This is a genomic window from Salipiger pentaromativorans, assembly GCF_024721115.1.
In the GTDB taxonomy this organism is placed as follows: domain Bacteria; phylum Pseudomonadota; class Alphaproteobacteria; order Rhodobacterales; family Rhodobacteraceae; genus Salipiger; species Salipiger pentaromativorans.
The window spans coordinates 114213-171883 of record NZ_JAMDHK010000005.1 but is presented as its reverse complement, the minus strand read 5'-3'; the positions used below and the strand labels follow the sequence as shown (position 1 = coordinate 171883).

Annotated in this window: 38 protein-coding genes and 1 tRNA gene (2 of these 39 cut by a window edge); 18 read left to right on the top strand and 21 right to left on the bottom strand. The window is 63.8% G+C overall.

Translation table 11 applies throughout. The features are described from left to right. On the bottom strand, positions 1-1029 hold the beginning of the coding sequence (locus M4578_RS10625; protein WP_258093395.1) for a hybrid sensor histidine kinase/response regulator. The gene continues 1518 nt to the left of window position 1, outside the view; only the first 1029 of its 2547 coding nucleotides appear in the window; its start codon is at positions 1027-1029; the stop codon falls past the left edge of the window. A gap of 136 nt (positions 1030-1165) precedes the next feature. Between M4578_RS10625 and M4578_RS10620 the strand changes: the two genes are divergently transcribed. The 3 genes from M4578_RS10620 to pbpC are packed head-to-tail and all read left to right on the top strand — an operon-like array spanning position 1166 to position 9151. After that, entirely contained in the window at positions 1166-6589 is a 5424-nt protein-coding gene (locus M4578_RS10620; RefSeq protein ID WP_258093394.1) for an alpha-2-macroglobulin family protein, read from the top strand. Next, on the top strand, positions 6586-7137 hold the full coding sequence (locus tag M4578_RS10615) for a putative glycolipid-binding domain-containing protein (protein WP_258093393.1): 552 nt from the start codon (positions 6586-6588) through the stop codon (positions 7135-7137). The genes M4578_RS10620 and M4578_RS10615 overlap by 4 nt, the downstream gene beginning before the upstream one ends. Continuing rightward, a complete protein-coding gene (pbpC, locus tag M4578_RS10610; RefSeq protein ID WP_258093392.1) occupies positions 7130-9151 on the top strand; it encodes a penicillin-binding protein 1C in 2022 nt (673 codons plus the stop codon). The genes M4578_RS10615 and pbpC overlap by 8 nt, the downstream gene beginning before the upstream one ends. A gap of 36 nt (positions 9152-9187) precedes the next feature. Here the strand turns inward: pbpC and M4578_RS10605 are convergent, their stop codons facing one another. Together M4578_RS10605 and M4578_RS10600 are read right to left on the bottom strand one after the other, a co-directional pair. Then, positions 9188-10366, bottom strand: a complete 1179-nt coding sequence (locus tag M4578_RS10605; protein ID WP_258093391.1) for an acetyl-CoA C-acyltransferase family protein — start codon at positions 10364-10366, stop codon at positions 9188-9190. Positions 10367-10505: 139 nt separating this feature from the next. Next, positions 10506-11849 carry a mechanosensitive ion channel family protein gene (locus M4578_RS10600; protein WP_258093390.1) on the bottom strand — a complete coding sequence of 448 codons (1344 nt, stop codon included), beginning with the start codon at positions 11847-11849 and terminating at the stop codon, positions 10506-10508. Between the two features lie 352 nt (positions 11850-12201). Between M4578_RS10600 and leuC the strand changes: the two genes are divergently transcribed. After that, positions 12202-13626 (top strand): 3-isopropylmalate dehydratase large subunit, encoded by a 1425-nt coding sequence (leuC, locus tag M4578_RS10595; RefSeq protein ID WP_258093389.1) that lies wholly within the window; start codon positions 12202-12204, stop codon positions 13624-13626. A gap of 11 nt (positions 13627-13637) precedes the next feature. Continuing rightward, the gene (gene leuD, locus M4578_RS10590) at positions 13638-14243 is read left to right on the top strand and encodes a 3-isopropylmalate dehydratase small subunit (RefSeq protein WP_258093388.1); all 606 of its coding nucleotides are present in this window, start codon (positions 13638-13640) and stop codon (positions 14241-14243) included. A 206-nt stretch (positions 14244-14449) separates the two neighbouring features. On the opposite strand, the gene M4578_RS10585 is transcribed toward leuD, so the two are convergent. After that, the gene (locus M4578_RS10585; protein WP_258093387.1) at positions 14450-15139 is read right to left on the bottom strand and encodes a 3-oxoacid CoA-transferase subunit B; all 690 of its coding nucleotides are present in this window, start codon (positions 15137-15139) and stop codon (positions 14450-14452) included. After that, positions 15139-15792 carry a CoA transferase subunit A gene (locus tag M4578_RS10580; protein WP_258093386.1) on the bottom strand — a complete coding sequence of 218 codons (654 nt, stop codon included), beginning with the start codon at positions 15790-15792 and terminating at the stop codon, positions 15139-15141. The genes M4578_RS10585 and M4578_RS10580 overlap by 1 nt, the downstream gene beginning before the upstream one ends. Positions 15793-16172: 380 nt before the next feature. Between M4578_RS10580 and M4578_RS10575 the strand changes: the two genes are divergently transcribed. Both M4578_RS10575 and M4578_RS10570 read left to right on the top strand, forming a co-directional pair. Beyond that, positions 16173-16991 carry a hypothetical protein gene (locus tag M4578_RS10575; protein WP_420854807.1) on the top strand — a complete coding sequence of 273 codons (819 nt, stop codon included), beginning with the start codon at positions 16173-16175 and terminating at the stop codon, positions 16989-16991. 20 nt (positions 16992-17011) lie between these two features. After that, positions 17012-17926, top strand: a complete 915-nt coding sequence (locus M4578_RS10570) for an endonuclease/exonuclease/phosphatase family protein (protein ID WP_258093384.1) — start codon at positions 17012-17014, stop codon at positions 17924-17926. Here M4578_RS10570 and M4578_RS10565 read toward each other — a convergent pair. After that, positions 17865-18776 carry a Rossmann-fold NAD(P)-binding domain-containing protein gene (locus M4578_RS10565; RefSeq protein ID WP_258093383.1) on the bottom strand — a complete coding sequence of 304 codons (912 nt, stop codon included), beginning with the start codon at positions 18774-18776 and terminating at the stop codon, positions 17865-17867. The two genes, M4578_RS10570 and M4578_RS10565, sit on opposite strands and share 62 nt — an antisense overlap. A gap of 96 nt (positions 18777-18872) precedes the next feature. Between M4578_RS10565 and M4578_RS10560 the strand changes: the two genes are divergently transcribed. The 9 genes from M4578_RS10560 (at position 18873) to argC (ending at position 27230) form a co-directional block, all read left to right on the top strand. Then, entirely contained in the window at positions 18873-19769 is an 897-nt protein-coding gene (locus tag M4578_RS10560; protein ID WP_258093382.1) for a LysR family transcriptional regulator, read from the top strand. 56 nt (positions 19770-19825) lie between these two features. Then, entirely contained in the window at positions 19826-20929 is a 1104-nt protein-coding gene (leuB, locus tag M4578_RS10555; protein WP_258093381.1) for a 3-isopropylmalate dehydrogenase, read from the top strand. A 191-nt stretch (positions 20930-21120) separates the two neighbouring features. Further along, positions 21121-22086 carry a DMT family transporter gene (locus M4578_RS10550; RefSeq protein WP_258093380.1) on the top strand — a complete coding sequence of 322 codons (966 nt, stop codon included), beginning with the start codon at positions 21121-21123 and terminating at the stop codon, positions 22084-22086. A gap of 45 nt (positions 22087-22131) precedes the next feature. After that, positions 22132-22208, top strand: a tRNA-Pro gene (locus tag M4578_RS10545). 514 nt (positions 22209-22722) lie between these two features. Beyond that, entirely contained in the window at positions 22723-23727 is a 1005-nt protein-coding gene (locus M4578_RS10540) for an AraC family transcriptional regulator (RefSeq protein ID WP_258093379.1), read from the top strand. 108 nt (positions 23728-23835) lie between these two features. Further along, complete coding sequence (locus M4578_RS10535; protein ID WP_258093378.1) at positions 23836-24663, top strand: NAD(P)H-binding protein; 828 nt, start codon at positions 23836-23838, stop codon at positions 24661-24663. 25 nt (positions 24664-24688) lie between these two features. Further along, positions 24689-25117 carry a DUF4345 domain-containing protein gene (locus M4578_RS10530; RefSeq protein ID WP_258093377.1) on the top strand — a complete coding sequence of 143 codons (429 nt, stop codon included), beginning with the start codon at positions 24689-24691 and terminating at the stop codon, positions 25115-25117. A gap of 158 nt (positions 25118-25275) precedes the next feature. Further along, positions 25276-25734, top strand: coding sequence for a GNAT family N-acetyltransferase (locus M4578_RS10525; RefSeq protein WP_258093376.1), 459 nt, complete (start codon positions 25276-25278; stop codon positions 25732-25734). Between the two features lie 518 nt (positions 25735-26252). Continuing rightward, on the top strand, positions 26253-27230 hold the full coding sequence (argC, locus tag M4578_RS10520; protein ID WP_258093375.1) for an N-acetyl-gamma-glutamyl-phosphate reductase: 978 nt from the start codon (positions 26253-26255) through the stop codon (positions 27228-27230). A gap of 113 nt (positions 27231-27343) precedes the next feature. On the opposite strand, the gene M4578_RS10515 is transcribed toward argC, so the two are convergent. After that, positions 27344-27982 carry an HD domain-containing protein gene (locus M4578_RS10515; RefSeq protein WP_258093374.1) on the bottom strand — a complete coding sequence of 213 codons (639 nt, stop codon included), beginning with the start codon at positions 27980-27982 and terminating at the stop codon, positions 27344-27346. A 183-nt stretch (positions 27983-28165) separates the two neighbouring features. Then, entirely contained in the window at positions 28166-29170 is a 1005-nt protein-coding gene (locus M4578_RS10510; RefSeq protein WP_258093373.1) for a GNAT family N-acetyltransferase, read from the bottom strand. Between the two features lie 136 nt (positions 29171-29306). On the opposite strand from M4578_RS10510, the gene M4578_RS10505 reads away from it, so the two are divergent. Further along, positions 29307-30176 carry a LysR substrate-binding domain-containing protein gene (locus M4578_RS10505; protein ID WP_258093372.1) on the top strand — a complete coding sequence of 290 codons (870 nt, stop codon included), beginning with the start codon at positions 29307-29309 and terminating at the stop codon, positions 30174-30176. A gap of 366 nt (positions 30177-30542) precedes the next feature. On the opposite strand, the gene M4578_RS10500 is transcribed toward M4578_RS10505, so the two are convergent. The 13 genes from M4578_RS10500 to M4578_RS10440 all read right to left on the bottom strand — a co-directional run bounded on the left by M4578_RS10500 (position 30543) and on the right by M4578_RS10440 (position 56961). Next, the gene (locus M4578_RS10500; RefSeq protein ID WP_069709536.1) at positions 30543-33083 is read right to left on the bottom strand and encodes a DEAD/DEAH box helicase family protein; all 2541 of its coding nucleotides are present in this window, start codon (positions 33081-33083) and stop codon (positions 30543-30545) included. Continuing rightward, the gene (locus tag M4578_RS10495; RefSeq protein WP_258093371.1) at positions 33083-34885 is read right to left on the bottom strand and encodes a phospholipase D-like domain-containing protein; all 1803 of its coding nucleotides are present in this window, start codon (positions 34883-34885) and stop codon (positions 33083-33085) included. Before M4578_RS10495 ends, M4578_RS10500 begins: the two co-directional genes overlap by 1 nt. Next, positions 34885-36099 (bottom strand): hypothetical protein, encoded by a 1215-nt coding sequence (locus M4578_RS10490; RefSeq protein ID WP_069709534.1) that lies wholly within the window; start codon positions 36097-36099, stop codon positions 34885-34887. The genes M4578_RS10495 and M4578_RS10490 overlap by 1 nt, the downstream gene beginning before the upstream one ends. Continuing rightward, positions 36099-39299, bottom strand: a complete 3201-nt coding sequence (locus M4578_RS10485) for a UvrD-helicase domain-containing protein (protein WP_258093370.1) — start codon at positions 39297-39299, stop codon at positions 36099-36101. The genes M4578_RS10490 and M4578_RS10485 overlap by 1 nt, the downstream gene beginning before the upstream one ends. 2 nt (positions 39300-39301) lie before the next feature. Then, on the bottom strand, positions 39302-41563 hold the full coding sequence (locus M4578_RS10480) for a PD-(D/E)XK nuclease family protein (RefSeq protein ID WP_258093369.1): 2262 nt from the start codon (positions 41561-41563) through the stop codon (positions 39302-39304). 409 nt (positions 41564-41972) lie between these two features. Further along, positions 41973-44054 carry a BREX system Lon protease-like protein BrxL gene (gene brxL, locus M4578_RS10475; protein WP_069709531.1) on the bottom strand — a complete coding sequence of 694 codons (2082 nt, stop codon included), beginning with the start codon at positions 44052-44054 and terminating at the stop codon, positions 41973-41975. 7 nt (positions 44055-44061) lie between these two features. Beyond that, on the bottom strand, positions 44062-46569 hold the full coding sequence (pglZ, locus tag M4578_RS10470; protein WP_258093368.1) for a BREX-1 system phosphatase PglZ type A: 2508 nt from the start codon (positions 46567-46569) through the stop codon (positions 44062-44064). Further along, entirely contained in the window at positions 46562-50074 is a 3513-nt protein-coding gene (gene pglX, locus M4578_RS10465; RefSeq protein ID WP_258093367.1) for a BREX-1 system adenine-specific DNA-methyltransferase PglX, read from the bottom strand. Before pglX ends, pglZ begins: the two co-directional genes overlap by 8 nt. Further along, positions 50074-53613 (bottom strand): BREX system P-loop protein BrxC, encoded by a 3540-nt coding sequence (gene brxC / locus M4578_RS10460; protein ID WP_069709528.1) that lies wholly within the window; start codon positions 53611-53613, stop codon positions 50074-50076. The genes pglX and brxC overlap by 1 nt, the downstream gene beginning before the upstream one ends. Positions 53614-53616: 3 nt before the next feature. Next, positions 53617-54222 carry a DUF1788 domain-containing protein gene (locus M4578_RS10455; RefSeq protein ID WP_069709527.1) on the bottom strand — a complete coding sequence of 202 codons (606 nt, stop codon included), beginning with the start codon at positions 54220-54222 and terminating at the stop codon, positions 53617-53619. Further along, positions 54222-54824, bottom strand: coding sequence for a DUF1819 family protein (locus M4578_RS10450; protein ID WP_069709526.1), 603 nt, complete (start codon positions 54822-54824; stop codon positions 54222-54224). Before M4578_RS10450 ends, M4578_RS10455 begins: the two co-directional genes overlap by 1 nt. Next, positions 54821-55723 (bottom strand): BrxR family helix-turn-helix transcriptional regulator, encoded by a 903-nt coding sequence (locus M4578_RS10445; RefSeq protein ID WP_069709525.1) that lies wholly within the window; start codon positions 55721-55723, stop codon positions 54821-54823. Before M4578_RS10445 ends, M4578_RS10450 begins: the two co-directional genes overlap by 4 nt. A gap of 266 nt (positions 55724-55989) precedes the next feature. Continuing rightward, positions 55990-56961, bottom strand: coding sequence for a LysR family transcriptional regulator (locus tag M4578_RS10440; protein ID WP_069709524.1), 972 nt, complete (start codon positions 56959-56961; stop codon positions 55990-55992). Between the two features lie 207 nt (positions 56962-57168). Between M4578_RS10440 and M4578_RS10435 the strand changes: the two genes are divergently transcribed. Then, a protein-coding gene (locus tag M4578_RS10435; protein WP_024899168.1) for a TetR/AcrR family transcriptional regulator crosses the window boundary here: on the top strand, positions 57169-57671 show its 5' portion. Its footprint extends 127 nt past the window's final position; 503 of the gene's 630 nt are visible here — the first part of the coding sequence; the start codon lies at positions 57169-57171; its stop codon lies off the right edge, out of view.

The following is a 57671-nucleotide window of genomic DNA, read 5'->3' as shown; positions in this document are numbered from 1 at the left end:
CTCGTGGCTCATATTGGCGAGAAAGGCCGATTTGGCGCGGTTCGCCGCCTCCGCGCGCTGCTTGGCCTCTTCCAGCTCGAGCTGGGTTTGCTTGATGTCCGAAATGTCGATGCGCAGCCCGACCCGGCCGCCATCGGAGAGCGGCCGCTCGTAGATCCGCAGCCAGCGCCCGTCGTCGAGCTGCTGTTCCAGCTCTTGTACCGCATCGCGATGGGCCGCGAGTCGTATCTCGAGCCAGTCCTCCTCGCGGCCCACCGCCTCGGGATACTGGCCCTGCTCCAGACCATAGCGCAGGATGTCCTCGAAACTGGCGCCGGGCACCATCGCGGGGGCGCTGGTCTCGTAGATCCGGCGGTAAGGCTCGTTGCACATCAGCAGCCGGTCCTCGGCATCGTAGATGACAAAGCCGTCGGGCAGCTCTTCGATGGCCGACCACATGCGCATCAGCTCGGTGATGTTGAAGCAAAGCGAGACGATACCGCCATCGGGCATGTGCCGGTCCTGGATCTTGATGAACTGGCCGCTCCAGAGGCGGATCGTCTCGGAGGGGATCGGGTCGCGGTCCCAGCGGGCGATCATCCGCTCGTGCCAGGCGCGGCGGCCCTCGCCCTGAAGATCGACGATCCCTTCCTCGACCATCATCTCCAGAACGTGGCGGTAGCTGGCGCCCGGCCCGACCGAGTCGAGATCCTCGAAAGGAGCGAGATAGGCGGGGTTGGCCAGCTCCATCAGCCGGTCGGCGCTGAACATGGCAAAGCCGTCGCGCATGGTCTGCAACGCCTTCCAGAGCTGCCCCTCGACCAGCTCGATCTTCTGATGCGCCTGACCGAGCTGGGATTTCACCAGGCGGTTCTCGGTCCGGACCTCGGTGATCTCGGCACGGGTTTCGTGGATCTCGTGGCTGAGCGCGCGGGCGTGTTTGTCGAGCTTGCGATTGGCCGCAAACAGCTCGGCCTGCTTGAGTTCAAGCAGACGCTCCGCCGCCAGCCGCGCGCGGCGTTCCTCGGCCAGTCGTGCCGTGAGACTCATGCCCTCGTCGCCTCCTTGAGCGGCGGCAGGATGGGGCGGGTTTGGTGAAGATCCGCTTAAGGACGCTCCGGGGAATCGTTGCCATCGGCGGCCCCGGGGGGCACCATGCGCGCATTGGAATACAGGAGTTTGCAAGATGCGCCGTTTTCTATTGGCCCTTGCCGCCGGCCTTTGTGCCGCCACCGTCAGCACCGCCCAGGAGGCGATGCCCGAGCGGCGGCTTGTCGTGAGCCGCGACATGGATTTCTACGGCGGCGATCTTCAGGCCCTGTTCGACACCACGCTGGATGCCTGCCAGGCCCTGTGCCTCAACGATCCGGCCTGCGGCGCCTTCACCTTCAACAGCCGTTCCAACGCCTGTTTCCCGAAAACCGGCGTCTCCGAGCGGAGCGCCTACGAGGGCGCGATTTCGGCGCAGGTGGTTGCCGCCGATCCGGCGGTGAGGGCCGAGGCCGAGGCACGGCGCCCGGATCTGGCGTTTCTCGGCGCCGGCGAGCTGGTGGCGGCCCGCGCCGAGGCCGAGGCGCTGGGGCTGCGCCATGCGGGCGGCAAATGGTCGGTGCAGTCGCTGCTGGACGCGGCGGGCAATGCGGCCGCGCAGAACAATCTGCGCGATGCGCTGCACTGGACCGGCGCGGCGCTGGCGCAAAGCGATGCGGCGGATCTCTGGCTCGAATACGGGCGGCTGTCGCTGCGATATGCCGGGCAGCGCAACGGCAGCGAAAAACGCGATCTGATCCGCCGCGCGGCGCTGGCCTCGGTCAACGGCTATCTGCGCGCGGGTCCGGCGCCGCAGCGCGCCAATGCGATGCTTCAGCTTTCCGAGGCGCTGGAGGAGTCGGGACGCGGGCGGCTGATGATCCCGGCGCTGCGGCTGGCCGAGCGCCTTGGCGCGCGCGACGACATCGCACAGGCGCTTGACCGCGCCATCCAGAAATACGGCTTCCGCATCACCGAACATGCGGTCGAGGCCGACAGCGCCGCGCCGCGCATCTGCGCCGAGTTCTCCGAACCGCTGATCCGGGCAGGCGAGGATTACACGCCCTATGTGCGCCTGCCCGATCCCCGGCTCGCCGTCACGTCCGACGACCGCCGTGTCTGTGTCACGGGGGTGGCGCATGGCGAGCGTTACACGCTGACCTTCCGCGCGGGTCTGCCCTCGGCCGAGGGCGAGGAACTGGTTCGCGACGTGCCGATCACCGCCTATGTGCGCGACCGCGCGCCCAAGGTCAGCTTTCCGGGCCGCGCCTATGTGCTGCCGAAAGCCGCCGATGCGGGCCTGCCGGTGGAGACGGTCAACCTGTCCGAAGTGGCGCTGAAACTGCGCCGCCTGTCCGACCGAAACCTGATCCGCGCGATGCAGGACAGCTATTTCGGCCGGCCGCTTTCCGGCTGGCAGGACCAGCGTTTTTCCGAGGAACTGGCCGAGGAGATCTGGACCGGCACCGGCGAGGTGGAGAACCGCCTGAACGCCGATGTGACGACCCGCCTGCCTTTGGGCGAGGTGGTGGCGGATCTGCCGGCGGGCATCTATGCGCTGACCGCCTCGGTGCCGGGGGCCGATCCTTATGACGATCCGGGGGCCACGCAATGGTTCGTGCTGTCCGACATCGGCCTGACCACGCTGGCGGGCACCGACGGGCTGACGGTCTTTGCCCGGGCGCTGTCCGATGCCGCGCCGCTGGAGGGGCTCGAGGTCACGTTGCTGTCGCGGGCCAACCGTCCGCTGGGCAGTGTCCTGACCGATGCGATGGGCGTCGCGCGCTTTGCGCCGGGTCTGACACGCGGCACCGGCGGGGCCGAACCGGTGCTTGTCACCGCAGCGCGGGGCGAGGAGGATCTCGCCTTCCTGTCGCTTTCGGACCCGGCCTTCGATCTGTCAGACCGGGGTGTCGAGGGGCGCGACCCCGGCGGCCCGCTCGACGCGTTCCTCGCCACCGACCGGGGTGCCTATCGCGCGGGCGAGGTGATCCATGCCACCGCGCTGCTGCGCGACCAGAAGGTCGCGGCGGTGGCGGGGGTGCCGGTGACGGCGGTTCTGACCCGGCCCGACGGGGTCGAGCATGCGCGCATCGTGTCCGCCGAGGATGTCGATGGCGGTCATGTCTTTGCCCTTCCGCTGGCGCCTTCGGTGCCGCGCGGCACCTGGCGGCTGGCGCTGTTCGCCGATCCCGAGGCGCCCGCGCTCGCGACGCAGACCGTTCTGGTCGAGGATTTTGTCCCCGAGCGCATCGACGTGACCCTGTCGCTGCCCGACGCGCCGATCCGGCGCAGCGCGCCGCCGCTGCTGGATGTGGAGGCGCGCTATCTTTTCGGCGCGCCGGGGACGGATCTGCCGATCGAGGGTGAGCTGACGCTGCTGCCCCGGACCACGCTCGAGGCGCTGCCCGGCTATCGCTTCGGCCGCCATGACGGCAGCGCCAGCCCGCAGACCCGGGCCTTCCCCGCCGATCTGCGCACCGACGCGGCGGGTGTCGCGCAGCTTGCGCTGCCGTTGCCCGGACCGATGGAGGGGCAGCCGCAGGACGCCCGCATCACGCTGCGCGTCGCCGAAGGCTCGGGCCGTCCGGTGGAGCGGTCGCTGACCCGTGCCGTGGCCCCGGCGGGCCCGATGATCGGGATCCGCCCGGAGTTCGACGGGACATTGCCGGAAGGCAGCGAGGCGGCGTTTCTGCTACAGGCGGTGGGGCCCGCGCTGACGCCGGTTCCGATGGCGGTGGAATGGCGGGTGAACCGTGTAACCACCCGCTATCAGTGGTATCAGCTTTACGGCAACTGGAACTGGGAGCCGGTCACCACCCGCAGCACCGTTGCCAGCGGCAGCGCCGCGCTGGGCGCCGAGCCGCTGCGCGTGACGGCGGATGTGGACTGGGGCAGCTACGAACTGGTGGTGGAGCGGTCGGACGGCGCCTATGTCGCCTCCTCGGTCGGGTTCAGCGCGGGGTGGTACGCCCCGGCCGACGCCATGGCCACGCCCGACACGCTGGACCTGTCGCTGGACAAGCCCGCCTACGCGCCGGGCGAGACCGCCCATCTCCGGCTTGTGCCGCGCTATGCCGGCAAGGCGCTGATCACCGTTCTGGCCGACCGGGTGATCGCCATGCAAGCGGTCGAGCTGCCCGAGGGCGAAAGCGTCATCGACCTGCCGGTCACCGAGGACTGGGGCGCCGGGGCCTATGTCACCGCGCAGGTCATCCGGCCGATGGACACCGCCGCCGGGCAGAACCCGGCCCGCAGCCTGGGGCTTGCCCATGCGGGCATCGACCCGGGCGACCGTCAGCTTGCCGTCCGTTTCGAAGCGCCCGCCGAAAGCGCCCCGCGCGGGCCGCTGACCGCCGCGCTCCTTGTCGACGGTGTGGCCGAGGGCGAGACCGCGCATGTCACCGTGGCCGCCGTCGATCTGGGGATCCTGAATCTCACCGGGTTCGACAGCCCCGATCCCTCGGGGCATTATTTCGGTCAGCGCCGGCTCGGGGTCGAGATCCGCGATCTCTACGGGCGGCTCATCGATGGGATGAACGGTGCCATGGGCACGATCCGTTCGGGGGGCGATGCCGACGCCTCCGCCCGGCTGCAATCGCCGCCGCCGACCGAGGAACTGGTGGCGCTGTTTTCCGGTCCGGTGACCGTCGGGCCGGATGGGCGCGCCGAGGTCAGCTTCGACATGCCCGATTTCAACGGCACCGTGCGGCTGATGGCCGTGGCCTGGACGGGCAGCGCCGTGGGGCAGGCGGAACAGGATGTGCTGGTGCGCGATTCGGTGGTGCTGAGCGCCTCGCTGCCGCGCTTCCTCGCGCCGGGCGATTCCACGCGGATGCTGCTCGAGATCACCCATGCCACGGGCCCGACCGGCGAGATGCCGCTGCGGATCAGCGCCGAGGGGCTGACCCTCGACGCGCTGTCGGTGCCGGGCGCGGTCACGCTGGGGGCGGGCGAGACGCAGCGCCTGAGCCTGCCGCTTACGGCGGGCAACCCCGGCGATCACAAGATTGCGCTGGCGTTGACCACGCCCGATGGCAAACGTCTGACCAAGACGCTGACCGTGGGCATCCGCGCCAACGATCCGCCGGTGGGCCGCACCCGCCGCTTCACTCTCGATCCCGGTCAGAGCTTTACACTCGACGGCGCGGCGCTGTCGGGGTTCCGCCGCGAGGGCTCTGAACTGGTCGTCTCCGCCGGCCCGCTGGCGCGGTTCGACGCGCCGGGGCTGCTGGCCTCGCTCGACCGCTATCCCTATGGCTGCACCGAGCAGGTGACCTCGCAGGCGCTGCCGCTGCTTTACATGAGCGCGCTCACCGAGCCGCTGGGGCTGGGCGGCAAGGCGCAGATCGACCGGCGCGTAGGGCAATCCATCACCAAGCTGCTGACCCGGCAGGCCGCGAACGGCGCCTTCGGGCTCTGGAGCGCGGGGTCGGGGGATTTCTGGCTCGACGCCTATGTCAGCGATTTCCTGACCCGCGCCCGCGCGGCGGGCCAGGACGTGCCCGAGCTGGCGCTGCGCGCGGCGCTCGACAATCTCAAGAACCGCATCGCCTATGCGCCCGATTTCGACAGCGGCGGCGAGGACATCGCCTATGCGCTGATGGTGCTGGCGCGCGAGGGGCAGGCCGCCATCGGCGATCTGCGCTATTACGCCGACCAGCGCGCCGATGCCTTTGCCTCGCCGCTGGCGCAGGCCCAGCTCGGCACCGCGCTGGCGAGCTATGGCGACCAGACCCGCGCCGACCGGATGTTCGCCAAGGCTGCCGCCCGGATTGCCGGGCAAAGCAGCCCCGCGCGGGTCTGGCGGGCCGATTACGGCTCGGTCCTGCGCGATGCGGCGGGGCTGCTGTCGCTGGCGGTCGAGGCGCGTTCGGATGCGGTGGATCGCGAGGCGCTGGTGACGCGCATCGCGGCGGTTTCCCGGTCGATGTCGACGCAGGAGCAAGCCTGGTCTCTGCTGGCTGCGCACGCGCTGGTGCAGGATCCGTCCTCTTCGGGGATCGCGCTGGACGGAACGCCCGTTTCGGGGCCGTTCCTGCGGCGCATCGCGGGCGAGGCGCTGGATCCCGTGCAGATCGCCAATACCGGCACCGGCCCCACGCCGATCACCCTGACGGCGCTGGGGGTGCCCGACGGGCAGACCGAGGCCGGAGGGTACGGCTATTCCCTGACCCGGGAGTATTTCGCCATGGACGGGACGCCGCTTTCGGGCCCCGTGCGGCAGGGCGACCGGCTGGTGGCGGTGCTGACGGTTCGCCCGGCCGAACCCGGGGGGGCGCGGCTCATGGTCAACGATGCGCTGCCCGCCGGCTTCGAGATCGACAACCCCAACCTGATCCGCGCCGGCGATATTCGCGGGCTCGACTGGCTGAAACCGGCGCAGACGGAGTATTCCGAATTTCGCAGCGACCGGTTCCTCGCGGCGGTCAACCAGTCCGGAAGCGACCCGATCCGGTTGGCTTATATCGTTCGCGCGGTCTCTCCCGGGGTGTTCCACCACCCCGCCGCATTGGTCGAGGACATGTACCGTCCGGACTATCGCGCGACCACTGCCTCGGGCACGATGGTGATCGAATGACCGGGACCATTGCCACAACCCGCTGGCGCGCGCTCGACCGCGATGGCGAGGACAAATGCCGGCTGGCGCATCTGGATGGCGGTTACATGCTGGTCGGGCATGCCCGGTTCCGGGACGGCACCGGCTGGGCGGCACTGGATTATGTGGTGCGGATCGGCGCCGACTGGCGCACGCTCAGCGCCGATTTGACCGGCAGCTATGGCGGTGCGGATATGGCGGTGAAGCTGGTCCGCAGCGGGCAGGACTGGGCGCTGAACGGCGCACCGCAGCCGCAGCTCGCGGGCTGCGAGGACGTGGATTTCGCGTTCACGCCGGCCACCAATCTCATGCCGCTGCGCCGCCTGCCCGATGTGGGGCGGCTCACCACCCGCGCGGCTTGGCTGCGCCTGCCGGGGCCGGCGATCTCGGCGGTGGAGCAGAGCTATACCCGAGAGCGCGGCCAGCTTGTCGGCTACCGGTCCGAGCAGAACGACGACAGCACGCAGCTTGCCGTGGACGCCAACGGCTTCGTCACGAGCTATCCGGGGCTCTGGGAGGCCGATGCGTAGGCTTGTCCTCCTCGTGACGCTGCTGTGGTCTGTGGCGGTTGCGCGGGATGCGGCCGAGCGCTGGGTCGAGGCCACCGAAATCCCGGTGCTGGTGCACGCCACCGCGCCCGAGGTCCGCGACCGCAACGGCAGGCTGCTGCGGGCCTATACGGTCGAGGACGGGCTCTGGCGCATGGCGCTGTCGCTCGACCGGGTCGATCCGCTGTTCTTCGACATGCTCGTCGCCTATGAGGACAAACGGTTCTATGCCCATCCGGGGGTGGACGTTGTCGCGACATCGCGGGCGGTCTGGCAGGGGCTGCGGGCGGGGCGGATTGTGTCCGGGGCCTCGACGCTGACCATGCAGGTGGCACGGCTGCTGGAGGACGGCACGACCGGCGCCTGGCGCGGCAAGCTGCGGCAGATGCGGCTGGCCCTGGCGCTGGAGCGCCGGTTGAGCAAGGCGGAGATCCTCCAGCTTTATCTTGAGCTTGCGCCTTATGGCGGCAATGTCGAGGGGCTGCGCGCGGCGACACTGGCCTGGTTCGGCAAGGAACCGGCGCGGCTGACGCCTGCCGAGGCGGCCTTGCTCGTGGCCTTACCGCAGGCGCCGGAATCGCGCCGCCCCGACCGGCACCCGCAGGCCGCCCGGGCGGCGCGCGACCGGGTTCTGGCGCGGATGGCCCGCGCCGGGGTGATCGACGCCGAAACGGCGCGCGTATCGCTGCGCGACCCGGCGCCGGAGCACCGGCGCGACTTTCCCCTGATCGCGCCGCATCTGGCCGACCGCGCCCTGGCGCTTGGCGCCGGGCGGCACGATCTGACCATCGACCGGGCGCTTCAGGAAAGCCTGGAGCGGCTCGCCGCCACCTATATGGCGCGTCGGGATCCGCGGCTTTCCATGGCGCTGATCCTGGCGGACCATCAAAGCGGAGAGGTGCTGGCCAGTATCGGCTCGCCCGCCTATTCCGAGACCAGGGGGCAGGGCTTTGTCGATATGACACAGGCGTTGCGCTCGCCGGGCTCGACGTTGAAACCGCTGGTCTACGGGCTGGCCTTCGACCGCGGGCTGGCGCATCCCGAAACGCTGATTTCCGACACGCCGGTGCAGTTCGGCACCTATGCGCCGCAGAATTTCGACGGCCAGTTTCGCGGCGAGCTGCGGATCGCGCGCGCGTTGCAGCTCTCGCTCAATATCCCGGTGGTGCGGCTGACCGAGGCGATGGGTCCGGCGCATCTTATGGCGGCGCTGGACAAGGCCGGGCTGCACCCCGAGCTGCCGCAAGGCGGGGCGCCCGGGCTGGCGGTGAGCCTGGGCGGCGTCGGGCTGACGCTTTGGGACATGACGACGCTTTACGCCGCGCTGGCCCATGGCGGCGAGGCGCGGCCCCTGCGCTGGATGGCGGACAGCGCGGCGACGGCGCCCGCACGGCTGATGACTGCGCGGTCCGCCTGGCAGGTCGGGCATATTCTGGCCGGGCTGGCGCCGCCGCCGCAGGCGGGGCCGCCGGGGCGGGTGGCCTACAAGACCGGAACCTCTTACGGGCATCGCGACGCCTGGGCGCTGGGGTTCGACGGGCGCTATGTGGCGGGGGTCTGGATCGGGCGGCCCGATGGCACGCCGGTGCCCGGGGCCTTCGGCGGGCAGCTTGCCGCGCCGCTGCTCTTCGAGGCGCTGGGTCGGGCCCGTGCAACGCCCGAACCGCTGCCGGTGCCGCCGCCGGATACCCTGCTGGTCGGCAACGCCGCGCTGCCGCCGCATCTTCAGCGCTTCGGCGACGGGCCCGACGCGGCGCCGGCGCTGCGCGTCACCTTCCCGCCCGAGGGCGCGCGTCTCGCCGCCGATCCGCGCGGCGTGCCGGTGAAGCTGCGGGGCGGAACGCCCCCCTATACGCTGCTGGCCGATGGTGACGTGATCGCGACCCGCCAGCACGCCTCTGAACTGCTGGCCCCGGTTGCGGGGCCGGGGTTCACAACCCTGTCGGTGATCGACGCGACCGGGCAGGCCGGGCGCGTCTCGATCGAACTGCGCTAGGCGGCCTTGCCGAAGACCGCCCGCAAACGCGGTGCGTTAGATCCGCTCGATGGCGAGCGCGATGCCCTGACCGCCGCCGATGCACATGGTGATCAGCGCTTTCGAGCCGCCGGTGCGCTCGAGTTCGTACAGCGCCTTGACCGTGAGGATCGCGCCGGTGGCGCCCACCGGATGCCCCAGCGCGATGGCACCGCCGTTGGGGTTTACCTTGGCCGGATCCAGACCCAGCTCGGCATTTACCGCCAGGGCCTGCGCCGCAAAGGCCTCGTTCGACTCGATCACGTCGAAATCCGACGCCGCGAGCCCGGTGCGCTTCAGCAGCGCCTGTACCGCGGGGATCGGGCCGATGCCCATCACCTCGGGGCGCACACCGGCATGGGCATAGCCCAGGATCCGCGCCCGTGGTGTCAGCCCCGCCGCCGCTGCCGCATCGGCGCGCGCCAGCACCAGCGCCGCAGCGCCGTCATTGATGCCGCTTGCGTTGCCGGCGGTGACGCTCCCGTCCTTCTGGAACGCGGGTCGCAGCCCGGCGAGCCCCTCGGCCGTGGTGGGCTTGGGGTGCTCGTCGGTGTCGAAGACCACCGTGCCGCGGCGCGAGGCGATCTCGACCGGAACGATCTGCTCCTTGAAATGCCCGGCTTCGATGGCCCGCGCGGCGCGCGCCTGGCTTTCGGCGGCAAAGGCATCCTGCGCGGCGCGGGTGATGCCGTGCTCTGTCGCGACATTTTCGGCGGTCACGCCCATATGGCCGGTGCCGAAGGGGCAGCTCAGCGTGCCGACCATCATGTCGATGGTCTTGATGTCGCCCATCTTCTTGCCCCAGCGCTGATCGGGAATGATGAAGGGCGCGCGCGACATGCATTCCGCGCCGCCCGCCAGCGCGAAGTCGGCGTCGCCCAGCATCAGCGACTGTGTCGCCGAGACGATGGCCTGCACACCCGATCCGCAGAGCCGGTTCACATTCATCGCCGGAACGCTGTCGGGCGCACCGGCCTGCATGCCGACGACCCGGCTGAGATACATGTCGCGGGGTTCGGTGTTGATGATATGGCCAAAGACCACATGGCCAAGTTGCCCGCCCTCGACACCGGCACGTTCCAGCGCCGCCTTGGCCGCCACGGTGCCCAGCTCGATGGGCGGCAGCCCCGCCAGCGCACCGCCAAAGGTGCCGATGGCGGTGCGCGCGCCGCTCAGAATGACGATTTCGTCGGACATTGCGAGTTCTCTCCTTACCCCGGTTCGCGGCGCAGTATGAGCGGAGGCGGCGGCGCTTGTCAGCCGCAACGTCCCGTCACTACGGCGAGGAAAGGGGCGGTTCCGCCTCCGCCCGGGCGGCGTGGCCAGCGCGTTCCGCTCAGTCGAGCGCGCGCGGCGGCGTGTCGTTCAGCACCCGGACCTCGCGCTGGGGGAAGGGGATGCTGATGCCGTTCTCGCGGAACGCATCCCAGAGCGCGAGATAGACATTGCCGCGGATGTTGGTGAGCCCGCCGGTCGGGTCCGAGATCCAGAACCGCAGGATGTAATCGACCGAGCTGTCGCCGAACCCCACGATATGGCAGACCGGCGGTTTGTCGGTCAGCACCCGCGTCACGCCCTTGGCGGCCTCGACGGCGATGCGCCGCACGGCGTGGGGGTCGTCGCCGTAAGAGGTGCCGAAATAGATGTCGAGCCGCACGAAATCGTTGGAATGCGACCAGTTCACCACCTGCCCGGTGATCAGGTCCTCGTTCGGGATTAGGTATTCCTTGCCGTCCCGGGTGGTGATCGAGACATAGCGCGCGCCCAATGCGTTGATCCAGCCAAAGGTCTCGCCCAGCGAGATCACGTCGCCGGGCTTGATCGACTTGTCGAGCAGGATGATCACCCCCGACACCAGGTTCGACACGACTTTCTGGAGGCCGAAGCCCAGCCCGACGCCGATCGCGCCCGAGAGCACCGCAAGCCCCGTCAGATCCACCCCCACCAGTTTCAGCGCCAGGAAGAAGGCGGCGCCATAGAGCATCACCTGAAGGAACTTGACTGCCAGCACCTGCATCGAGGGGCTGATATTCTCGTTGCGCCTTATGCTCGCGGCGCTGGCGCCGGCGAGAAACCGCGCCAGGGTGATCAGCGCCAGCAACAGCACCGCCGCCTGCACCGCCAGCCAGAGCGACAGCCGCGCCCCGCCCAGGTCGATGGCGATGCTGTCCAGCAGCGCCTCGGTCTCGTCGGTGAGCCCGAGGATCGAGATCGTCACCCAGGTCCAGGCGCCGTAGCGCACCAGCAGCCGCAGCGCCGGGTTGGCGATCAGCCGCGTGGCCAGCGCGATCAGCAGCCAGGCGCTCCCCAGCTCGGCGATGATCTCGAGAAGATAGGACCGCGACGGCCAGGTGACCTGCCGCATGACGCCGACCACGTGCCAGATCAGGATCACGAAGAAGATCATCCGCAGACGCCGTTGCAGGACGATCAGGACGCGCATCCGCCAGGTCGGCCAGCCCTCGCGCGCGCGCATCCAGTCGCGCAGCACCGGGGTCAGGTAATGCGCCAGCACATGGGCGACGACAAAGACCCCGAGCGCGATGCCGATCTGATAGAAATTCCAGGGCCGCAGGAAGCTGGTCAGAAAGCTCTCTGCCTGTGCCATCAAGGCCAGCGCTGTCGCTTGCAGTGCTTCGAACGGCGTCTGTCCGGAGCCCGTGGCGTCGGTCGGGGTCATGTGATTGCGGCCCTCCTCTTGCGGCAAGAGTTACACCGGCGCGGACAGGGGGCAAGAGACGAGCGCGCAGTGGGGCGGCTCTGAAAGGTGGAAATCCGGTCATTCCGCGCGGGGTGGATGCCGGGGGCCTGCGGGGCGTTGCGCGTCGCGCCCCTTGATCGAAAGAGGGACTCCCTGTATCTCGCCTGCATGACTCGGGTTCTCGACCTCGGAGACCGCGTGCGTCTGCGCGAACGGTTCTACGGCGCCACCTTCTCGGTGCTTGCGCGGCTATAAGCCTGTCTTCGCCCGCCCCGGCGCGGGATCGACCGCGCCCAGCCCAAGCTATTTTCCCTATTCCGGAGAGACACCCATGTCCGGCAAGACGCTTTACGACAAGATCTGGGACGCCCATGTCGTCCAGCAGGACGAAGACGGCACCTGCCTTCTGTATATCGACCGCCACCTCGTGCACGAGGTGACCTCGCCGCAGGCCTTCGAGGGCCTGCGCATGGCGGGCCGCCAGGTGCGTGCGCCGCAGCGCACCATCGCCGTGCCCGACCACAACGTGCCCACCACGGCAGGCCGCGACGACCCCGCGCAGATGCCCGAGGAAAGCCGCATCCAAGTGGCCGCGCTCGACAAGAACGCCAAGGATTTCGGCATCCATTATTACCCGGTCACCGATGTGCGCCAGGGCATCGTGCATATCGTCGGCCCGGAACAGGGCTGGACCCTGCCGGGCATGACCGTGGTCTGCGGTGACAGCCATACGGCCACGCATGGCGCCTTTGGCGCACTGGCCCATGGCATCGGCACCTCCGAGGTCGAGCATGTGCTCGCCACCCAGACGCTGATCCAGAAGAAATCCAAGAACATGAAGGTCGAGATCACCGGCAAGCTGCGCCCCGGTGTGACCGCCAAGGACATCACCCTGTCGGTCATCGGTCTCACCGGCACCGGCGGCGGCACCGGCTATGTCATCGAATATTGCGGCGAAGCGATCCGCGACCTGTCGATGGAAGGCCGGATGACCGTCTGCAACATGGCCATCGAGGGCGGCGCCCGCGCCGGCCTGATCGCGCCGGACGAGACCACCTTCGAATATGTCAAGGGCCGCCCGCACGCGCCGAAGGGCGCCCAGTACGAGGCTGCGGTGACCTGGTGGAAGACGCTCTATTCCGATGACGACGCGCATTGGGACAAGGTCGTGACCATCAAGGGCGAAGAGATCGAGCCCGTGGTCACCTGGGGCACCTCGCCAGAGGACGTGCTGCCGATCTCGGCGGTCGTGCCCTCGCCCGAGGATTTCACCGGCGGCAAGGTCGAGGCGGCCAAGCGCGCGCTGGCCTATATGGACCTTACCCCCGGCACGCCGCTGACCGACATCAAGATCGACACGGTCTTTATCGGCTCCTGCACCAACGGCCGGATCGAGGATCTGCGCGCCGCCGCAGAGATTCTCAAGGGCAAGAAGATCAAGGACGGCATGCGCGCCATGGTCGTGCCGGGCTCGGGCCTCGTCCGTGCCCAGGCCGAGGAAGAGGGGCTTGCGCAGATCTTTATCGACGCGGGCTTTGAATGGCGGCTTGCGGGCTGCTCCATGTGCCTGGCCATGAACCCCGACCAACTCGCCCCGGGCGAGCGTTGCGCGGCCACCTCGAACCGCAATTTCGAGGGGCGCCAGGGCAAGGGCGGACGCACGCATCTGGTGTCGCCGGCAATGGCGGCGGCGGCGGCGGTCACCGGTCACCTGACCGATGTGCGCGAATTGATGGATGAGCCGGTTTCGGCCTGAGGAGAGACCCGATGGACAAGTTTGAAAAGCTGACCGGGATCGCGGCGCCGATGCCGCTGGTGAACATCGACACCGATATGATCATCCCCAAGCAGTTCCTGAAGACGATCAAGCGCTCGGGCCTTGGTGTGCATGCCTTCGACGAGATGCGCTATCTCGATGACGGCTCGGAAAACCCCGATTTCGTGCTGAACAAACCGCAATATCGCGAGGCGCAGGTGATCGTCGCCGGCGACAATTTCGGCTGCGGCTCGTCGCGCGAACACGCCCCCTGGGCGCTGGCGGATTTCGGTGTGAAGGCGATCGTCTCGACCTCCTTCGCCGACATCTTCTACAACAACTGCTTCAAGAACGGCATGCTGCCCATCGTCATGCCGCAAGAGGTGGTCGATGTGCTGATGAAGGACGCCGAGAAGGGCGCCAACGCGCGGATGACGGTGGATCTGGAAAACCAGGTCATCACCACCTCGGACGGCGAGGAATTCCCCTTCGAGATCGACCCGTTCAAAAAGCACTGCCTGCTGGAAGGGCTCGACGACATCGGGCTGACCATGGAGAAGGTCGGTGCCATCGACACGTTCGAGGCACAGGCCGGGCAGAGCCGCCCCTGGGTCTGAACCGGGCTTGAGAGTTGGGAAAGGCGGAGGCGGATGTCCTCCGCCTTTTGCGTTTCCGGGATCGCTTGGCGCCCTCCGCCTGCGTCTGGCGGGGCCGTCCTGTCCCGATGGGGGCCGCTGGCGCCAAGGTGTCCGGGGGAGTCTGCCGCAGGGAGACGGGGGCAGAGCCCCCGCCCCGGTCGGATCGCGCCGGCGATCCGATCGTCTCAGACCGAGCGCGACAGATCCATCTCGGGAATGTCGCCGTCGATCACCAGGGTTGCGTCGGTGGCTGCGACCACCTCGTCGACGCTGATGCCGGGGCCCGTCTCCAGCAGGTAGAGCCCGTCGTCGCGCGGTTCCATCACCGCCATCTCTGTGACGATCAGGTTCACGCGGCGCTGCGAGGTCAGAGGCAGATCGCAGGTCTGCACGATCTTCGACTTGCCCTTGGCGCTGTGGATCATCGCCACGATGACCTTTTTCGCGCCGGTGACCAGATCCATCGCGCCGCCCATCCCGGGCACGAACTGGCCGGGGATCATCCAGTTGGCGAGATGCCCCTGCGCATCCACCTGCAACCCGCCCAGAACCGTCAGATCGAGATGGCCGCCGCGGATCAGGCCGAACGAAAACGCCGAGTCGATGGTCGAGGCGCCCGGCACCGCCGAGACGAAGCTGCCGCCCGCATCGGTCAGGTGCCGGTCGGTCATGCCTTCGGGCGGGCGGTGGCCCATCCCCACGGCGCCGTTCTCCGCCTGGAAGAACACGCCCATGCCCTCGTCGAGATGATCCGAGACCAGCGTCGGAATGCCGATGCCGAGATTGACCAGCGATTTCGGCTGGATCTCCATCGCGACGCGGCGCGCGATGATCTCTTTCGGGTCCATGGTGGTGAAATCTATCAGATCCTTCATCACGCCGCCCTCTTGATCACATGGTCCACAAGCACGCCCGGGGTCTTGACCGAATCCGGCGGGATCACCCCCACGGGCACGATTTCCTCAGGTTCGGCGATCACCACATCCGCGGCAAGCGCCATGATCGGATTGAAATTCGTCGCGGTCAGCATGTAGGTCAGATTGCCCACATAGTCGCAGCTTCGCGCCGCGATCAGCGCGAAATCGGCGCGCAGCGGGGTTTCCAGCAGATAGGTCTTGCCCTCGACCTCGACCGTGGGCTTGCCCTCGGCGATCAGCGTGCCGAGCCCCGTGGGCGTGAGCACACCGCCGAGCCCCATGCCGCCGGCGCGGATGCGCTCGACCAGGGTGCCCTGCGGCACCAGCTCGACCTCGAGCACGCCGGCGCGCATCTGTTCCTGCACATCCGGGTTCACGCCGATGTGGCTGCCGATGAATTTCTTCACGCAGCCCGCCTTGACCAGCGGCCCGACGCCGCAATGCGGGCGGGCCGCGTCGTTCACGATCATCGTCAGATCCTTCTTGCCGGACGCGGCCAGCGCCCGGACGATCCCGTCCGGCGTGCCGACCCCCATGAAGCCCGAAAGCATCACGCGCGCGCCGTCGGGGATCATCTCCACGACCTCGTCCAGCGATATCGCCAAATGCATCTGTCAGTCCCTCCTGTTCACACCTGTGCGTCCGCGACAGGTTCCATGCCGGTTTGCCCGTCCCGGCCATGCGGCAGGTCAAACCTGACCATAAAACATGGAAAGCGGGTAAAGAGATCTCAGTTTTCAAGATCTTGTGGTCGAGACCGTTGGATGCGCAAGCGCGCAGCAACAATGATGCAAAAACGCACCGATTTCTTCATGAAAGGGCCAGATTCCCGCGCTCTTTCTTAACTGATCCTTGCCGTGTCGAGAGAAAGTGGGCAGAAATTGGGCAAGAATGAGGCAGACCGCCACAAAGGCGGGGTCAGGTTGAAACAAGGGCACGGCAACGAACCGGGTCCGGCCGGACCGAAAGGGCAGGATCAGTGATCAAGCGGATGGTGAAAGCCGGCGTGCGGGCCGTTCTCATGGCATTGCTCATTGCAATGCCGGCGCTTTTTCTGTCCGGAAGCTCGGCGGATACCACGCAGATGATTGCGCTGCTGTCGCTGGTGGCCGCGCTGCTGACCTTTGTCGAATATATCGGCGAATACCCCTCGATCATCGAGTTCCGCGACGCGCCGCCCTTCAACCGGATGCGCTTTGTCGCGCTGTTCGCGACCGTGCTGGTGCTGACGCTGATCTGCCGGGGCGACACCCATCCGACCGCGCTGAGCCAGGCGCTGGAGTCGCTTGGGACCGCCGTGGGCGATCTGCTCGACTTTCCCTATTCGCCGGTCCGGCTGATGGTGCTTGTGGCCACCGACGACATGAGCGCCCGTCAGGTCGATCTGATCCGTACCCATGCGGGCCTGTCCTATCTCATCTCGCTGGTCACCATGGCGGCCTTTGTCGTGATGGTGCGGCTGCTCAACTGGCCGATCCGCAACGGCGCCTTCAATTTCTGGGTCAACCTGCCGCTCTTCGACCCCACCGTGGGGGCGGATATCCTGTATCGTCTCAAACGGGACGGTCATGTTAACATTGCGTTAGGGTTTCTTCTGCCATTCCTGATCCCGGCGGTGATGAAGCTGGCGTCGGCGATGATCGACCCGATTTCGCTCACCGATCCGCAGACATTGATCTGGACGATGAGCGCATGGGCCTTCCTTCCCGCAAGTCTGATCATGCGCGGCGTGGCGCTGATGCGCATCGCCGATCTGATCGAGGAAAAGCGCCGCCGCGCCTATGCGCAGGCGGATTTGCAAGCGGTCTGATCCTGCTTTGTCTTCTGGCGGTGCCGGTCGCCGCCGGGACGCTGCGGCTGGCCACATGGCACGCGGATCTGTCGCGCGCCGGGCCGGGGCTGTTGCTGCGGGATCTGCTGAAGGGCGAGGCGCAGGCGGTGGTGGCGGAGATTGCCGCCGCCGATCCCGATGTGCTGCTGCTGACGGATATCGACTACGATCACGGTGCGGTGGCGCTGGAGGCGCTGGCCGCGCGGCTGGAGGCTGCGGGTGCCGCCTATCCGCATCGCTTTGCCTTGCGGTCCAATACAGGCATGACGACCGGGCGCGATCTCGATGGCGACGGGCGGCTGGGCGGGCCGCGGGACGCCCAAGGGTACGGGCAGTTCGCCGGGCAGGGGGGCATGGCGCTGCTGTCGCGCATACCCTTGCAGCTTCGGCGGGATTTCTCGGATCTGCTCTGGCAGGCGCTGCCCGGCCATCTGCGACTGCCCGGCGATCCCGCGCCAGAGATCCAGCGGCTGTCGTCCTCGGGGCATTGGGCGGTTGCGCTGGGGGCGGGGGGCGGGGGGCTGACCCTGCTGGCCTGGCACGCGACGCCGCCGGTCTTCGACGGGCCCGGCGACCGCAACGGGCGGCGCAACCGCGATGAGCTGGCGCTTTGGCAGCGGTATCTGGACGGGGCGTTCGGCGCGGCGCCCGACCGCCCGGTACTGATCGGAAATGCCAATCTCGACCCCGCGCGGGGCGAGGGGCGGCACGAGGCGATGCGGGCCGTTCTGAACGATCCGCGCCTTCAGGATCCGCTGCCGGACGTGCCGACGGTGGACTGGGAGCAGACCGGCCCGATGCGGGTCAGCTATCTGCTGCCTGCGGCGGGTCTGACGGTGAGGGCGGCCGAGGTCAGGCCGCCCGTGCCGGGGCAGCGGCACCGGATGGTGCTCGTGACGCTGGAGGATCCATGAGATGGGCGGTGGCGGCGCGCAGCGCCTCCTCCGCCGGGGTCGTGCGGAATTCCGGCAGCAACGCCCGGAACGGCGCCGGGTCGAGCCGGTGCGGCATGTTCCACAGATAGCGCATCTCCAGAAGGTCACCCGCCATCGGCCAGACCGGACGGGCAAGATGCAGCGGCCACCAGGAAAACCCGCGCAACGCCACATCGTGGCCGGTGATGGTTTCCAGATGCGCCGCGATGTCCCGTCCCGACAGGGGGCTTCCGGGAAACAGAACCTCGGTGAAGGATGGCAGGTCGCCGCGCCGTTCGGCAAGCGCCAGGGCGGCGCGCCCGACATCGGGCAGGAACGCCCAGGCATGAGGGATCTCGGGCGCGCCGGGATAGGTCAGCACCCCTTTCGCCAGTTTCGGCGCGAGGATCCGGTCGAACCAGTTGCCCGAGGGCTCCGTGTCCAGGAAATCGCCCGCCCGCAGCAGGATCACCTTCACCCCGGCGGCGCGAAGCTGCGCCTCCGTCCGGATCCGCAGCCGCCCCAGCGGGTTGCGCGCGCGATGCGGGGTATCGACGGACAGGCATTCCGGCGATCCGGCGCCATAGACATAGAGGTTTCCAGCCTGTAGGACGGTCGCCCCCGATACCCGGGCCGCGGCGATCACCCGATCGGTGAGGCCCGGCAGTTCGGCGGCCCAGAGGTGATAGGGCGGGTTCCAGCCGTTCACGATCACATCGGCACCGCGCGCCGCCGCCATCAGATCGGTGCCGCGCTGGTACAAAGAGACCTCCCAGCCGGCGTTCCAGAATGCTTCTGCGACATGGCTTCCGAACCGGCCATGTCCACCCAGAACAAGCGCTTTTCCCATAACGTCACCCTCCGGTCATATGTTTGGACGGCAGGGTCTTCCATTCGCAGGTAAAAGAATATTGCCAAAATTTCTGCATCTCCTATTCATAAATGAATGGATGCCGTTTTTCACTCCCTCGACTGGTCGCTGGTGCGGACCTATCTCGGCGTTGCCGAAACCGGCTCTTTATCCGAGGCGGCACGTCGGCTGGGCCTGAGCCAACCGACGGTCGGGCGGCAGATCCGGCAGATGGAGGCGGTGCTGGACGTGACGCTGTTCCAGCGCCAGCCGCGGGGCCTGACACTGACCGAAACCGGGGCCGCGCTGCTGCCGCATGCGCGGGCGATCCGCGACAGCATGCAGGCGCTCAACCTCGCCGCCGCCGGACGGTCGGAGCGGCTGGCCGGCACGGTGCGCATCACCGCCAGCGTGATGTCGGCGCATTTCCACCTGCCGCCGATCCTTGCCCGCATCCGCGCGCGCGAGCCCGAGATCGCCATCGACCTCGTGCCCACGGACCAGACCGAGAATCTGCTCTACCGCGAAGCGGACATTGCCGTGCGGATGTACCTGCCCGATCAGCTCGACATCGTCATGAAGCATTTGGGCGATCTCGATATGGGGATCTATGCGGCGCGCAGCTATCTCGACCGGGTCGGGCGACCCGAGACGCTGGAGGCGCTCTGGCGTCGCGATATGGTCGGGCTCGACCGCAGCGATGTGATGATCCGGGCCATGCGCGAGATGGGCGTGCCGGCGACCCGCGATTGGTTCGCGACGCGCTGCGACGATTTCGTCACGAGCTATCAGCTCGTGCGCGCGGGCTGCGGCGCGGGGGTGCTGCAATGCAATCTCGCGGACCGGGACGCGGGGCTTGAACGGCTCTTTCCCGAACTGCCGCTTCCGGCGCTTCCGGTCTATCTGGCGGCACATGAGGCGATGCGGCACACACCCCGCATCCGCCGGGTCTGGGATCTGCTGGAACAGGGGCTTGCGCCGTTGTTTTCTTGACCATCCCCGACCCCTCGGATACCCGGTGCGGGACGTTTCGAGGAGAGGATATTCCCATGAGCAACCCTTCGCTTCTCATCCTGCCGGGTGACGGCATCGGCCCCGAGGTGATGGCCGAGGTGCGCCGGATCATCGGCTGGTACGGCGACAAGCGCGGCATCACCTTCGATGTGAGCGAGGATCTCGTGGGCGGTGCCGCCTATGACGCCCATGGCACGCCGCTGACCGACGAGACCATGGCCAAGGCGCAGGAGGTCGATGCCGTCCTGCTGGGCGCCGTGGGTGGGCCGAAATACGACGTGCTGGATTTCTCGGTGAAGCCCGAGCGCGGACTGCTGCGTCTGCGCAAGGAGATGGACCTTTACGCCAACCTGCGCCCGGCGCAGTGTTTCGACGCGCTGGCCGATTTCTCGTCGCTGAAACGCGATGTGGTCGCCGGGCTCGACATCATGATCGTGCGCGAGCTGACGAGCGGGATCTATTTCGGCGAGCCGCGCGGCATCATCGAAGAGGGCAACGAGCGCGTGGGCATCAACACCCAGCGCTACACCGAGTCGGAAATCGACCGCGTGGCCCGCTCGGCCTTCGAGCTCGCCATGAAGCGCAGCAAGAAGCTCTGCTCGATGGAAAAGGCCAATGTGATGGAATCGGGCATCCTCTGGCGCGAGGTGGTGACCGAGGTCGGTAAGGAGTATCCCGAGGTCGAGCTGAGCCACATGTACGCCGATGCCGGCGCCATGCAGCTTTGCCGCTGGCCCAAGCAGTTCGACGTGATCGTGACCGACAACCTCTTCGGCGATCTGCTGTCGGATGCCGCCGCGATGCTCACCGGCTCGCTGGGCATGCTGCCCTCGGCCTCGCTGGGCGCGCCGATGCCGAACGGCCGTCCCAAGGCGATGTACGAGCCGGTGCACGGCTCGGCGCCGGATATTGCCGGTCAGGGCAAGGCCAACCCGATCGCCTGTATCCTCAGCTTTGCCATGGCGCTGCGCTACAGCTTCGACATGGGTGCCGAGGCCGACCGCCTGGAAGGCGCCGTGTCCAAGGTGCTGGCGGATGGTGTGCGCACCGCCGACCTGCTGGGCGAAGAGGGCGTCACCCCGGTCTCGACCTCGGAAATGGGCAGCGCGATCCTCGCCGCGCTCGACGCCAGCCTCTGAGACAGGCGCCGCCCCTGCCCATCGTGGGGGCGGCGCGCACGGTTTCCGGTCGGAAACGCGGGTGCGGCGGATATTGGCCGCCGCACGATTGACCCGGTGCCTGTATTCTCGCAGAGCAAACGCAAGATTGCGTTGATTCGCGTGGCCGCCGCCCCGGCGGGCCGCGCAGCGAGACAAGCCGGGACGTTCCCATGGGCCACAATGCCAAAGGCGCGATTTTCGCGCTGCTCTCCTTCGCGGTGTTTTCCAGCCACGACGTGATCGTGAAGCTGCTGGGCGCAAGCTACAGCCCGTTCCAGATTGTCTTTTTCTCGGTCCTGTTCAGCTTTCCGCTGGTCAGCCTGATGCTGATCCGGGACACCACCCCGGGCCATCTGCGGCCGATCCATCCCTGGTGGACGGCGCTGCGCACCGTGGCGGCGGTGATCACCGGGCTTTGCGCCTTTTACGCCTTCTCGGTTCTGCCGCTGGCGCAGACCTATGCGATTCTCTTTGCACAGCCTTTGCTGATTACGGTTCTGGCGATTCCGATCCTGGGCGAACAGGTCCGCCTGCGCCGCTGGATCGCGGTGCTTGTGGGGCTTGCGGGCGTGCTTGTGGTGTTGCGCCCCGGCGGCACCGAGCTGACGCTGGGCCATGCGGCGGCGCTGGTCGCGGCGGTCGGCGGCGCGCTGGCCTCGATCGTGGTGCGCAAGATCGGGCATGAGGAGCGTTCGGTGGTGCTGCTGCTCTATCCGATGATGACGAATTTCCTGCTCATGGCCTGCGCGCAGCCCTTCGTCTACCAGCCGATGCCGCTGGCGCATCTGGCGGGGGTGGGGCTGATGGCGGCGCTGGCGCTGACCGGCTCTTTCGTGCTGATTTCGGCCTACAAGGCCGGGGAGGCGGTGATCGTGGCGCCGATGCAATATTCGCAGCTCCTCTGGGCCACGCTTTACGGGGCGCTGTTCTTTGACGAATGGCCCGACGGGATGACTCTGGCGGGCGCGGTTCTGATCATCGGCTCGGGGGTGTACATCGTGCTGCGTGAGGGCCGCGGCACGGTTTCGGAGAACCGTCCGGTGCTGCGGACCCGCACCCGGTTCGAGACCGGCACGACCCTGCGCGTCGGCCCGCTTTTGCGGGCGATGCGGCGGCGCGAAAAGTCGGTGGAATGAGCTCTTGCCAAACCCTCGGACGTGGGGTATCCCGCCCGCCACGGTCGGAGTGTAGCTCAGCCTGGTAGAGCACTGTCTTCGGGAGGCAGGGGCCGGAGGTTCGAATCCTCTCACTCCGACCAATGAAACAAGGCGCCTTCGGGCGCCTTTTTCGTTTCTGAGACAGTTCCCCCTAGTCCGTTGAACCTGACGCCCGATCGAACGCCAGGACCTTCGCTGCCTTGCGAAGATGTTCGGGCCTGTATCGAGCATAGCTCGGGGCGGTGAGCCCCGTATTGGAACGTCTTAGAGACTGAGCGATCATGTCCATCGGAATGCCTGCCTCCGCCATCTGCACGGCAGCGGTGTGCCGCAGGACGTGGGCGCAATTGCCCGAGAAACAGACAGGATCCTGATCCGCGGATCCGACCAGGACCAGCGACGATGACCGCGCGAACAGGCCGGACACAAGATCGCTTCTGAAAAAGTGCCTGCGATCTCATTTAAGCCTCGCGACGCGGGAGCCATCCATACAAAGCCGTTGCTGCACGTGCAGGCTGAATGACAGGGCTGGCGGAAAGAGGGGCCCCAATCCGCCGCGCGCCCGGATCCATTGCGCGCTTGGCTGCTAACCGCCTGCATCGTAGAATGCGGAGCATGGGGTATGTGACGTCGCTCTTCGCGAGAAAGGTGGTCGCCGCGGCGGATGGCGGCGTTGATGCGGCGGCGATGCTGGCCAGTGTCGGGCTCGCCGCCGACGAGCCCTTCGATGCCGGGCGGATGGTTTCCGCCGAGCGCTACTACGACATGCTTGAAAGGCTCGCCGACCAGATCGACGTGACCGATCTTCCGATCCGCACCGGTGCCTCCATGCGGCTTGACGAATACGGCGCACTCGGGCTGGCCTTCAAGGCGGCAACAACGCTCCGGGCGTCCTATGCGCGGGTGGAACGCTATGCGCGTCTCTGGACCAGCGTTGTCGAATACGAGCTGCGGCCAGCGCCCGGGGGCACGCTCTTCATCCTGCATCGGGCGGGCAAGAGGCGCCTCGGGATGCGGCTGTCGAACGAGGCGACCCTCGCCAGCGCGGTCTCGATCGCGAGGCAGGTTTGCCCGGTGCCGCTGACGCCCCTGGAAGTGCTGGTCCGGCATCCCGCCCCGCGCTCGATCGCGGCGCATGAGGACTGGTTCGGCTGCCCGGTGCGCTTCGGGGCCGAACTCGACGCGATCCTCTATGCCGACGAAACCCTGGCCCGGCCCAACATCCTCGGCGACGAGGGGATCTCGCACTACCTCACCACGCATCTCGACGCGGAAATCTCCGAGATCACCCGGGAGCCCGCGCTTGTCATGCAGGCCAAAGCCGCAATCGCCCAGGCCCTCAGCGAAGGGGCGCCGAAAATGCCCGAGATCGCCTGGAGCCTCGGGCTCAGTGCGCGGTCCTTTCACAGGCGCCTTTCCGAGCATGGCATGAGCTTTCAGAGCGTCACCGAGGAAACCCGCCGCGACCTTGCCGAGGGCCTCTTGCGGGACGAGAGCCATTCACTGGCTGAAATCGCGTTTCTCACCGGGTTCTCCGAACAGAGCGCCTTTACCCGCGCGTTCAAGCGCTGGGTCGGCAAGACGCCCGCGACCTACCGCAAGGAGATGGTCCACCGCTGACGGGCGCATTGGCGACAGCGGTCAAAAGACTGGCATCGCCGGTCAATACCGCGCGGCATTCCCGCGCTAATCCCTCGGCTGACGAAAGCGAAGCCAGGGAGACCCCCCATGAAAGACCAGGAAATTCTCGTCATCGGCGCAACCGGCAAGACCGGCCGCCGCGTCGCCAGCCGCCTTGAGGCGCGGGGCGTTCCCGTGCGCCGTGGTTCGCGCAGCTCTACAACGCCCTTTGACTGGGACGCGCCGGAGACCTGGGCGGCGGCGTTGCGCGGGTCCCGTGCGGCCTATGTCACCTACTTCCCCGATCTTGCATTTCCCGGCGCCGTGGAAAAGCTCGAGTCCCTCTGCGAGACGGCCCGCGACGTAGATGTCGAGCATCTCGTGCTGCTCTCCGGCCGCGGCGAACACCACGCGCGGCTGGGCGAAGAGGTGGTGCAACAGTCCGGCGTCGATTTCACAATCGTCCGGGCCGCCTGGTTCGCTCAGAACTTCTCCGAAGGCTATCTGCGCGATCCGATCCTGGCTGGCGTTCTTCCGATGCCCGGCGGCGATGTCGCGGAGCCTATCGTTGATATCGACGATATTGCCGAGGTCGCCGTCGCGGCGCTGACCGAAGAGGGTCACAAAGGCGAACTCTATGAGGTGACCGGCCCGCGACTGATGACCTTCGCGGATATGGCGGCTGGTCTCTCGCAGGCAACCGGGCGCAATATCCGGCATATTCCGATCAGCTTCGAGGAGTTCCACGCGACCATCGCGCAGGCTGGCGGCGCCTTCGTTGCCGATGTCTTCACCGCCATCGCGCGCGAAACGCTGGACGGGCGCAACGCCCAGACCACGGACGGTGTGATGCGTGCGCTTGGCCGTTCCCCGCGCGACTTTGCGGACTTCGCCCTGGCCGCCGCTCGAACCGGCGCCTGGACAAGCGCCGCCTGACATCGCCCGACGAAGGGAATATGACATGAAACCCACCCTCTTCGAGAAGATCGCACTCGGTCTCTCCGGCCTCACAGCGCTCACCATCGGTGCTTTCATCCTGTTCATCCCGCACGCCTTCTACGCCGGCTACGGCATCACGCTCGGGGAAGACGCCAACCTGCTGAGCGAATTGCGCGCACCCGGCGCCGGTCTTGCGGGGTTCGGCCTTTTGATGCTGCGCGGCATCTGGCGGCACGCGGCCCTGCCCCTTGGTATGGCGGTGGCCCTGACGGTCTTCATCGCCTTTCCCGCCGGACGGCTGGTCGGGCTTGCGATGGACGGAATGCCGTCCGACAGCGCCATCGGCGCCCTCGTCGTGGAACTGATCATCGCCGCGCTCTGCCTCGCGGCCTTCCGCCGCCGTCTTTGGAAGTCGGCAGCCGGCCTTTCCACGGCGCAGCCCACATACTGAGCCCGCCGCGGCGGCGTGGTGCGGTCTTTTGCACAGATGGCTTGAACACTGAATCGCATCATGGGGGCGCCCTGCGACGTAAAGCGGAGGTGAGCCCTGTCCGCCGGGGCCCATCTCCTGTTGAGGCGATCAGCAATGAAAAGAGGGGGATCAAACTCATGAGGGAACTGCGTTACCGCCGAGCAACCGCAGCGGATCTGGAGGCGATTGTCGGGATGTTGGCCGATGACGTGCTTGGTGCGTTGCGGGAAAACGCTTCGCCGGCGGTCGATGATGGCTACCGGGCTGCATTTGCGGAGATTGATGCCGATCCGAACCAGTTTCTGTGTGTGGTCGAGGATGGGCAGGAGATTGTCGGAACCTTGCAGCTCACCTTCATCCCGGGCCTTTCTCGCAATGGCACCAAGCGTGGACAGGTCGAGGCGGTGCGGATCGCGAGCGATCGTCGGGGCGGCAGGCTTGGTGAAGCGATGTTCGCTTGGGCCATCCGCGAATGCCGGGCAAAAGGGTGTTCGTTGGTTCAGCTCACCACGGACAAGGCCCGGCCAGATGCTCATCGTTTCTATGAGCGTCTGGGTTTCGAGCCGACCCATATCGGATACAAGATCGAGATCTAAGGGGAGGGCGATAGCCCTCCTTCACGCAGGAGCATTCGTAGATGAGGCGAGGATAATGCCCCTGCGGTGCATGCCCGCCCGGTCTGGACGGCTGCCGCGCAGAAAACCCGTATCGCACGAACCGCGGCTCAGGTGAGGAAGTCCCGAGGCGGGCCGATGAGGCACCGCGCAGCATACTTGCGCCGCAGCCCGCATCGAAAATCCTTCACCGAGGCAGACGGTCGCTCCGGTGATCCGGGCCACGAGACGCGCAGGATGTGTCAACATTCCGCTTGACCTTGAACGGGCTTGCCGACACTGCATCAAGCCATGTTCAGGACCCAAAACCTCTTTGACCGACGCCGACGCCGCACAGCGAAGCTGCGGCCTCTCGGGCTGCGCGTCGATGAGTGTTATTGGGCGTGGTAGCCGGTTTTCCATAGCTACCGCCGCCGGAGCACCTCCGACCCGCGTTCCTGAACCCCCGCAGCCCTCGGCTTCGGGGGCTTTCTTTTTCCCAAATGTGGAAGGACATCATCATGAGTATTCGTGTCGGTATCGTCGGCATCAGCGGTTTTGGCGGCGGAGAAGCGCTGCGCCTGATTGCGAGCCATCCGTCATTCGAACTTGTCTACGCCGCGGGCGATGGTAGCGCCGGCAGCCGGTTGATCGACCGCTTTCCCGGGGTGCCGGGCAAGCTCGCCGGGCTGGTGATCGAGAAATGGCCCCCCGAAACCCTGCCAAAGCTCGATCTGCTCTTCGCATCGCTGCCCACAGGGGCGTCCGCCGAGGCCCTGGCACGGGTTCCCCAAGAGGTCAGGATCGTCGATATCGGCGGCGACCACCGCTATGCCGAGGGGTGGACCTATGGCCTGGCCGACATCTGGCCCGACCGGATCCGCGGACAAAGCCGGATCGCCAACCCCGGCTGTTTTCCCGCCGCCACGCTGAATACCCTCGCGCCGCTTCTGGCAGGCGGGCTGATCGAGCCCGGCAATATCGTGATCGACGCCAAGACCGGCATTTCCGGTGCGGGGCGCGGTGGTGGCGACAGCAGGTTCGGCTATGCCGAAAGCAATGAAAACCTACAGCCCTATGGCCTGCTCACGCATGTCCACATGCCCGAGATGGCCACGACGATCGAGCGCCTGAGCGGCGGGAAAGCCACCGGGCTGGTGTTCACACCGCATCTGGTTCCGATGACCCGGGGCGTGCTGGTTACCCTCTATTGTCGGGGCAGCGCGACCACGGAGCAATGCCTCGATGCCGCGCGGAGCTTCTATGCGGACCGTCCTTTCGTGCGTGTGACCGACACGCCGCCGCAGACCAAATGGGCGACCGGCTCGAACCTGTCGTTTGTCAGCTATGCGGCGGATCCGGCGCGCAATCTGGTGATCGCGATGGGCGTGGTGGACAATCTCGGCAAGGGCGCGGCGGGGCAGGCGGTGCAGAATGCGAATCTGATCTGCGGGCTGCCCGAAACCGCCGGACTGGACGGCGCGCCCGTCTGGCCGTGACATATCGGCAAGATCGTTCTCTGCGGGTTTCGCCTTGCGGTCCGTAGAGGGCGCAGGCGGGCGTCTCGGCCACGGCCGCCCGCCTGGACGCCCAAGCGGTCCGTTGCCAGCGATTATCCGATCTCGGCCAGCATGCCGTGATAGAACGCCTCGATCTGGGCGGAACGTTCCGCCGCGAGCCGGGCGCCTGTCGCGGTACAAAACCGGTCGCCGAGCGTCATCAGCTTCGTGCGGAAGTGGTCGAGCGCGAAGCGGCTGTCATCAAGCGGCCTGTGGCGTGCGGGGGGATCCACGGCATCGCAAATCGAGCTCCTGCGCAGGCCCGCGACATAGAAACATCGCGCCACACCGATAAAGCCAATCGAATCCAGCCGGTCCGCATCCTGAAGAATGCGCGCCTCCAGGCTTTGGGGCGCGATGCCCGCGGAAAAGCTGTGCGCCTCGATGGCATGGCAGACCTGTCCGCTCCGCTCCGCGTTCCAGCCCAGATCGGAGAGGACGTTCCGGGCCTTCTCGGCTGCGAAGCGCGAGGCCATGCCTCGCTGCGGCGAGCCCTTGTCGATCCAGACGCCATCATGCAGCAGCGTGGCGGCAAGCAGGATCTCCAGGTCGCCGCCCTCGATATCGGAGATCCGCAACACGTTGCGCCAGACGCGCAGAAGATGCGCCTCGTCATGCGCCCCGTCCCGCGCGTCGAAGGCATGTGGCAGCAGGGCCTCGGCGAGAGCGGGGTTGGAGAACTGCCTGTGCATCTGCCCGTCCATGTTCCATGTGTGTGTGCGGTCTTTGGGTCTTTTAACCGCGATGGGCGGGGACGTCTGCAGGATCCGCCGGGGTCGGACGAGACGCGCGGCGCAAGGCGCCTCTTTCGTGCCGATCCGCGAACGCCCGGGGGCGGGTCCGGCGGTGAGGGAGGCGCTGGCAGGCGGAACGTTCTAGGTCACCTGCCGGATGTGCCAGGTGATTGCGTTGTGGTAGCCATATCGCTCCAGCAGGTCGATCTTGCCGTGCCAGGCTGCGGGGCAGACCACCAGAACCGAATGATCGCCGCGTTCTCTGCGCGCCGCCTCGGCGGCACTCAGCAGAGCCCCGGCGCGAGGCGCCTCCGGGCCGAGCCGTGCGGGCTGCGCCAGCGCATCGTCGAAGAAATCGTCGATCACCCCGATGCCGGCGATGTTATGCGCTGCCGGGATATGCAGGGAAGTTGCCGGCTGCGAGATCGCGTAGCCCCGGACACGGCCATCCGCCTGGGACACGAACATGTCGCGATCCTCCAGGCTGAGGCTGCGCCGCATCCAGGCGCCAAAGCGGTCGTCTGCCTCGTCATGCGGTTTCCAGAACGGCGGATGCAACGACTCCAGGATCCGCCTGTTCACGGCGCTCGAGGCGACGATTTCCGGCACGTCCTCTGCGGTGGCCTGCCGCACAGCCGCAAATGCGACCGGGCGGGCCAGACCGGTCTTTGCGAAATAGAGGGTGAGCGGTGCATATCCTCGCCGGGCATAGGCGCTTTCCCAGGCGCCCCCGGGCACGCTGGAGGCCAGCAGGATCCGCGCGCCCGTGCCGATCAGGTCGGTTTCGGCGGCTTCCAGCAATGCGCGCCGCGTGCCGCGCGGTGCATCGGGCGTGACGGCACCGTCTTCCATGAGCAGGCCGGGTGGACCGAAGGCGCCGGCATAGATCGGCGGAACCGGGAGCAGAAGGGAATGCGTCGCGCCGACCAGCCGGCCTTCGGAAATTGCGACGAGCCAGTGTTGCCGAAGGGGTGGCTGTGCGGCGCCCAGCACAGATTCGAGCGCTGCGCGGGTCTTGCTCTGCGCCGCGTCGTCCAGTTGCCACAGCTTGGGTTCGGCGGTGTGGCGATCTTCCGCATCGGCCAGCAGCAGGGCGGTGAGGGCATCGAGATCGGAAATTTCGGCGGGGCGGATGGTCAGGCTCATGACGGGTCCTCTTGTCGGCGGCGGGGTGGTGAGGCGCGGCATGCCACCGATTGCAGACGCGGGGAGATTTGACAAAGCAGCAAATTTGCCAGAGCTGTTAGAAAACCTAACGCTTGTGGTCCCCATGATGGAGAAGGTGAACCTGAATGCCCTGCGCGTCTTCGCGCTGGCGGCACGTCATGGCAGCTTTCAGCGCGCGGCAGAGGCGCTGCACATCTCGCATGGCGCGGTGTCGCAGCGCATCAAGCAGCTCGAGTCCGATCTGGGAGTCGTCCTGTTCGACAGGAAACCCCGTGGCGTGGTGCTGACCCCCAGAGGCAAGAGCTATCACGCCGCGGTCGAGGAGGCGCTGGCCACCCTCTCGGCGGCAACCGCCGAGCTGACACGGCCCGCCCGCCGGATCACGCTGCATATCGGATCGTCTTTTGCCGCCAAGTGGCTCATGCCGAGGATGAAGGGCTTTAACGCCCGGTTTCCGGAGATGTCTCTGGCGACAGAGATCCACGACACCCCGCTGGAGCGCAGCCTCGGGCGCAACGAGATCGCGCTCTGGCCCGCCAGAACGCCAGGACACAATCCGGCGCATCATCTTCGGCGACTTTGCGAGCTGCGGCTTGTCGCGGTGTGCAGCCCCGACATCCATCGACCCGGCGCGCCTGTCGACACGGACACCCTGCTGTCCTTTCCGCTGCTTCAGGACGCTCATCGCCGATGGGATCGTCTGATCGGCGAGACCGGGTCTCGCGGCGCGCCCACGGTGCTGAATTTCGACCGCTCCGCCCTGGCGCTGGATGCGGCGATCCACGGTCACGGGGTCGCCATCGCGCCGACCTTCATGATCGAGCCGGATTTGCGCGCCGGACGCCTTGTGGAGATCTGGCACAGCCCGGAGGCATCGGGGGAATATCTCTTCCTGTCCTGGGCCCGACAATATGCGCATGAGAGGCCGCTGAAGCGAACCGTGACGTGGATTCTGTCGGAATTCGGTCTGGAACCAGAGGGTTGACCTGCGGTCATAGGCGCACACCTCTGCGGTGGGCGCGGCCCGGCGGAGACACAAATGCAGACGCCGCCCCGAGGGGCGGCGTGCAAGCGTTGCGAAACGCGATAGTGTTGGTTGCGGGGGCTGGATCTAATCTTCACTTGTTGCCCGAGCAAGTAAAGATGGTTGCGGGGACCGGCATCGATCACAACTTGCAATCGACGCCGGTAAAGATGGTTGCGGGAGGCTGCAACCACCATTACTTGCGACCTACTAACATCCATTTTCCTATCAACGCCAAATCCAACTCGGGGAGAATGGTTGCTAAAAATAGCAGCTTTCATTCCGTCCTATTCCGAACAGCAGCGTGAGTATCGGTTACACTACAATTCAACCGCCACGTCTTCCCGGCGAAAAATCCGGCACTGCGCGCCGAACGCGGTCAGCGCAGGTTCGTTTGTCATCTATCACCTCTGACCGACCTGGAACGGGACGCAGGACATCGCCATGCAACTGCGCCCTCAGTTCCAGCCAACGCGCCTTGAGAACCTGCCAGTTGTGATCGTCGTATGTGCCACTGACGACAACAGGGTGAACCCGAATGCGGGGCGGGAGACCATCACCATGATCCCTCCATTTCCGCCATTCGCGAAGCCAAAGACTGTTCTTGCGATCCACACGCCCAATCTGCTGCTCGACAATGCCGGGATTCCACTCCGCGTGCAGTAGAATCACTGTGCGACAGGCCTCATGCAGATTCAGGCCCTCACGCCCGACGCGGGATTGCGCGAGGAGCACCATCGGCCAACTGGACGACCGGTTGAATGCAGATTGCAGCATACGCCGCGTTTGCGGTGCGGTTGCACCTGACATCATCCTGGCGAAGTTGCCCTCGCGCCCGGAATAATCGTTCAGCCAGGCATCCAGCCGGGCTTTCTGCGTATCGTTGTTCTCTGCTTCATCATCGCCGGCAAGCTCCAGGAGCAGTTTTTCGAACAGCCCGAGCATTTCCCGCCCCGTCCAGGAAGCGCCCGCAACTTCCCGCCTGCCACCAAGTGCCTCGAGCAAAGCCCCGAATTGAAGGTCTTGTTTGCCGTCCTCATGGCGCAGAATCTCTGACAGAAATGCAGCAGCTCCTCCCTCCAGCGCAAGGTCTTCCAACTCCCGATGAAGCCGTGCGAGTTCAGCCCGTCGCTCGCTCGCCCACTCCTGATAGCGGGTTTTCAACATCACATCGATTTCGTCGACCCCACCCGCCACCGCAAGATCAGGATCTCTCATCGCCGCAATGACGGCTGCTATATTGCTTTCCCCGATCCCACTGGCAGGCCAGTGCTGTCCGTCTCGCAAACGACGCAGCATCTCACGCGCGTCCAGCAGTCTGGTCAGCACATTCATCGGCGTCAGGAACCTGCCGAAGACGAGCACTTTCTCGCCGGCCCGTGTATAGGCCTCGATTTGTCTCACTGCCGCCAGGATCGCAGGGTGGCTATAGATGTCGTTGCTCTCAGCGGTAAAAGCTTCCGTCCAAAACCCCGCCGGACCAACGAGGTTTGCATCTGTCATGCCAGAATGGCTGTCTTCCTCATCCTCTCCAAAGCCGAACCCATACCCCTGGGCAACGGCGAGCCTGACCCGTTTCACACGCGGATCATCCTGAGGGAGTAACGACAGCGCCTCAGCCGCACAAAAGCGGCGCAACCAGTCACGGGTAAAACCCTCTGCCTCCGGTGAAACCGGGATATCGGTGACCTCACGATAATCACCATGACTGTCTTTGAAGACGCAGAATTCGGGGTCACTTCGTTTGTCCCGGCGCAGGACGTGTGGTCGCAATGCTGCGTAGAACTGCCGGGCGGAGGTCTCGAATTCCCCGGTCAGCGTCTCGTCCAGTTCTTCGGTTTGAATCCGACGAACAACATCCACATAGCCGGTGATCCATTCCGTCAGCTCTGCGAGCGCAGTAATATCCTGATCATCATCGCGACCATTGAGTCGCTCCAGCGTGTCGATCCACTGGCTGGAGTCCAGCTCGACCGGGGTTGCGGTCATGCCCAGACGAAAAGGATCATCCGCTTCCCAGCTTACCGGGCCGAGAATGCGCGAAAGGCTTGAATCTGCGCCGCGCGCCTTGTGGGCTTCGTCAACGACTATGAGATCAAACTGACCCAGGCCATAGCCGATCAGCGGCAGGATCCTGTTCTTGTAATCGTCCGCCGAAAGCCATTTCTGATCGCCGTTAATGGCATCGCGCGGCAGTTCGTGGTCCAGAATCGTTTGGGCAATGTGCCGCGCCGCACGGCGACTGGCATATACATAGCCCACCTCACCCGAATGGAAATTTTCGCGCATGAAGTTGCGCCGTCGGCCGTCAATCAGGCGGGCGACGTTGGGTAAGAGTTCCCGGCGCCAGCCTCCAGCGGGGCCTTCTCCACGATTGGGAAACTGCATGTTCGCGAAGGAATGAGATATCATTATGATCTCTTCGGCGGCCCAGCCGTTCTCCGGCAACTCACGCTGCTTGCGGCGATCCGAAAGCCACTCCTTATGGCTGTGTAACCGTCTTGCGCTCCCCTCCGCATCGGTATCGTGCAAAAAACCGGAGATGAAACCATCATAGCTGCGCAGCGGCAGCAATGTCTTGTCGTCGGTGTTGAACCGTTTCAGTTCCTGTTGCCATTGTGCCCCAAGGCCCGCGGGCAGAACAATGGCGCTGCGCCCGCCCGCCTCCCGCACCGCTGCGATCAGCGCCGCCGCAATGCGGGTCTTGCCCATACCCACCTCATCAGCCAACAGGGCCGAGCGTTGGCCCGCCCGGATACGGCACGCTAGTTCTGTGACACTCGCCTTCTGGCCATGATCTAGCACGGTATCATCAGACGTCCCTGCGATACGATCCAGAATGCTCGCGACTTCGTTCCAGTCCACCATCACGCGGCCTCCCGTTCCCAGAGCGATGGGTAAGCGCTGAGCTCCCACGCGACGGACACTGCCAAAAGCGCATCTCTCAATAGGTCTGGCGAAACCCCTTCCGGGCGCATACGCGGATCTGCCAGAGCAGGCAGAGGATTTGCCCTGGCGTTCCGGAAGAACTCGAGCATCGTTTTTTCGCGAGACGCGATAGCGCAAAGTTTCTGTTGCAACTCCCGACACCACCTTTGCCAGTCCCGCGGGTCTAACCTTGCCTGTGTCTCACAAAGACGCACCAGAAGTTCCATCATCCTGCGAATGGGATAGGCAGCTGGCGGAGCTTCGGTGGTATCTGAGGCGTCGGTGAGCGGCTCTTCGCCTTCCTCACCCTCATCTTCGCTGTCAGCATCACCAGGCTCGGGAAATGATCCAAGGCTGGCAAGGATATCTTCGACCGACATATCGGAGGGGCGAGCGACAACAAGTGCGCCGGAAGAAATGACAGGCAGCCGCCAGCCGCCCTCCGCGAGGGTCACAATCGCTGGAGCCGGTGCAGGCCATGGACAAGGTGTCTGGGCCTGAGCCGCATCGACACCAATCACCATCACCGATTTGTCTTCGGGGGCCGAGAGCACCCCGTCTTGCCATATAAACCACGCAACTGGCGGCTGGGTTTCTGGCTCATCGGGGCGCACAAAGCCTTCCCCTTGCTGCAGGGCCTCGGGCGTCACCACATCAGTGAACTGGATCGGAAAAACAGCGGCGATACCGTTCCGCGTGTCTCTGCGTCGCGGCCATTTCAGTCCTCCCGGCAGATCGACGATCACACCTGCCTCAAGGTTTCCCCCGGCGCTTGCGGCACGCTCAAACCCGTTCATGCTCAGATTGCCGGATCCAAGATAAGCCCGTCCCGAGGCCTCGGTCTCGCCCGACGCCAGCACCACAAATTTTGCATGCAGGCACCCATCAGTTCCATGCAAGACAGAGCGCGGAGGGCGCAAGTTCCAGCCTGCGTCAATCAAGGCACCGGCCCGGGCAGCAAGCCCCTGACAGGAGGACGGGTTGAGAAACAGGTCGAGAGCCGCTGTTTTCGTCAGGGATTTCTCCTGCACCAATGCGCGGCGCAGTCGCTCTGGCAGGCCAGCAGCACCATCGCCGTCGCTCTCGAAATAGCCAGACCCGAGGATGAGACGGTCGGCCTTCTTTTTGGTACCCAGGCGCTCGACCACCTGAGGAAACAGCGCCTGATTGCGGCTGTCGATGAAGCGGGGACGCGCGGATGACGTGGGCAAGGCTGTGATCGCGGCCTCCAGCAGGGCGTCTGGCCGGTGCCCGTCAAAACTGCGTTCGATCAGGGCGCAATCTGCCCGCTCGCGCAGCCATCCAAACATCTCATGCGCAGCGCGGATATCGGCAATGTCCTGTGCGTCAGGCACAGCAGAGTCCAGATCGATCGACCAGAACAGGTCGATGCTGCGAGTAAGCGGATCCTGTGTCCAGTTCCCCGTGCTGACAGCGAGGCGAATGACATAGCCATCTCCGCCGCGCTTGCGAAAACCCAGAAGCGCCACCTTGGGATGGAGAAGGTTGTAGCCGCGTCCCTCGAGGCGCATCCACATCCAGGCAAGTCCCGGAACGTCCGAGATCGCATTCATGGTTGGATGGATGAAGGCGGCCAGCACCGGGCGCGCCATCTCGCCTGTGAATGTTCGGCGGATCTGCCCCAGGACCTGCCGCGTCGCGGTGAAGCCGCACATAAGACCAAAGTCGCCATAACAATCTTCGGGCGGCATGAAGAGGGAGTAGAGCGTCGTGTTCTGCATCAGACGGCCTCCGATCCCGCGTCACGGCTGCCCGGGTTCACCTTTCCGGACAGCTCTGTCACCAGACAATGAAGATTGTGCAGCCGGAAAAGCTGCGGCGCGAAGGCCTCGTCCTGAGGGGGCCGGTTCTCGTCCTGGGTCTCCGAGCTGCCCCGCAACTCGCTCGCAGCCGGCCCGAGAAAAATGTGGCCTTCGCGCTGACAAATCACGGTAGAATCGCGCTCGGCCAGCCTCTGGATCAGCTGTTGATCGGACAGATGTCGGATTTCCGCGATAAATCTGCGGCTAGTCTCCTCATTGCCCTGATCGACAAGCGCGCCTTTTGCCGAGGCCAGATCTCGCAATTGTTTCAGCGGCTCGGCGGCGACTTCGGCTGCCTCCGCTTCTGACAGGCGCACAGGCTGATTATCGTCGCGAAGCTTCAGCAGGTGCTGTTCCAACTGGTCCAACACCGTCAACGCGGCATCGCGAATATCCATAAAAGCCGCTCCGGCGCGCAGATCCGACCAGTGATCCGGCGCAACCCCCGCCAATGCGGTTTCCTGGTCCAAATGCGTGGAACTGGGGCCCGTGCCGAGGCGCGCCAGCTCCCGGCGCCGGGTCGAGCCGGGATCATTTCCGTCGAGCAATCGGGCAAGGATCAGTTTACGCACCGCTTCCGGGACAGCCCCAACCGGGGAAAGCACTGCTAGGGCCTCCTTCAGGCCATGTGGCTGTCTGCCATGCGCCCAGGCACCAAGCAAACGGCGCGGTTCTTTCATCGCATTCAGCTCCAACAGCTCTCTGCCAGCGCTATGTATGCGGAACGCGCCGTAGCGGCTGCCCTGCACGAACCCGAGTGCGACCAGAGGCTGCACCATCGCCATGCGGATCGGCTGAACCACATAAGTTCCGCGACGCCTGAGATTGTGGAAACTGCTATCCTTCAAGCCCTGCATCTTCCTCGCCCCTCGCACGCGGCGATCCTGCGGGCCCGCGATGACTTCAAGCATGACGCGCGCTTCGACCGCGTTGCCGACAGGCAGTGCCGGCACACCAAGTTCCTCGGCGATAGAGATCGCCAGAACCGACCAAAGGATGGGCATGGGAAACCACATGCCGCCGATTCCGGGGACCGCCCGGTCATTGAAATGACGAACCGCCGCCGCAAGCCCAAGGTTCTGCTGGCGTCGTTGCGAAACCACGGTATCGGGCGCAAGTATTCCCCAGGGCATCAGTTAACTCTGGCCTGTGCGCAAGCTCCCGCTGACGCGCCCTCATCTGCCAGTTCCAGCCAACCGTGATCGACCCAGAACACCGCCACGCCCTGCAGCGGATGCTGCGGGTATAGTCCGGCCAACAGTCCGGCATAGCTGGAAAGCTGTGGCCAATAGGGGCCAAACCCGTCACCGCCGCCGCCGGATTTATGGTCGATCAGCATCGCGCCTGCCGGGCCGATGGCGAGAAGGTCGAGGGCACCGGGGATCTCTGCACCCTCGGGCGTGTGGCCAAGCACCGGAATCTCAGCGCGCAGATCCGTATAGCCCTGATCGGCAAGCCAGGCTTTCAGCGCCGTGGCGCGCTCGGCCACTAGCGCAAGAGTGGCGTCGTCAAGCCCGGTCGCGAGAGCCAAAGCCGGGGCCAGATCGGGCCGGGTCAGGTATGTGCGCAGCGCCAGATGCAGTGCTGTGCCGCGGTAGGCATCGTTCAGTGCCTTTGGCCAGGGTGCTCCGATGTTGATACGGCGGGACACGGGCGGTACCCCCGCACTACGGGTTTGCGAGGGCTGCAGCCGCCAGGGCGTTAGCGGTGTCACGGGCAACGGCGCAGCGGCACCGAATCGCAGCGCTGACGCTGCCGCACCGCCTGCGTACTCGGTAAATCCCGCCTCTTCAGGCAGTTGCGTGATCAGCGCCGGGCAATCCACGCCATTGATGCGCAGGCTGCCCGCCCCGATCTGCGGCGCGCAAGTATCGGACAGGATATGAAACAGGTTCGTAGCCTCGGGCGCGTCTTCTTCGCGGTCCTTCAGAAAACCCGGCCATTCCAGCACCAGCCGGTCACGGGCACGGGTCAGAGCGACATAGAGAAGGTTTTTCGCATTGGCTTCAAAATCGGCGCGACGGTCTTCGATGAAACGGCGGGTCGCCTCGGGCGCGGCAAAGCCGGGCGTGTGGATCAGGCTCGCGGACCCCAGCACCACCGCCATATCGTCGATGCGGTCCAAGGCATCGAAACGGGTCGCAGTGGCCCCCGCACGTTCCTCGATACCATAGTCGAACTCTGCGACGACAGTGATCGGCCATTCCCGCCCTTTGGAGGCATGCCAGGTGACGATCTCCACGGCCTCGGCGCTGTTGGCGGAAGGATCGGGATGACGGTCGAAATCGCGCTCGCCCCCACGGGCGTCGAGCCAGCCGAGAAAGACCTTGGCAGTCTCGCCGTGGAACCCCGAGGCGGATTTGAGATCGCGATGCGCGGCTTCGAACTCACCCGCCTCAGCCTCTAGCCGCAGAAGATCGGCGCGGGACTGGGCGGCATCGGGCTGACGTTCGGCCCAGAGACGCAGGTCGGCGGCATCCAGCACCAGATCAAGCCCCGCCCCCACTGGCGAGCGGGCCAGAATGTCCGAGAGCGCGGCCAGCAGCATCAGCACCGGGTCATCGACCAACCGCCCTTCGATCTGGGCGGATAGCGCCTCCTGCAAGGGCAGCGGGTCCGGGCCAAGCGTGCGCAAGAGCAGCCCGGCATGGATATCCGCCGGATTGGCGGCAAAGGCCAGCGCGGCGCGGGCGGCAACAATCACCGGGCTTTTCGCCCAGCCATCCTCGGCGATCCGCACCGGAACGCCGCGCGCGCGCAATTCCTCGGCATAGCGGGCGGCGGTGGTGTGGCGGCAGACCAAGAGCGCGATATCCGAAGGCCGCGCCGGCCGGACGGCCTTCGTGTGGCGGTCGGTGATGGTCTCAGTATCAGTCAGGATACGGGCGATGCGCTCGGCGATGTGTTCTGGGGGCTGCGAATACTTTTGTGAGCGCCGTCCCTGCGTAGCGTTCAGAACCTCGATCGCGGGAGCTGCGACCGCATCGCGGGTCGGCGCCAGCGGGTTATAGCCCTGCCCAAAGAGGCCAGCCCCCATCGCATTGACGAATTGCATGATGGCTGGGGTCGAGCGCCAGTTGCGGTCCAAAGGCTGGGTCGCATCGGGATTTGCCGCCGCCAGCGCTGTCGATAGGCGCGGATCGGCACCCTGAAACCCCATGATCGACTGTTTGACATCGCCCACCAGCAGTGTGCGCGGCGCGTGCTGGCCCAACTGCCATAAAAGCGCGAATTGCACGGGGTTGGTGTCCTGGAATTCGTCGATGATGACACAGTCGATCTCGTCCAGCACCGCTTGCCGCACGGCGAGGTCGGTGCGGAGCAGGTGCTCAGCCCCGGTGATCATGTCAGCAAAGTCGATCAGGCCGAGCGCCTTCTTGCGGGTCTCATAGGCCGCCATCACCTCTTGCGCGCAGGCGATCAGGCAGGACAGGTGCAGCTTAGCATCGGCCAGCGGGCCGGGATGGCAGGGCAGCACATCCGCCGCCGCCATGATCGCCGTGGCAAGGTCGTCATATCCCGCAGGCGTCTTGCTGGAGCGGTTAGAGATGAACAGGCTGCGCAGATCGTTCCAGACCTGCCAATCCCAATCCAGAAGATCGGGCGCGCGATCAACACGTTTGAAAAGCGCGAGGTTTTTCTCCAGCTTCTCGACATTGGTTTTGGCGGTGATCCCGGCCATGCCTCCCTCGGGAAAGGCTGCGATCATGACCTGCACGGCCGTCTGCAACGCGGTGGTCGCGGCGATAGGGTCATCCAGAACCGGCCCGTAAACCGCATCCAGCCGCGTCAGTGCCGGAGCGATCAGGCCAGCGTCGCGCCCCTTGTCCCCAAGGCCGCGCAAGAGGTCGATCATCGATAGCACCCGGGCGCGCAAACTGTCTTCGACCGTCTCGCCCTTCACGAAGTTCGGGGCGTAACCGAACCGCTCGGGCGCGGCCTTGATCGGGTCCAGCGCCTTGGCATGTGCCAGTGCCTGACGGATCAGCAGATCCCGCTCGGCATCGCCCAGATGACGCGGCTGCGGCGAGGCGCCAGCCGCCAGAGCATGTTCGGTCAAAAGCCGCAGGCCCAGTCCATGTATGGTCGAGACATAGGCGCGCTCGACCGCCATCGCCTCGGCGACCAGTCCATCGGCCAGAAGGCCGGCACGGATCCTTTCGCGCAACTCGCCAGCCGCGGCTTCGGTAAAGGTGACGGCAAGGATACGTTCGGGCCGGACAATGCCGCGTTTCACCCAATCGGACAGCTGGGTCTTGATGCGGTGGGTCTTGCCCGCGCCGGCACCCGCGGGAACGATGACCAGACCTTGATCTGCATTGACGGGGGCCATGGTCATTCCTCCTCGAGCGTGCGGATGAAGGCGGTGACCAGGGCCGAGCCATCGGTCAGCGCATAGGGGGTGAAGCCGGCTTCTTTCTTGAAGAAGGCCGCATCCTCAGAGGTGTTCAGCACGACCCGGCCTGCACCAAGTTCGGCCAAGCGTTCCGCCAGCTTGGCTACCGCCCCGGCATTCACCGCATCGCCCATGTCGCGAGCGGGCGAGCCCTCGGGCAAGACCAGACCCGAAGTCAGCAGCCCGCCATCATTCATCAGGTGATAGGCGACCGCCACCTTGCGGCCGATCAGCGGGTCCATGCCGTCACCCTCGCGCCGCATGGGCCGCGCTATCATATCGGCGTAAAGCCCTGCCTGCAGATCCCAGCCCGCCTCCATCCGCTGCCGCCGGCCCTTGGTGCCGCTTTTCTTGTGATCGATGATCAAGAGCGCACCATCAGGCAGTTCAAGGATCGCGTCGGCCTTGCCATGCAGATTGATGCCATGCGCCTCACCGGCCAGCCAGATTTCATTGCCGATGATCTTGGCATTGAGCGCCAGCAAGTGGTCGCGCCAGCGCAGGGCCGCCGCCATGATCTCACGCTCCAAACCGCGGCGCTCCATCTCCCATGACGGGCTGCGCAGATAGCCCGCGTGACGGGTGAGCGCGCGGTCATAGGCCTCGGGGATCAGTTCTGCCAGCGCCTCGGTTTCCGGGAACGGCTGATCCTTCAGGAAGACATGCTCAAAGACATCATGGGCGATATTGCCCCTTGCCATCACGTCGAGTTCTTCGGTCGACCAAGACATATCCTCGGCCCCAACCTCGGCCAGAAGCCAGGCGAGCGGGCTGACAAGCAGCGTCTCGAGCCGTGAGGGCGATTGCGGTTTGGCGGTGCCGTCATCGCGCCGACGAAGGGACAGAAGGTGATGCCCCGGGAAAGTAAGCTCCTCAGGCAATTCCGCGGGTTCCGACACCGGCATCAGATGGTGATACGCAATCGGCCATTCCGCAGGGCTCTGACGCGACAGATCGGTGATCAGATCGCTGGCATCCTCAACGCCCGCCACCGCCCGCGCCACCAGCGACAACCCGGCCGAAGGTTGCAAGCGCCCGCCCGCCAGATCGCGCCATGGGATGAGGAAGGTGACGCTGCCGGAAACCGCCTGAAGCTGTTGATCAAGTAACGCGAGGCTTTGCGCCAGCCCCTCGGCCCGACCGCGAAGGTGAACGCCGGTTCCCGCGTGTATCGCAGCGATCTCGCTGTCAAGAAACAGCGGATTGGCACGCGGGCGAGTTGGGTAAAGCCCGTCGGTGAAATCGCTGACGATCAGATGGCGGCATGGGCGCCACGGGCTTTCATGCGCGGACCAGAGGCTGACGCCTTCAAGATTGCGGTCGGGGTCCGCAACCATGGGCGGCGCGATCTGAATGCCACGCAGGATTATCTCCCAATCCGGCGTGCCTTCGCCGGGGGGGACAGTCAGCCGCGCGCGGACCTGATCGCCTTTTCCGATCCGCTCGCAGATCCGGTCCAGCAGGAATCGCAGCTGCGGCAAGCTGCCGGCCGAGGCGCGGATATCGTCCCACAGTTCCTTATGTGCGGGCGTGTCCGTGAGGATGGCGCCTCGGAAATCGCCACCCATGAGGCTTTCGGCAAGATCGCGTGCGGTCTGTGCCGCCCAGGGCATCAAAGGAGAAAGCGCGAGGCTCGCCAAGACCATAGCCGGAGTTGGCGGTCGCTTGGCCAGCGCCAGATGTAGCGCGGTCTCGCCAATGACATCTCGCTCGGGTAATTGGCCCGGAAGGCCCGAGAGCGGCACTCCCTGGGCTGAGAAAGCGCGCGCGATCTGGCGCAGATCATCGCCCGACAGCACGGCGATTTCACGGGCCGAAACGCCGGACTCAATCAGCGCCCGGGCTTGGGCGGCGGCGAAATCGGCGCAGGCGGCGGGATCGCGCAGACCATAGAACGCGAGGCTGTCATCCAGAACCCCGGCCTCGATATCCTGCGCTGAAACACCGCCCTGCAGCGCGTGCAGACGGCTGCCGATTGCGGCCCGGGGCGTATAGGCGCTTGCGGGAACAGTGCCGAACTCGTCCCGCAACCGGGCAAAAAGCGCCTGCAGCGCCGCAGGAGCTAGAGGATCCAGCGAACCTTCAACCACCGGCAACGAGCCCAGGAACGCCCCATGCGGCAGGGCCAGCACATGGGAAATCGGTGCCAGCCCCTCTGGCAGCGCATCCCCCAACCTTTGCCACAACGCGACCAGCGCCAAGAGATGCCGCTTGGCGCGGCTGTCTGGCAGGTGATCGACGTTCGGCACCTTCAGATCCGGCGTGGCCAGCACAAGATCCGTCAGCGCGGCGGTCACCGCCGAGATCGTCTCGACAGGCGCATTGGCAAGACTTTCGGCCCAGACCGGGTCAGGCGCCTCGGCAATGGCACGCCCCGGCGCCCATTCGGCAGAAATGGGGGCAAGGGACAATTCGGCAAGACCGGTATCGGTTAGGCGGTATTGCAGGCCGGAGCGCGGATCAATGACGAGGAAGGGGTAGTGCATGAATGGCCTGCAATCTGCTGATCAGGAAAACTGTAACGAGGATGAGGGCTTGGGCATCGAGGTCGACTTCTCGCTTCCCGCCGAGCGCGTAGCCGGACCTGCCCCGCCAACACGACCGACGAAGCTAAAGGTTCTCGACATAAGTCACGTAGAAACCACGGACCATCCGGTGCTCCTGCATCCGTTCTCCGAGCGAGAAACCGTTCATCTTGCGAGGCGTTGGCTGGAAAATATCCAATCCGCGATCCAGAACCATCTTCCAGCCGTTATCCGTCGTGATGTCGCGTGCATGGAGAGTGCCGCTCCCATCAAAGGCCCATGTGAAATCGACGCCCGTGCCTGTGCAGGCTTCAGCAATCCCGTCCAAGCACTCTCGCTGCTCCTGGATGTTCCCATCGTCCGGAGCCGTGACAAGATGCACAGCGATCTGATCTTCAGGCTGTTTACGCCGGATTAGCATCTCGATCAGTTCCATCACGTTGCGTGCCTGATGGAACTTCCGGATATAGGGGTCTGTGATGATAATCCGCGTCGCACCATCCGTCCAAGGACCAAAGATCTTGTCGAAACTGATGCCCTTGCGGTTTTCTGTGAAAACGACATGTCCGGGAGTTGGGGGTGAGTGCGGGGCAGCGGCAACGGCAGGTGCTGCGGAAGCAGCCACCGTTGAGACCGGTTCTGCCGTTACCAACCCAATCTCTCGTTGATTCACACCTTCACTTCCATCGTCGGTTGATCGACGGTGGTAGAACTGGGGGAACTCCTCTTCCTCCAGCGTGGCGACGGCGCGCTTTGCGCCATCCGATGCGATGTAATGGAAATCTGCTGCCTCAAAGGTGCTGTCGATCCGCAGGAGCTGATCCTTCACCCGCTTTCGGCATTCAATCGCAAAGCGCAGCAGTTCTTCAACTTCGGCTTCAGTCTCGCCTCCATTCGGGAAGATCAGCTTCAGCAGACCTGACATGGTCTTGTTGATCGCCGCACGGTCCCGGATATGGGTCTGAACCGGAATGGTGAAATAGCGATCTGGCCGGTGTGAGAAATCCTCCGCACGCAGATGGCGCAGGATTTCGGCCAGATAGTCGACGATGAACCCATAGCCAGATGTGAACATCTCACCCCGGATAATGTCGACCTCCCATCCGGGCAGATAGGCATGCAATCGATCAATAAAGGCGCTGTCGTGGAACTGCGGCGGCAGAGCTTCGAACAGGTCCGTATTTTTCAGCATCCAAGGCACGTTATGGTCCGTGTTGCCGACGAAGGCGAAGCTGGCCTCGGCGCCCATCGGATTTACACCACGAGAGAACTGCTTGTTTGCCATGTAGTTCTTCATGATATCGACAAGCGCCTTGTTGGCCGTCTTCTCGCGGCCGGCAAATTCGTCAAAGGCCACGACATCCCAAAAGCCGACCAATCCGATCCGGCCATTGGAATTGTTCACGAAAAGCTTGGGAACCGTGATTTCACCGCCCGAGATCAGCTGACCATGGGGTGAGAACTCGGAATAGATATGAGATTTTCCCGTCCCCTTGGGACCAAGCTCGATGAGGTTGTAGTTGCGCTCAACAAATGGCACCAGGCGCAACAGTTGCAAAAGCTTTGACCTGCGCCCGAACAGTGACGGATCAAAGCCGATGCTCTGCATCAGCAGATCGATCCATTCCTCGGTGGTGAACTTGTCCCGCGTCTCGCGATAGCCGTCATAGTCCACACGGGCGATCTGGATCGGCTTCAACGTGTCGATGATCCAGGGGGAGATCCGGCTGTCTTCCGAAAACTCGTACTGCACATCGGCGATGCACCAAATACCCGTAACCAGCAGTTTCGGGTGCGCCTTTACCGTGGCGCTGTCGATGGCAACCCGCTTGATACCGAGGTTTTCAAAGACCGCCTCATAGGCATCGGTCTTTTCATTCAGCGCCACGCTAACCTGATCGATGACCTTGTAGCGGCCACGCTCCTTGATCGTTGATTGTACCAACCCCGCTTCGGAACGATGGACGTAGTGCTTGCGCAGGATGTCCTTGACCGTTTCGATGCCTGTCGCAATCGAGGCTTCGTCATCGGTCGCGCAATACTGGCCGAGAAGGTATTCGAGCACATAGGTGGGGACAATGGCGTTCCCCTTCACGGCCTTCACCAGGTCCTTACGGACCACGAAACCGGCAAAATGCTCATTGATCTTGTCATCAAGGGTCGACATCGGCACCTCAGAAATCGAAATCTGTACTGATCCCGCGTTTCAGCAGCAGCGGCTGCGAAGCGTGATCTTCGAAATGGCTGGTCTTGCCGATGCGCGTTCGCAGCTTCAGGAAGACTGTCTGATTGTTATAGGCGTCTGCCGCCTTGGACAGCAGGAAGCTCCGCGACAGCTCGCGCTCGCGCGGGTTCTCAGACGTGAAATCGAATTCCAACTCGGCTTCGTCAGAGATGAGTGTTCCATCGTCAGCAAAGATGGCTGTATGCACCTGCCGGGGCTGTTGCTTGTCGGTCACTGGCTCCGCCTGAAAGAAGGTGACCTGGATCTGGCCCGTGGTGATCTGAGCGCGGGGTGGCGGAATGATCTGCACAGACACCTGCCCGACATCCTCCTTGCGCTGCTTGCCGACACGCAGAACCGGCAGGACAATCTCCTGCAGGCTCGCCCCGCCATGGACAAAGCGGCTGCCTGATCCTTTAACCCGCAGGCGGTTGATCGAGTTCGGGATCAGAATGTCCTGCTCACCTTCCAGCCCAAGCTGTGCGGCAGAGAACTTCTTCATGCCGCCACTGCTGTTAAGGCCCCGGCCGATCACGAAGCGCCGGTTTCGTGTAACAATCTCGCCTTCCGGCTCGCTCAGCGCGAAGCCGCTCTCTTCCAGAGCCTTGTGCTGCCACAGGAATCCGTGATCGGCGGTGATCAAGATGTTCGAGAAATTGGCCGAGGTCAGCTTCCGCACCAGCTTCACCAGATCCTCGATGGTAGTCTCTGCCGCGGCGGGGACATTTTCCTCCGTGGCGAGCTTGTCGCCAATTGCGTCGATCTGGTTGTGATACAGATAGAGGACATCATGATCCCGGAAGAGGTCTTTACCCTCCGATGATCCCAGATTCATGAAATCCTTCGCCGCGAGAACCTTTACCCGGTCTCCAGCCCGGCCCGCAGCCAGCGCCTTTTCACGAGCGGCGGCCCCCATGGTGCTTTCACCATCCAGCAGCACCAGATCATTGTCATCGCGAATCCCCAGTTGTCGGTGCGGCAAGAGTGCCGCCATGCCGAGCTGGGTGTAGCTCGGCAAAACCCCGATCATCGGCTTCAGTTCAGCATCGAACCGATTGAGCTTGCGGATCTCGCGCAGCGCCTCTTCGGCCACCTCATAGCGCAGCGCATCCGAGATGATGACAACGACCTTTTGATCCTTGCGCCGGTATTCAGCAGCCTGCCCCCGGTAGAAATCCACCTGACGTGGAAAGCCCGGGACCGCCCAGTCCGTGAGGCGAGCCACCTGATCCTGCCAGGCATCGTTCAACTTGAGCACGAAATTCGTGGTGTAGCGGTTCTCAACCGCCTCATAGAGCGCGGACAGCAGCCCCGACTGACCGCTTTTCTGCATGTGATAGATGAACTTGCGATAGAGCTGGTCCAGTCGAAACCAGCTTGCGGAATAGCGCTTCACACCATCGGACAGGCTGGTCATCGTCAGATCAGCCTCGGCTAGCGCCTGCTGAAACTCGGTCGCATAGCCAATGGCCTGATAGACATCCGCGTAACGGCTATACCAATGGCTCTGGCGGCGATCGCGTACCCATTTCAGCACATCTGTCGCCGACAGGCTCTGCCGGGCAAGCCCCTCAACGATGGCGACAACGATCCTCCGGTCCACTTCCTCGAAGTGATCATGCGGCATGAGGGTGCGAAAATCGCGGGAGGCCAGATTGTCCCTGATCTTCAGCACGTCCTGATAATCGCCCGACAGCTTCTCGAACGCTTCACCCCACCGGCGCGAGGCGCTCCAGCGGCGGAACATCAGCGCGGCATCGGTGTTCAGGGGGGCAGCTTCTCCCATGGCCCGCGCCCAAGCGCTGGAAAACAGCGTGATGGCGAAATCCTGAAAATCCGGCGCATCCGCCGCATAGCCATAACGCGCGGCCACGTCCTTCCAGAAGAACTCTGTCAGCCCGACCCGATCCATCAGCTTCAGCGCGTCATCACAGCCTTCGGCCAGTTCGGCCAGCAACGCCTCGATCACCGTATCGAGATCGCCATCCGCACCAGCGCAGACTGCCAGCATCTTGCGGCGGACATCATTGGCGCTTTGCGAAGGCCGCTCGCGCTCGATCGCGCGCAGCGCTTCCAACCGTTTGCCGGAACGGTAGAATTCGGCGTGATCGCGCACGGCGGCTTCGTATTTCGCCGGAATGCCGAGATCCGCGACCCAGATCGCTGCCTGATCGGCGCGAAAGATGGCGCTGGCCAGTTGTACATCCAGCAGCCAGTTCTCAGGCATCGGTGGCTCAGGGCCATCCTTGTAGAGCAGAAACCGCGCCTTCGGTTCCTGCCGCAACATGCGGTATTTCAGGCCGAATTCGTTGTTGGCGATCTCCAGTTTGGTGACGCCGGGCAGGTCCACCGAATCGAACGCCCCGCGGAGATCACGGGCGGCGTCATACCAGAAGACGATGCGGTGCCCCTGATCCTCATAAAGGCGCATCAGGCCGGCGGTGATGCGGTCAGTCATCCGCAGCCTCCAGCCCCTTGATCGGCTTCAGCGCACCGGCGAACAGCGGATAGTTGCGCTTCACCCCGTCATCGAGATCGATGGCAATCTTCTGCTGCGCCATCGGATAGACGACTTCGCGTTCCCACTCGGTCAGCTCGGCGATCTGCTTGATGACCGTGGCCGTTTCCTTCTGCGCCTTTGTCTGCTGGGCAGGCGTAGCGGCAGGATCGACGGCCAGCTTTTCCAGCCGTGTGCGCTCCACCTCCAGCTTATGGATGAATTCACGCACATATTGGTTCAGCACGACCGAGACCGTGTCGGGCCGGTAGCGGTGCATATAGATCAGCGCATTGAAACTGCCCTTGGGGCTGGAGAACATCCAGTAGATCGGGCGCTTTTTATAGCGACGCACGTGATAATCGAAGAAATCCTTTGTGAACCAGCGGCGCAGATCCTTGCCGAGGGCGGCTTCGATGAAGGCGAGGTTTTCACGGAACTTCGCCTCGCCGAAGGTGACGCGCAGGAAATCGCGGGCGCGGGTGACGATGTCATCGGCGAACCAGTCAGCATCCAGCACCGGGATGACGTTATCGCGGTCGGGTGCGAAGCTGGGTTCCGGCACGCGCGCCAGATAGTCCTCAATCCCTTCGCCCTGATTGGCGAGGATCAGGCCGGGCGCGTCGAGGCTGTAGCGTCCGAACATGCAGCCCACGGCATAGTGGAGGAATTCGGCCACCGTATCCTCGCGCAGCCGTGCCTCACGGTCCTCTTCCGAACCCTTCACGCCATAGCGATAGGCAGGGTTGCAGGTGAGCGTGATTTCCTCGATCGGCACTTCGGGGGTGAGTTCGTCCTGAAGGCCATAAGCATCGATGAAGATGCGGTTGTTTTCTTCCTCCAGCCGCTGCATTACATCGGTCATGCCCTGCCAGTGGGCGCGGAGGTTGGCATAGCTGGCCTCCAGCGTCTCTTCCCGGTGATCGGGCGATAGCAGCGGAAGCGTGGTGAAATCCCAGGAGGTTTCGTAGGCGTCCCAGTCGGATTTTGCGAGATCTCGAAGGGATCGAACTTGATCGTTCTGTTTTACCGCGAGGCCGGGAAGTGAAGATAGATAACCCGGGTGAAGGTTGATCGTTGGATTGATCAAAGGCAAAGCTGCTTCTGTGATCTTTGAGTTCAACAGCCCGAGCAGATACTCGATTTCGACGTCGGTCTTTGGCTGGCAGAGACCGGCTGCGGCATCGAATATAAAACCATCAGAGTGAAGCCTAAATCCGTTGCGGCCGGTTGTGACAACTGTCCAGCAGATCGCGGGCTGAAAAATACTCGAAAGGTTGAAATTGTGCGCCCAGATTCTATCGCTGGTCGGGTGCTTCGTGTTCTGAAGCAAAGCGCCGTCATTCTCCCAATTTACAAGGCTTTCTTCGTTCCCCGCCCATTTCCGATACTCCCCGCCCTTTGCGTAGGGAAACCACTTTCTACCAGATGCTTTAGCCACCTCTCGAGACGCGGCTCCAAACTCAGCTCGCTTGCAGGATACCTCCTGCCACTGGCGCACGTGCCATTCGTTCTTTCCAGTGGCCATCCCAATTCGAAAGTCGCAGAAATCGCCAAGCAAAGTTGATCGTGGGAACGTCTCCCGAAGCGCCTCACTCACCCAGTAGGCAATTGGGCTTCCTGGGATTTTTTCAAAATCCTTAGATGACACCATCGAGAGACGTTCGTTGTTCGGCGGAAATTCGAGCGGAACTCCGTTACCATCGGTTTCGTAATATCGAACGCAGCAGAATCTACCGTTGAACTCAGCCTTTGGTGACTTTTCGCAGACGAAGGCACAGGTTCCGAAGTTAATTCCCATGCTTGTTCCACCCTTGCCTAGGTACGGCATGTGGACCATCGACTGAATTGTTGTCTCTTCGAGAAGGCGTATCCTAAGCTTCTCAAATGATCCCAGGAACATCCAACTTTCCATCGTGACCATCGCGCTGAAGCTACGCGCTATCCCAAGGCTGAGCCCTCGTTCAATGAACGCAGCAAACAGATCAGATTTTCCGTCTGGATAGTTCTGCTTCGTGAAATCTTGGATTTTGGAGTTCATGCCCTTTCCACCCATGTAAGGTGGGTTAGCCACGATCACATGATATTTTGACGACAGCGCCTCGGCCATGCGCAGCACGGCGACGACACGCGCCTGCAACTCTTTCAGCAGCAGGTCGGAACCAAAATCCCGCGCCTCGACCACCCGCAAAGTCTCGGCCGGATCGCGCAGCTTCGGTACGATCAGCGAGCCGAAGTTCTTGGCCTGCTCGAACTGCCCTAGAGTCTCGCGCAGCTCATCGGTGAACAAATCCTTGCCCACCACGGCAGCCACGTCCTGCATTTCGGCGGAGGTGAAACGCACGTCTTGCAGCACGACAATATCAGGCTTCGTCTGCATCCGCAGGAACCGCCGCCGCCCCAACCGTGCCGCCGCCTTCATCGACAGCGCGAAAGCCGCCAGCGCGCCGGCGCGGTCGTCAATCTCGATGCCGGTCAGGTTGTGCTTCAGGATCAGGCCGGGAATCTCGGCTGCGTCGTGGCCTTCCTCGGCATAGATCTCATAAAGCAGGTCAAACGCATAGGTCAGCATATGACCCGAGCCACAGGCCGGATCGCAGATGCGGATATCCTCGGGCCGGGTGATCCGCAGAAAATCCGTCTCCGGCTCTTCCGGCGCGATGTAATAGTCCATCTTCGCCGCCAGCTTCGATTGCGGACGGTTCAGCAGCCACAGCCGCCCCAGCGAGTTTTCCACCAGGTAGCGAACGATCCAGTGCGGAGTGAACAGCTGTGTTGCGGCGGGGATATTCTCCGCAGTGATCTTCTGGTTCTTCTTCAGGCCTGCAAAGACCTGATCCTTCTTCTCGCTGATATAGAACTGGTACAGCCAGCCGATGATCTCAACATCCTGGCAGGCCTCTTCCGTCATCACCTCGCGCAGGCGGGCAAGGATGCTGTCCGGCGACAGAAGATCGTCGGGTATCAGCAGCTCGGTATAATCCTCGGCGCGGTCCAGCGTATCGGCGCGCTCGAACATATAGGGCATGGCGCCATGCCATTCGTTGCAGGCATGGATCAGCAGCAGCCGATAAGCCTCCGCCTGCCCATCATGGGCGGGGCGGGTGCCGTTCAGATATTCGGCAATCTCGGGCCGGGCGCGATCCGGCAGATTGCCCGCCATCGCCTCTGCCAGAATCTCGGGCCTGGTTGCCCCATCGGCAGGCGATACGACGCGCGGGTTGGACAGGCCCGTGACATCCATGAAGCGCAGTGCGGTGAAGCGGTTGAACCACGTATAGGCTGCTTGCTCGATCACATGGGCGCGGTTGTTGTTGGCAGCGACCTCCAGTTTCGCAATTGCCTTGGGGTGTTCGCGGCGGGCTGCTGCGCCCTCGGCCAGCACCATGTTCAGCCGGGCGGTGACCTGATCGATCAGCAGGTTGCGCGCGCTTTGCGCAAATTTCTTCAGGGCGTTGGTATCCATCAGACAATCACTTTCTTGCCCGCGCCGATCTCGGCCAGCAGGGTCTTTTTCATCTCATCAAGGTAGCGGGTCACATCGTCTTCATCTTCGAGATAGGCTTTCCCGATAGAGACAGTGATCGACTGGGCGTTGACATACTGGGGCTTTACCGGTGCCGGCGGCACATATGGCTTGGCCGGGGCTTCGGCCACGCCACCTGCAGGTTGGGGCTGCGGCGCGGGCGTCGGCGCAGGTGCAGGCGTCAGTTCGGCGATCCTCGTCAGCGTGTCGGCCAGAAGGTTGGAACGCACCTCTGTCGCCCGATGGCGCAAGGCCGGGATTAGGGTTTGCGAAGCCACGCTGGCTTTCTGCGCGGCAAGCTCATCGCGGATACGGGTCTGCTGCTCTGGCGGTAGCGCACGGAATTCCGAGGTCTGGGTGGTTTTCTCGGCCACTTCTTCAATCGCGGCGATGACGGCGTTGCGCTCTGCCAGAACCGTTTGTTCGATGCGCTCCTTCAGCGCGTAGAAATCCGCCTTCAGTTCCTGAATCGCGGTGCCCTTGAAGCACTGCGGATCGGCTAGCGCCTGACGCAGCGCATCGGCGGCAGAATCCTCGGCAAAGGTGACGTTCTGATCCTGCGCCGTCAGGAAAGCGCGCACCTCGTCATAGATGCCCTTCTGCGGTCCGGACATGAAGCTACGGATCTTGTCGAGGATATCCTCCTTGGCATCCAGCAGCTGATCTTCCTGCCCAACCGGGCCGGTAATGAACCAAGTCGCCGACTGATCACGCATGCTGTCGAGCAGAGTCCGCAGAGGATCGAGAGCTGCAATAAAGGGGTAGCCGGTCGACTGCCGGCCAAGACCCTCCAGTTCGCTAGTCAGCTTGCGCAACTGGGCCTGCCACTCCGACCCAAGGCTGCGCGCGTCATTTCCAGAGGCGGGCAGATCGAACAGTGCCTGAAACAGTTCGCGCGATTTGCGGATCTGGGCAGCAGTGAACTCGATCTGCGGGGAAAGCAGAATGTTGCCAAGGGCATGGCTGTTGCGCAGCCCCTGCACCAGCGCATCCCCTTCCAGCAAAGCACTGTCGGCCCGAGCCTCAAGCTTGCCGCGCGCGACAAGGCTCGCGGTCAGGCAGAGAACCGCGATGGCGGGCCAGCCATAAGGTTTTGCTCCGAACTTCTCGACCAAAGCCTTGACCGAGACCCGCGTCCCAAGGCGCATCTGAGCCTGAGCATGATTCAGCACGTCCTGCTCGGCTTCAGTCAGACCGCTGCCTTCGCCTCCGAAAAGCCCGCCATCGACGCGTCCGGCTCGCCCAAGATCTGCTTCGGTGTAAGTGGCACCGCGCAGGACAGGCAGGCTGGTATAGACCTTGTCGACCAGGACCTGGAAACCTTTGACCAGCCGATCCTGCGGATCTTCGCCGCCGATCTCCAGCTCGGCACCGCGCACGAAAAGGCGAGCATCCGCGATCAGGCCGCGCAGCCGCTGCACCAGTTCCTTTTCACGCCGTGTATTCTGGTCACGCTTTTCCGCAATGATACGATCACGACCGGGTTGGGCATCCCCGCTGGTGACCTGACGCGCAAATTTCACGGTCTGGAGCCAGAGGACGAGATCGCGCGTGAAGCGCACATCACGTCCCAGCAGGACAACCATCTCATCGCTTGCCATGCTGTTCGAGCGAACCACATCCGGCGCGTCGGAATCGTCGCTGAAGGGTGAGATGATGTTCACCGACAGCTCATGCTCCCGGTTCAGGCTGTGCCCGTCGAGCTTGCGGGTAAAAGCATAGTCCACACCCGTGCCAGCATGCTTGATCTTGCTGTGACGGAGGATCGCTCCAAACGCCAGTTCATCGAGCTGCCGTTCTATCTCGGCGGGATCGACGGCAATCGCCTTGATCTCGGCCTCGACGTCCTTTTCTTCATTGGTGAGGAATTCATAGACCTCGCCGTTGCGCTGGATCAGCGTCTGACGCTCCAGAAGCGACAGAGCCTCCTCGATATTGCGCCGCTGCTCGGTCTGGTCCGCCTCGAACCGGGACAACAGGAGGATCGATATGTTGCGGGCAGTCGGTTTGAATTCCTTGACGTATTTGACAAGGAACAACACCTTCAGCACCCGCACGGCAAAATCATCGCCAAGGTTCTTTTCAGCCAGTTGAATTGACTGCTGAACCGATGATTTCAGGGCGGTGCGAATCCCCTCAAACATTAGGTCAAAGGTCGCCAGCCCCCCAACCGGCGTGTCGGCCAGCTTTTTGGCCACCTCCTGAAACACCCCCAGCATAGAGCGTTCGCCGACCGAGCTGTGCTTGCCCTCAAACGCGTTATGCTGCGAGAGGCCCATGATCGCGCGCTGGAACAGGTCATACTGGTAGTTCGGGAACGGGTAGCTCGCGACGAACTGGTCTTTTCCGGAGAAGTTCCTGAACTTGAAGGAATTATCTCCAAAATCGAACAGGGTGCGCAGGTTGTTCTCCTCAGCATCGTAAAGATTGCCAAGGGTGATCTGACCAGCCTCGGTCTTAGCCAGAAGGCGGCGCTGGATGACTTCGGCCACATCCTGGGAATTCAGAGGCATCCGGTTGGCGAAGCGTGCCTGAATTTTCGAAAAGTCATTTTCTTGCTGTGCCGTTAGATCCCCGATAACCGAACCCATGTCCTGCTGGGCAGTGACAACAATCCAGGCCTGCCCCTTGCACTTAGTGTTCAGGCTTTCGGCAATGGTTTGCAGGTTCGTCATGAGCTTGACGTTGTCAGCGATATACTGCCCCACCTCATCGACGAAGAAATTCAGCCGGAACTTCGGTCCCTGCGCATCGATCCATGACTTCACCATATTGGCAAAATCTTCGATCGAGACCTTCGTATCCTTGCGATACTGACCAAGAATATCCTTGACCTCATCGCCCGTGACCTCGGCAAAGGCGGCGGCAATGTGCTTGCCTTCCATCAGAGCCTGTTCGCGCCCGCGCTCCCAAGGCTTTCCGGAAAACTGCGCAAAGGCCGCTTTGAAGGCATCGAGCTTGCCGCGGCTGTCGAGATCACGCTCGAACTGCGCGATATGCGGGAGCTTGCCATAATAGCCGCACATCTCGTCAAAGACCTTCTGGAAGACGGCCAGAAGTGCATCGACATCCGTCTTCGAGATCACATCCGCCTTCTGGTCTATATTGAACAAGACCGACCGGGACGGGATCGACACTGCCTTGCGCAAGGCCCCCGCCAGCATCGGGTTGCCCGCGAGCTTGCGCTCAAATATCTCGATGGCGTGCTCCCCCTCGACCTCGTCGTTCTCCAGCAGAAGAGCGAGCATCTTCAGCAGGTGAGACTTACCTGATCCGAAGAAGCCCGAAATCCACACGCCGTTCGCGGTATCGTAATTGTTGTAGGCGTCGAGGAATTGCTCCAGTCGGGCGCCGATCTCGTTGGTGATGACATATTCATCGAGCTCGGTCAGGAGGCTGGCCTTGTCGTCAGCCTTGATCACCCCATCGATCGAACGGTCGACCGGCTTGGCAAAGATATCACGCAGAAAAACAGCCATCGGTCAGACCTCGTAATTCATGATATTGAACGCACGGTAGTATTTGTCGTCATGGAGTACGCCGAACAATTCCAGCGATGCTCCTGTCGCCAGCGCGTGCGTGTATTTTCCCGGAAAGAACATGACCGTCGGGCGATCTTTCGCGGTGCTTTGCAGGTTGTTGAGTACGTTGTGCGACCGCAGGTAGGGGTAAACCTCGCCTACGCCTGACAGGAAGATCACGTCGTGCGGGACTTCTTCGATGCGCCGCGCAATCTCTGGAATAAGGTGCGCCTGCGGGTCCAGAACCCCCTGCAACAGTTCCTTGAGCTCCGCCTTTTCCGTTTCGGCTTCAACCTCAAGGATCTGCTCGAAGATACCCCGGTCTTCGAGGATCCTGATCGAAAGGTCATAGAGATCGATATCAAGTACGCGCACACCGGCGTGGCTCAGCCGGGCGATCAGATCCTCGCGATCCTCGCCCAGGCTCAGTCCGTCTTCGGCATCAAAAGCGCAGATAAAAAAGGGAACCTCGTTTCCCAGCCCTTGCTTTTGCAAGAACCGATCGCTGGAAACTACCCTGAATAGGTGCTCGGCGCGGGCGCGCCGATCAGTTTTCGTGCCCACCATTACCCCCCATTTCCGGGAAAGACCTGCAAGTCCGCCGGATTACTCTCCTCAATCAGCCGCTTCATGCGCCCCGATAACCAAATCGGCTGAATTCTACCCTCGACGCTTATCAAACCAACTTCACGTAGTATCCGAAACAAGACCTGACGCAATTTCGCGCAGGTTGAAGCTGAAAGAGCGGCGAGGCCGGGATCGCTTTCAGCCTTCTCCGCGAGAAAGCGGTCAAAAACCTCATGGCCCAGGTCGAGCCGCCATGATTGGTAGCGTTCGCTGATCACCTCGACTGCGAATTCGTGGACAAAACGATAGGTCCGGCAGACCGCCAGCCACATCATCGCCTGCTGCTCGGCGCGGTCAGCCTCTACCGACAGGTAATGACGTTCGGCATCGGAGAGATGGCCTATCCGGTCGTACACTTCACGAAGCGCGCGGGTTTGCGAGGCCAGTTTGGGTAAGGATGACGCGCCCTGGGCCAGCAAACGCTCACGAGCAGATGCCCAGTTCTCACCGGGTTGATAAGCTTGAGCAATCACGATGCTCTCATTGAGCATCAGCCCGCCCACGCCAAAGGACATCCGATATTTCGCTGCGGCCACCATCATTTAGGTACCGCCCCGTTTGCTGTGTCAGCCTCATCGAACTCATGCTGCGCACGCTCAAGGGCGGCGGCAACCTCGTCTTCGTCAGCGGCAACGATATGCTGGGTCCGGGGATCACGCAGCCTAGCCCCATCAAGGAGTCCTAGCCGCTTGAGCACATAGAACAGCATGGCGTAGCGAACTGTCAGCACAGCGCGCCCGTCCGCCATGTTGTAATCCTTTGCGACCACCGCCTGCTGACCGACCGACAGATCAGGATGCGGCACAAGGGTGATATCGAAGGTTTCCTGCCACAGCCGGTCCTGTGCCGCAGCAGCACCTGGCTCGCCGAACTCGCCGAATCCAAGGACACGCGAGAGCAGGAAATCCTTGAAGCGCTCCGTCTCATGGCACCAGGCCCGCACATGCCAGCGCAGGCCATCAAAGCCGAAGGCATGCGGGGTAATCCGCCGCCATGCCGGATCGGGCCGATCGCGGTTCATGGATTGGTAGTGAAGATCCAGCGATCTTTCCTCCCGCACTGCCGCCAGAACTGAACGCAGAACTTCAGTATCGACCTTACGGCGCAAAGTCAGAGCGATATCCATGTCAGGCGGGGCAGCGAGCCAGTTCGCCCCCGCGTCGGCGAAACCTTCCGCCATCGATCGGAGCCGCATGAGATAGGCGTCCGGGTCAGGGTCTAGAAACACCGGCTGAAATTCCGGGCCGGCTACGTAGCGGCGAGCGCTTTTGTCATAGACCGCATTCTGCGGCGCACGCTCCTGATAATGGGTCAAGTCCTTTGACGCCTGCGGAACGGAGACGCCAAACGTATCGATCAGGTCAGAGCGATTGACACCCCCCTCCCAGAACAGGCGGAATTCGATGAACTCCAACCGCCTCTCGACACCCCATTTCAGCATTGCTCGTCCCGCCGCACTTGAAAGGATAAAAAGTATATGGGACACCTTGCGATGTCCGTATACTTTCTATTCTAACAAACCTCAAACTGTCAAGCCCGAGGAAGGCCGGATGCGCACCGTGTCACCGTGCACAAACACGGCGGGGCAAAAGCGCTATCGAAGTCGGTCAGCCTGGAGGTGGGCAGGGCCACGACATCTTCGATGCCGACACGGTCGATGTCGATTGCAGCCAATGCTACGGCGTGATCGTACAGTGCCGTCAAACCCTATTTTCGCCGGGCCAGCCCTGTCAGCGATCGTGCCAGGCTCAACAACCGCCGAGACGCCGGATTGTCGTTTTGCGCGGACCAGACCATGCTGAACGGCAGCACCTCATCCGCAAGTTCCCGGTAGGTGATCCCTGGAAACTGGGCCACGGTTGTTGCTTCGCTCGTCAGAGTGAGGCCGCGACCGAGAGCGACCAGCGATAGGATATTGTCGCGGCCGACCTGCTGAGACTGAATATCGAGGTGGCGGCCGAGACCCGCAAGGTGAGCAACCAAATAGTCGTGGATCTCCTGACCCGGCGCAACGTCACTCACAATGAACCGCTCGGAGACCAAATCGCCCCATCCAAGTTCCGGCTTGCCCGTCAAAGGGTGGTTATCGGGCAGCACCACGAAAACCTTCTCGCACCATAAATGCTCCGCCTCACAGCCATCCCATGCCGCGGTTCCCGTGATGAATGCGACGTCCAGACAAAGTTTCCGGACAGCCGCGATGTGCTCGGGCGGATTGCCGTCAATAAGGTCGACCTGCACGTTCGGGTGGCGCGTGCCGAAGGCACGCAACAGATCGAACAGAAATCCTGACGCAAGGGACGAAAATATCCCGACCTTGATCAGCCCTTGCTCTGCCCGGCCAACCGCCGCCACCTTGGTCACCCCAATGTCGATCTGGCGGAGAGCATGGCGAGCGTTGCGCAGGAATTCCCGCCCGGCAACGGTCAACCGCACCCCGCCAGCATGACGCATGAAAAGCGACGCCCCGAGTTCATCTTCGAGATCACGGATTCGTCGGCTGATGGAGGATTCCTGCACAGAAAGCGCGGCAGCAGCCTTGCGAAAACTCCCATAGTCGACGGCGGCAACAAAATATCGCAACTGGTTCAGCCGGACCGCAGATGTACCGGGTTTCCCCTTAACGACGTTTGTGAGGCTATCATCAGGCGAGGTCTGATTGTTCCCGATCACAGCCATGGTGCATCATCCGAAACAGCGTTCGGCTTCTGACGGGCACCCCGCCATCATCAACGCGAAAATCGATCTGTGTGCGTTCATCAGCTCTCCGCACATCCTCAAACTAAACGACGTTCAGTTACCGAATGCTGCTTCTTGACTTCCGTCCCGTCAACGAAAAAAGTAAATGTCGTTTAGTTTTCACGACAAGTTGCAACAGGCATCGGAATGGCCCGTCCCCGGAAAGAGCAAGAACTTGATATTGCTCGTCGTGCGATCGACGAAACGATCCGGCTGCTGTCAGAGCGTGGCGACCTCGACGTACCGTTGACTGCGGTCGCGCATGCCATCGGTTGCACAGCACCAGCGCTTTACGGCCATTTCCGCAACAAAAGCGCCTTGCTGCGCGCCGTTCGGGAAGAAGGGTTCAACCGGCTATACAGGGAAAAGCTGGCCATCTTCGAACAGATGCGCGGCAATCCATTCGGCTATTTGCGTGATGGCAGCTATGCCTATGTCCGCTTTGCCCTGGAAAACCCCACGCTATATCGGCTGATGTTCACACCGCCGCCGAAGCTCGGGGTCAGCGATGACCCGTGGTCGAGCGAAACCGGGAGCCAGATATTCAATCTGTTTCTGACGGGGCTTCGCTGCTCTCAGGAGGAAGGTTTTTTGCGCGGCATGGATCTGAGTCGCTACAGCTTCATGTTCTGGTCAACGGTACATGGTGC

What these genes read in the sequence shown, in the direction of transcription:
- M4578_RS10535 (WP_258093378.1), top strand. Translation starts at nt 23,836, where the DNA reads ATGAAAGACCAGGAAATTCTCGTCATCGGCGCAACCGGCAAGACCGGC.
- M4578_RS10565 (WP_258093383.1), bottom strand. Translation starts at nt 18,776, where the DNA reads ATGGGAAAAGCGCTTGTTCTGGGTGGACATGGCCGGTTCGGAAGCCAT.
- M4578_RS10515 (WP_258093374.1), bottom strand. Translation starts at nt 27,982, where the DNA reads ATGCACAGGCAGTTCTCCAACCCCGCTCTCGCCGAGGCCCTGCTGCCA.
- M4578_RS10605 (WP_258093391.1), bottom strand. Translation starts at nt 10,366, where the DNA reads ATGTCCGACGAAATCGTCATTCTGAGCGGCGCGCGCACCGCCATCGGC.
- leuD (WP_258093388.1), top strand. Translation starts at nt 13,638, where the DNA reads ATGGACAAGTTTGAAAAGCTGACCGGGATCGCGGCGCCGATGCCGCTG.
- leuC (WP_258093389.1), top strand. Translation starts at nt 12,202, where the DNA reads ATGTCCGGCAAGACGCTTTACGACAAGATCTGGGACGCCCATGTCGTC.
- M4578_RS10450 (WP_069709526.1), bottom strand. Translation starts at nt 54,824, where the DNA reads ATGATGGTGGCCGCAGCGAAATATCGGATGTCCTTTGGCGTGGGCGGG.
- M4578_RS10615 (WP_258093393.1), top strand. Translation starts at nt 6,586, where the DNA reads ATGACCGGGACCATTGCCACAACCCGCTGGCGCGCGCTCGACCGCGAT.
- pglZ (WP_258093368.1), bottom strand. Translation starts at nt 46,569, where the DNA reads ATGACTGACCGCATCACCGCCGGCCTGATGCGCCTTTATGAGGATCAG.
- M4578_RS10490 (WP_069709534.1), bottom strand. Translation starts at nt 36,099, where the DNA reads ATGCCCTGGGGAATACTTGCGCCCGATACCGTGGTTTCGCAACGACGC.
- M4578_RS10530 (WP_258093377.1), top strand. Translation starts at nt 24,689, where the DNA reads ATGAAACCCACCCTCTTCGAGAAGATCGCACTCGGTCTCTCCGGCCTC.
- M4578_RS10485 (WP_258093370.1), bottom strand. Translation starts at nt 39,299, where the DNA reads ATGGCCCCCGTCAATGCAGATCAAGGTCTGGTCATCGTTCCCGCGGGT.
- M4578_RS10525 (WP_258093376.1), top strand. Translation starts at nt 25,276, where the DNA reads ATGAGGGAACTGCGTTACCGCCGAGCAACCGCAGCGGATCTGGAGGCG.
- M4578_RS10445 (WP_069709525.1), bottom strand. Translation starts at nt 55,723, where the DNA reads ATGCTGAAATGGGGTGTCGAGAGGCGGTTGGAGTTCATCGAATTCCGC.
- M4578_RS10500 (WP_069709536.1), bottom strand. Translation starts at nt 33,083, where the DNA reads ATGGTGGACTGGAACGAAGTCGCGAGCATTCTGGATCGTATCGCAGGG.
- brxC (WP_069709528.1), bottom strand. Translation starts at nt 53,613, where the DNA reads ATGGCTGTTTTTCTGCGTGATATCTTTGCCAAGCCGGTCGACCGTTCG.
- M4578_RS10585 (WP_258093387.1), bottom strand. Translation starts at nt 15,139, where the DNA reads ATGAAGGATCTGATAGATTTCACCACCATGGACCCGAAAGAGATCATC.
- M4578_RS10540 (WP_258093379.1), top strand. Translation starts at nt 22,723, where the DNA reads ATGGGGTATGTGACGTCGCTCTTCGCGAGAAAGGTGGTCGCCGCGGCG.
- M4578_RS10560 (WP_258093382.1), top strand. Translation starts at nt 18,873, where the DNA reads ATGGATGCCGTTTTTCACTCCCTCGACTGGTCGCTGGTGCGGACCTAT.
- M4578_RS10600 (WP_258093390.1), bottom strand. Translation starts at nt 11,849, where the DNA reads ATGACCCCGACCGACGCCACGGGCTCCGGACAGACGCCGTTCGAAGCA.
- pglX (WP_258093367.1), bottom strand. Translation starts at nt 50,074, where the DNA reads ATGGATACCAACGCCCTGAAGAAATTTGCGCAAAGCGCGCGCAACCTG.
- M4578_RS10550 (WP_258093380.1), top strand. Translation starts at nt 21,121, where the DNA reads ATGGGCCACAATGCCAAAGGCGCGATTTTCGCGCTGCTCTCCTTCGCG.
- M4578_RS10510 (WP_258093373.1), bottom strand. Translation starts at nt 29,170, where the DNA reads ATGAGCCTGACCATCCGCCCCGCCGAAATTTCCGATCTCGATGCCCTC.
- M4578_RS10580 (WP_258093386.1), bottom strand. Translation starts at nt 15,792, where the DNA reads ATGCATTTGGCGATATCGCTGGACGAGGTCGTGGAGATGATCCCCGAC.
- argC (WP_258093375.1), top strand. Translation starts at nt 26,253, where the DNA reads ATGAGTATTCGTGTCGGTATCGTCGGCATCAGCGGTTTTGGCGGCGGA.
- M4578_RS10455 (WP_069709527.1), bottom strand. Translation starts at nt 54,222, where the DNA reads ATGGTGGGCACGAAAACTGATCGGCGCGCCCGCGCCGAGCACCTATTC.
- brxL (WP_069709531.1), bottom strand. Translation starts at nt 44,054, where the DNA reads ATGTCGACCCTTGATGACAAGATCAATGAGCATTTTGCCGGTTTCGTG.
- M4578_RS10495 (WP_258093371.1), bottom strand. Translation starts at nt 34,885, where the DNA reads ATGCAGAACACGACGCTCTACTCCCTCTTCATGCCGCCCGAAGATTGT.
- pbpC (WP_258093392.1), top strand. Translation starts at nt 7,130, where the DNA reads ATGCGTAGGCTTGTCCTCCTCGTGACGCTGCTGTGGTCTGTGGCGGTT.
- M4578_RS10440 (WP_069709524.1), bottom strand. Translation starts at nt 56,961, where the DNA reads ATGGCTGTGATCGGGAACAATCAGACCTCGCCTGATGATAGCCTCACA.
- leuB (WP_258093381.1), top strand. Translation starts at nt 19,826, where the DNA reads ATGAGCAACCCTTCGCTTCTCATCCTGCCGGGTGACGGCATCGGCCCC.
- M4578_RS10620 (WP_258093394.1), top strand. Translation starts at nt 1,166, where the DNA reads ATGCGCCGTTTTCTATTGGCCCTTGCCGCCGGCCTTTGTGCCGCCACC.
- M4578_RS10575 (WP_420854807.1), top strand. Translation starts at nt 16,173, where the DNA reads ATGGTGAAAGCCGGCGTGCGGGCCGTTCTCATGGCATTGCTCATTGCA.